Source organism: Grimontia hollisae CIP 101886 (genome assembly GCF_000176515.1).
Taxonomy (GTDB): domain Bacteria; phylum Pseudomonadota; class Gammaproteobacteria; order Enterobacterales; family Vibrionaceae; genus Enterovibrio; species Enterovibrio hollisae.
Genome location: NZ_ADAQ01000010.1, coordinates 287,292 through 341,279 on the forward strand (window position 1 = coordinate 287,292; position 53,988 = coordinate 341,279).

44 protein-coding genes and 2 pseudogenes (1 of these 46 cut by a window edge) are annotated in these 53,988 nt (G+C 49.0%); 27 read left to right on the forward strand and 19 right to left on the reverse strand.

The genetic code is table 11. From position 1 onward, the window contains the following. Nucleotides 1–546, reverse strand: partial view of an acetate/propionate family kinase gene (locus VHA_RS06085; RefSeq protein WP_040528312.1) — the start only. The gene continues 660 nt to the left of window position 1, outside the view; the window shows 546 of its 1,206 coding nt (coding positions 1–546); its start codon is at nucleotides 544–546; the stop codon falls past the left edge of the window. Nucleotides 547–752: 206 nt separating this feature from the next. Next, the gene (locus tag VHA_RS06090) at nucleotides 753–1,214 is read right to left on the reverse strand and encodes a TetR/AcrR family transcriptional regulator (protein ID WP_005502784.1); all 462 of its coding nucleotides are present in this window, start codon (nucleotides 1,212–1,214) and stop codon (nucleotides 753–755) included. Between the two features lie 457 nt (nucleotides 1,215–1,671). Between VHA_RS06090 and VHA_RS06095 the strand changes: the two genes are divergently transcribed. Then, a complete protein-coding gene (locus VHA_RS06095; protein WP_040528314.1) occupies nucleotides 1,672–3,318 on the forward strand; it encodes an AMP-binding protein in 1,647 nt (548 codons plus the stop codon). A gap of 123 nt (nucleotides 3,319–3,441) precedes the next feature. Continuing rightward, entirely contained in the window at nucleotides 3,442–3,732 is a 291-nt protein-coding gene (locus tag VHA_RS06100) for a DUF406 family protein (protein WP_005502786.1), read from the forward strand. A gap of 46 nt (nucleotides 3,733–3,778) precedes the next feature. Here VHA_RS06100 and VHA_RS06105 read toward each other — a convergent pair whose 3' ends face one another. From VHA_RS06105 to VHA_RS06120, 4 genes are all read right to left on the reverse strand, one after another. Next, nucleotides 3,779–7,843: a response regulator gene (locus tag VHA_RS06105; protein WP_040528316.1), complete on the reverse strand. Its 4,065-nt coding sequence runs from the start codon at nucleotides 7,841–7,843 to the stop codon at nucleotides 3,779–3,781. A 215-nt stretch (nucleotides 7,844–8,058) separates the two neighbouring features. Continuing rightward, the gene (locus VHA_RS06110) at nucleotides 8,059–8,667 is read right to left on the reverse strand and encodes a DNA-J related domain-containing protein (protein ID WP_005502790.1); all 609 of its coding nucleotides are present in this window, start codon (nucleotides 8,665–8,667) and stop codon (nucleotides 8,059–8,061) included. Between the two features lie 302 nt (nucleotides 8,668–8,969). Further along, entirely contained in the window at nucleotides 8,970–10,088 is a 1,119-nt protein-coding gene (gene gcvT, locus VHA_RS06115; RefSeq protein WP_005502794.1) for a glycine cleavage system aminomethyltransferase GcvT, read from the reverse strand. Between the two features lie 82 nt (nucleotides 10,089–10,170). Then, the gene (locus VHA_RS06120; RefSeq protein ID WP_005502796.1) at nucleotides 10,171–10,803 is read right to left on the reverse strand and encodes a helix-turn-helix domain-containing protein; all 633 of its coding nucleotides are present in this window, start codon (nucleotides 10,801–10,803) and stop codon (nucleotides 10,171–10,173) included. Between the two features lie 647 nt (nucleotides 10,804–11,450). Here VHA_RS06120 and VHA_RS06125 point away from each other — a divergent pair. From VHA_RS06125 to VHA_RS06150, 6 genes are all read left to right on the forward strand, one after another. After that, nucleotides 11,451–12,851: an L-serine ammonia-lyase gene (locus tag VHA_RS06125; RefSeq protein WP_040528318.1), complete on the forward strand. Its 1,401-nt coding sequence runs from the start codon at nucleotides 11,451–11,453 to the stop codon at nucleotides 12,849–12,851. 131 nt (nucleotides 12,852–12,982) lie between these two features. Then, nucleotides 12,983–13,360, forward strand: coding sequence for a glycine cleavage system protein GcvH (gene gcvH / locus VHA_RS06130; RefSeq protein ID WP_005502799.1), 378 nt, complete (start codon nucleotides 12,983–12,985; stop codon nucleotides 13,358–13,360). A gap of 15 nt (nucleotides 13,361–13,375) precedes the next feature. Further along, complete coding sequence (gene gcvP, locus VHA_RS06135; protein ID WP_005502801.1) at nucleotides 13,376–16,240, forward strand: aminomethyl-transferring glycine dehydrogenase; 2,865 nt, start codon at nucleotides 13,376–13,378, stop codon at nucleotides 16,238–16,240. Between the two features lie 295 nt (nucleotides 16,241–16,535). Further along, nucleotides 16,536–17,426: an aspartoacylase gene (locus tag VHA_RS06140; RefSeq protein ID WP_005502804.1), complete on the forward strand. Its 891-nt coding sequence runs from the start codon at nucleotides 16,536–16,538 to the stop codon at nucleotides 17,424–17,426. A gap of 300 nt (nucleotides 17,427–17,726) precedes the next feature. Continuing rightward, on the forward strand, nucleotides 17,727–17,897 hold the full coding sequence (locus tag VHA_RS06145; protein ID WP_005502806.1) for a XapX domain-containing protein: 171 nt from the start codon (nucleotides 17,727–17,729) through the stop codon (nucleotides 17,895–17,897). Nucleotides 17,898–17,990: 93 nt separating this feature from the next. Continuing rightward, the gene (locus VHA_RS06150) at nucleotides 17,991–19,454 is read left to right on the forward strand and encodes a hypothetical protein (RefSeq protein WP_005502808.1); all 1,464 of its coding nucleotides are present in this window, start codon (nucleotides 17,991–17,993) and stop codon (nucleotides 19,452–19,454) included. A 111-nt stretch (nucleotides 19,455–19,565) separates the two neighbouring features. Here the strand turns inward: VHA_RS06150 and VHA_RS06155 are convergent, their stop codons facing one another. Further along, nucleotides 19,566–19,895, reverse strand: a complete 330-nt coding sequence (locus tag VHA_RS06155) for a MaoP family protein (RefSeq protein ID WP_005502810.1) — start codon at nucleotides 19,893–19,895, stop codon at nucleotides 19,566–19,568. 651 nt (nucleotides 19,896–20,546) lie between these two features. Between VHA_RS06155 and VHA_RS18995 the strand changes: the two genes are divergently transcribed. Beyond that, the gene (locus tag VHA_RS18995) at nucleotides 20,547–20,708 is read left to right on the forward strand and encodes a hypothetical protein (RefSeq protein ID WP_005502814.1); all 162 of its coding nucleotides are present in this window, start codon (nucleotides 20,547–20,549) and stop codon (nucleotides 20,706–20,708) included. A 99-nt stretch (nucleotides 20,709–20,807) separates the two neighbouring features. Here VHA_RS18995 and nagZ read toward each other — a convergent pair whose 3' ends face one another. Next, nucleotides 20,808–21,812 (reverse strand): beta-N-acetylhexosaminidase, encoded by a 1,005-nt coding sequence (gene nagZ / locus VHA_RS06160; RefSeq protein WP_005502816.1) that lies wholly within the window; start codon nucleotides 21,810–21,812, stop codon nucleotides 20,808–20,810. 151 nt (nucleotides 21,813–21,963) lie between these two features. Between nagZ and VHA_RS06165 the strand changes: the two genes are divergently transcribed. After that, the gene (locus VHA_RS06165; protein WP_005502818.1) at nucleotides 21,964–23,058 is read left to right on the forward strand and encodes an anhydro-N-acetylmuramic acid kinase; all 1,095 of its coding nucleotides are present in this window, start codon (nucleotides 21,964–21,966) and stop codon (nucleotides 23,056–23,058) included. Between the two features lie 4 nt (nucleotides 23,059–23,062). Here VHA_RS06165 and VHA_RS06170 read toward each other — a convergent pair whose 3' ends face one another. Then, complete coding sequence (locus tag VHA_RS06170) at nucleotides 23,063–25,633, reverse strand: EAL domain-containing protein (protein ID WP_005502820.1); 2,571 nt, start codon at nucleotides 25,631–25,633, stop codon at nucleotides 23,063–23,065. Nucleotides 25,634–25,997: 364 nt separating this feature from the next. On the opposite strand from VHA_RS06170, the gene VHA_RS06175 reads away from it, so the two are divergent. From VHA_RS06175 to arfB, 5 genes are all read left to right on the forward strand, one after another. After that, on the forward strand, nucleotides 25,998–26,996 hold the full coding sequence (locus VHA_RS06175) for a sugar-binding transcriptional regulator (RefSeq protein ID WP_005502821.1): 999 nt from the start codon (nucleotides 25,998–26,000) through the stop codon (nucleotides 26,994–26,996). Nucleotides 26,997–27,238: 242 nt separating this feature from the next. Continuing rightward, a complete protein-coding gene (tal, locus tag VHA_RS06180) occupies nucleotides 27,239–28,189 on the forward strand; it encodes a transaldolase (RefSeq protein WP_005502823.1) in 951 nt (316 codons plus the stop codon). Between the two features lie 107 nt (nucleotides 28,190–28,296). Then, entirely contained in the window at nucleotides 28,297–30,291 is a 1,995-nt protein-coding gene (gene tkt, locus VHA_RS06185; protein ID WP_005502829.1) for a transketolase, read from the forward strand. A gap of 299 nt (nucleotides 30,292–30,590) precedes the next feature. After that, nucleotides 30,591–31,508, forward strand: a complete 918-nt coding sequence (locus VHA_RS06190) for a DMT family transporter (protein WP_005502831.1) — start codon at nucleotides 30,591–30,593, stop codon at nucleotides 31,506–31,508. A 75-nt stretch (nucleotides 31,509–31,583) separates the two neighbouring features. Continuing rightward, the gene (gene arfB, locus VHA_RS06195; RefSeq protein WP_005502832.1) at nucleotides 31,584–31,997 is read left to right on the forward strand and encodes an alternative ribosome rescue aminoacyl-tRNA hydrolase ArfB; all 414 of its coding nucleotides are present in this window, start codon (nucleotides 31,584–31,586) and stop codon (nucleotides 31,995–31,997) included. A 16-nt stretch (nucleotides 31,998–32,013) separates the two neighbouring features. Here arfB and VHA_RS06200 read toward each other — a convergent pair whose 3' ends face one another. After that, entirely contained in the window at nucleotides 32,014–32,199 is a 186-nt protein-coding gene (locus VHA_RS06200; RefSeq protein WP_040528353.1) for a YgaP family membrane protein, read from the reverse strand. Between the two features lie 340 nt (nucleotides 32,200–32,539). Continuing rightward, on the reverse strand, nucleotides 32,540–33,688 hold the full coding sequence (locus VHA_RS06205; RefSeq protein WP_050778531.1) for a Na/Pi symporter: 1,149 nt from the start codon (nucleotides 33,686–33,688) through the stop codon (nucleotides 32,540–32,542). 547 nt (nucleotides 33,689–34,235) lie between these two features. Between VHA_RS06205 and VHA_RS06210 the strand changes: the two genes are divergently transcribed. The 7 genes from VHA_RS06210 to VHA_RS18585 all read left to right on the forward strand — a co-directional run bounded on the left by VHA_RS06210 (nucleotide 34,236) and on the right by VHA_RS18585 (nucleotide 42,340). Next, on the forward strand, nucleotides 34,236–35,312 hold the full coding sequence (locus VHA_RS06210) for a TRAP transporter substrate-binding protein (protein WP_040528319.1): 1,077 nt from the start codon (nucleotides 34,236–34,238) through the stop codon (nucleotides 35,310–35,312). 72 nt (nucleotides 35,313–35,384) lie between these two features. Then, nucleotides 35,385–35,996 (forward strand): TRAP transporter small permease subunit, encoded by a 612-nt coding sequence (locus tag VHA_RS06215; RefSeq protein WP_005502840.1) that lies wholly within the window; start codon nucleotides 35,385–35,387, stop codon nucleotides 35,994–35,996. Continuing rightward, nucleotides 35,987–37,342, forward strand: coding sequence for a TRAP transporter large permease (locus tag VHA_RS06220; protein ID WP_005502841.1), 1,356 nt, complete (start codon nucleotides 35,987–35,989; stop codon nucleotides 37,340–37,342). The genes VHA_RS06215 and VHA_RS06220 overlap by 10 nt, the downstream gene beginning before the upstream one ends. Nucleotides 37,343–37,401: 59 nt before the next feature. After that, a complete protein-coding gene (locus tag VHA_RS06225) occupies nucleotides 37,402–38,562 on the forward strand; it encodes an iron-containing alcohol dehydrogenase (RefSeq protein ID WP_005502842.1) in 1,161 nt (386 codons plus the stop codon). 48 nt (nucleotides 38,563–38,610) lie between these two features. Beyond that, nucleotides 38,611–40,107, forward strand: a complete 1,497-nt coding sequence (locus VHA_RS06230) for a CoA-acylating methylmalonate-semialdehyde dehydrogenase (protein WP_005502843.1) — start codon at nucleotides 38,611–38,613, stop codon at nucleotides 40,105–40,107. A 124-nt stretch (nucleotides 40,108–40,231) separates the two neighbouring features. Next, entirely contained in the window at nucleotides 40,232–40,999 is a 768-nt protein-coding gene (locus tag VHA_RS06235) for an IclR family transcriptional regulator (protein WP_005502844.1), read from the forward strand. A gap of 315 nt (nucleotides 41,000–41,314) precedes the next feature. Next, nucleotides 41,315–42,340 carry a Tle-like phospholipase domain-containing protein gene (locus tag VHA_RS18585; RefSeq protein ID WP_005502848.1) on the forward strand — a complete coding sequence of 342 codons (1,026 nt, stop codon included), beginning with the start codon at nucleotides 41,315–41,317 and terminating at the stop codon, nucleotides 42,338–42,340. Nucleotides 42,341–42,445: 105 nt separating this feature from the next. On the opposite strand, the gene VHA_RS06245 is transcribed toward VHA_RS18585, so the two are convergent. Genes VHA_RS06245 through VHA_RS06255 form a run of 3 tightly spaced genes read right to left on the reverse strand, consistent with a single transcriptional unit; the run spans nucleotide 42,446 to nucleotide 44,606 of the window. Continuing rightward, the gene (locus tag VHA_RS06245) at nucleotides 42,446–43,177 is read right to left on the reverse strand and encodes an amino acid ABC transporter ATP-binding protein (protein WP_005502850.1); all 732 of its coding nucleotides are present in this window, start codon (nucleotides 43,175–43,177) and stop codon (nucleotides 42,446–42,448) included. Beyond that, complete coding sequence (locus VHA_RS06250; protein ID WP_040528320.1) at nucleotides 43,174–43,848, reverse strand: amino acid ABC transporter permease; 675 nt, start codon at nucleotides 43,846–43,848, stop codon at nucleotides 43,174–43,176. Before VHA_RS06250 ends, VHA_RS06245 begins: the two co-directional genes overlap by 4 nt. Beyond that, on the reverse strand, nucleotides 43,848–44,606 hold the full coding sequence (locus tag VHA_RS06255) for an amino acid ABC transporter substrate-binding protein (RefSeq protein WP_005502854.1): 759 nt from the start codon (nucleotides 44,604–44,606) through the stop codon (nucleotides 43,848–43,850). Before VHA_RS06255 ends, VHA_RS06250 begins: the two co-directional genes overlap by 1 nt. 536 nt (nucleotides 44,607–45,142) lie before the next feature. On the opposite strand from VHA_RS06255, the gene VHA_RS06260 reads away from it, so the two are divergent. Further along, nucleotides 45,143–47,146: a PhoX family protein gene (locus tag VHA_RS06260; protein ID WP_040528322.1), complete on the forward strand. Its 2,004-nt coding sequence runs from the start codon at nucleotides 45,143–45,145 to the stop codon at nucleotides 47,144–47,146. 79 nt (nucleotides 47,147–47,225) lie between these two features. On the opposite strand, the pseudogene VHA_RS18590 reads toward VHA_RS06260, so the two are convergent. Together VHA_RS18590 and ompW are read right to left on the reverse strand one after the other, a co-directional pair. Then, a pseudogene (locus tag VHA_RS18590) lies at nucleotides 47,226–47,448 on the reverse strand (hypothetical protein); the annotation flags it as partial. Nucleotides 47,449–47,486: 38 nt separating this feature from the next. After that, nucleotides 47,487–48,131: an outer membrane protein OmpW gene (gene ompW / locus VHA_RS06265; protein WP_005502865.1), complete on the reverse strand. Its 645-nt coding sequence runs from the start codon at nucleotides 48,129–48,131 to the stop codon at nucleotides 47,487–47,489. Nucleotides 48,132–48,655: 524 nt separating this feature from the next. Between ompW and VHA_RS06270 the strand changes: the two genes are divergently transcribed. Both VHA_RS06270 and VHA_RS06275 read left to right on the forward strand, forming a co-directional pair. Continuing rightward, on the forward strand, nucleotides 48,656–50,011 hold the full coding sequence (locus tag VHA_RS06270; protein WP_005502866.1) for a multiheme c-type cytochrome: 1,356 nt from the start codon (nucleotides 48,656–48,658) through the stop codon (nucleotides 50,009–50,011). A 55-nt stretch (nucleotides 50,012–50,066) separates the two neighbouring features. Next, a complete protein-coding gene (locus VHA_RS06275; protein ID WP_005502867.1) occupies nucleotides 50,067–50,645 on the forward strand; it encodes a NapC/NirT family cytochrome c in 579 nt (192 codons plus the stop codon). 153 nt (nucleotides 50,646–50,798) lie between these two features. Here the strand turns inward: VHA_RS06275 and VHA_RS06280 are convergent, their stop codons facing one another. The 3 genes and pseudogenes from VHA_RS06280 to VHA_RS06290 form a co-directional block, all read right to left on the reverse strand. After that, nucleotides 50,799–51,881, reverse strand: coding sequence for a glycerol dehydrogenase (locus VHA_RS06280; RefSeq protein ID WP_005502868.1), 1,083 nt, complete (start codon nucleotides 51,879–51,881; stop codon nucleotides 50,799–50,801). A 49-nt stretch (nucleotides 51,882–51,930) separates the two neighbouring features. After that, nucleotides 51,931–52,740 (reverse strand): MIP/aquaporin family protein, encoded by an 810-nt coding sequence (locus VHA_RS06285; RefSeq protein WP_005502869.1) that lies wholly within the window; start codon nucleotides 52,738–52,740, stop codon nucleotides 51,931–51,933. Between the two features lie 19 nt (nucleotides 52,741–52,759). Continuing rightward, nucleotides 52,760–53,389, reverse strand: a pseudogene (locus VHA_RS06290) (IS3 family transposase); the annotation flags it as partial. A gap of 74 nt (nucleotides 53,390–53,463) precedes the next feature. Between VHA_RS06290 and tnpA the strand changes: the two are divergent. Beyond that, nucleotides 53,464–53,757 (forward strand): IS66 family insertion sequence element accessory protein TnpA, encoded by a 294-nt coding sequence (gene tnpA, locus VHA_RS06295; RefSeq protein WP_005501083.1) that lies wholly within the window; start codon nucleotides 53,464–53,466, stop codon nucleotides 53,755–53,757. Then, nucleotides 53,736–53,988 (forward strand): IS66 family insertion sequence element accessory protein TnpB (tnpB, locus tag VHA_RS06300; RefSeq protein WP_155808535.1); only part of this gene is annotated, 253 nt, incomplete at its 3' end. The genes tnpA and tnpB, both read left to right, overlap by 22 nt.

The following is a 53,988-nucleotide window of genomic DNA, read 5'->3' on the forward strand; positions in this document are numbered from 1 at the left end:
GGTACCGTGGAAGCCGTATCGGCGAATACCGTATTCTTTATAAAGCTCGTTGGCGATAGCACCGGTAAACGCTTTTTTAGGCATAGTTTGGTGGAATGCGGTGTCAAATACCGCAACTTGTGGCAGCCCTTTAAAGGCTTTCATTGCAGCGCGGATACCCATGACGTTTGCCGGGTTGTGCAGTGGCGCCAACTCGCTCAGCGCTTCAATATCACGAACCACGTCTTCATTGAGCAGGGTTGCCTCGGCAAACTTCTCACCGCCATGTACCACACGGTGACCAATCGCGATCAGGCGATCGCCGATATCCATGCTCTCGACTAACTCAACGATAATCGCAACCGCTTTCTCGTGATGATTGCCACCTTGCTCAAGCATGGTTTCTTGCTTGTCCTGACCTTCGCGTTTCCAGCTAATACGCGCATCATCAAGACCGAAGCATTCACCTAAACCGGAAAGGATTGCTTCGCCGGTTTGTGCATCTATCAATGCGAATTTAAGAGAGGAACTGCCTGCGTTAAGGACAAGTACGAGTGAATTGTTCATGAACAAATCTCATTGGCAAAATAAATGAATTTCGATATCGAACCCTCATTATTAAATTAATTTTGAACAATTCAACTTATATTTTAACGATTGGTGCTTTTCTTGACTTTTACTGCGTCAGATCAAGAATCCCCCCCAGAAGATACCCCTATACGAAAGCAAAAAGACGCTTCAATGAGCGTCTTTTTAAGCGTTTTGGATGCTCTCTAAGCCATTGTCAACAGCGACTTACCAACCAGCCATTCAAGGTCTTTTTCAAACTCTTCGCCATACCGGTTACAACAGACATCATACAGCTTGCGGCTGGCATGGCTGGTAAATTCCACCGCATTCTCTGATGAAACAGTATGGAGAAAAAATAGGCGGAGAACCGCGATAAAACGGTTGTCGGAACGAAGCGCATTTAACCAGCTATCAATAAAAGAACGTTTATCTCCCTCAAGATCCAGCCTGTCAATCAGGATACCCAACAACCTGTCATCGAGCCTTGTGATAAAGTCGGTTTTCTTTGGAAAGTGGTGGCTAATGCCGGTTCTGGATATGCCTGTTTGCTGGCTCAACGTGGTGTAAGACATCTTGTCGTATCCCAGCGTGACCAACTGATCAACCACCGCATCCAGAATTAACCTGATGGTAACTTCTGTATCTTCTTTACTTCTCTTTGGCATAGCTATATCCCTGTTTTTTTGGGCTTCCATGAGCTTTAGCAATCAAGACATCACTACTATCGCAGTAAACGCTGTTTTTGGTCTGTATTTCACGTACGTAGAACTTGATCAGGTGAATAATAAAAGGGTTTACCGACTGCCAACCCTTAACGCAAGTTGTCTTAAAGATAGTACATTTGAACATAATGTGAGCTATCTAGATGTAAAAAATAAGACGCGGAAACAGCCTTGTATTTGCAGAAGTCATACGTATTGCCAGGCTATAACATACTGAAAGAAAAATACTATTCTCAGCACCGACAATGTAATGCCGTAAGTGACAGCGTTACTTACATCAAAATTTGAACAAGCGTTTGAATGAATCGCTTGACCTGCACACCACTCGACACATAATTTAACAATCAAGCAACACAAAATTAAAACAACTCTTTTTCCCTACTTTTATACGGGGTCCTTTATGGCTCAACCAAAACCCTATCTACAAATGCTGCGCTGGGCGGAAGAACGTCCCAACGAGGTATTCCTTCGCCAAATCATCAACCGACAGTTCAACGACTTTACCTACTCAGATGTTGTTGATCAGGCATTGCGCATCGTCTCCGCACTGCGTGACATGGGGCTGGAGCCGGGTGATCGCGTTGCCCTTATATCCAAAAACTGTGCGGAATGGTTCACTGCCGATCTGGCCATGATGCTCGGAAGCTATATCAGTGTGCCGATTTTCCCTACTGCGGGCGCGGAAACCATTTCCCACGTTATCGATCACAGTGAATCAAAAGCCCTGTTCGTCGGTAAACTGGATGACACAAAAGCGCTGAAAGGATCACTCAGCAAACGGGCTGACATTCCGACCATTGCATTTCCCTACCCGACCATCAATTGTGGCTATGACTGGAATGATTTGGTTGCCCAAAACGAAAGAGCAGAAGTAAGGCCTGAGCACCAGGATGACGACTTAATGTCTATCGTTTACACCTCGGGTACTTCAGGTTTACCCAAAGGTGCCATGCTGACCTACGGCGCCCACGCCTGGTCTGCACAACAACTGATAAACCACATTGGTATGCGTGAAGGCGAACGACTGTTCTCTTATCTGCCCCTTGCGCACATTACTGAGCGTGTTTACATCATGGCGACAGCGATGAATGCCGGAATCTGCACCGCATTTCCAGAGTCTCTCGATACTTTTATTGAAGACGTTAAAATGCACCGCCCTACCCTGTTTATCTCTGTTCCCCGCTTGTGGACACTGTTCCAGCAACGCATTCAGGAAAAACTGCCCGAAGGCAAACTTAATCTACTGCTGAAGCTGCCCATCATCTCGGGTTTGGTCAAAAAGAAAATCGCCCTGAATCTCGGGTTGGATCAGGCACGTGTATTGGGTTGTGGTTCAGCCCCCGTCTCAGCAGCACTGCTTCGCTGGTATGAAAAACTTGGCTTGAACATTACCGAAGCCTGGGGCATGACCGAATCCTACGCATACAGCACACTGAATTACCCATTCCGCGAAGACAAAATTGGATCCGTCGGAAATGCAGGCCCCGGTGTAGAAATCAAAACAGCGGAAGATGAAGAAATCCTGGTACGCAGCAAAGGCCTGTTCACCGGTTATTACAAAAACCCGGAGGCCACGGCTGAAACCATCATAGACGGCTGGCTCCACACCGGTGATATCGGCTTTCTGGACAGCGACGGTTTTCTGACCATTCAAGGGCGAAAAAATGACACCTTTAAAACCGCAAAAGGCAAGTTTGTTGCCCCGGTTCCGATTGAGAAACGCCTGTTTGAGCTGAGTAACGTCGAAATGATGTGTCTGGTGGGTTCAGGTATGCCGGGCCCGATCCTGCTGGCATTGCCCCATCATTTCCCAAACTTTGACCGCAAACGTTATGAGCGTCGTGTTAAACATGTGATAGAAACTATCAACAGTGAACTCGAATCACACGCGAAAATCCGTGGCGTTTTAATGATCAAAGAACCTTGGAGCATTGAGAATGGCATGTTGACGCCGACACTGAAAATCAAGCGTCACCTGCTTGAAAAGAAGTATCACGATATCGGTGCAAACTGGCCATCTAACACATTAGTTCAGTGGGAAGAGTAAGACCCACTCACTGGGTTAAAAATCCCTACAGACATAAAGCTTATGTGTAGTAATATTGCTTAAGTATCAACTTACCGGAGCCATACCAGAGTTGGTTTGCCCCGGCAAATGAGAGAAAAAGTGATGAGCCAAGAAGACTATCAAGTATGCGATGCATGTGGCGTAACCGCAGAAGTGGGCTTTATTATCGGTGAAGGTGACGAAGTGGCAGAAGTTGAAATTTTCGCTGAAGACAAAGCGTCAGCAGTTGCTGAATTTCAACGTTATCTTGATCTAGCCAAGCAGGTGAATGAAAACGTTATTCACGATCTTAACGAAAATGCTGAACTTTCCCTTAACCCGCTGACGGTAAAACTTAAGTTTGAATGTAGTGCAGAAAAACTGATTTTTGAATTACGCAGCCGCTCGCTCTGATTGAGTTCACACCAAAACGTGACGCCGCATTTCAACGCGGCGTTTTTTATGCTCTTAAAAAAGTGCCGGAGGTTTCATCCACTTCACCTGTCCCTAACGACGTAATCACTGCCTGCAGTTTTGCCGCCGCCGCTTCGTATTCAAATTTGCGGATAGCCTCTTCTACGGCAGATAAATCAACCTCCATACCCTTGGCGTTTTCCTGGATTCCAGTAATAAAATCGACAGCCTGAGTATCAAAATTATCCAGTAAAATCTTCAATTGCTCGAGTTCAATACAGAATTCTTTGGGCGTATATCCAGTAAACGCCATCATATCAGGGACATCTTTTTCTTTTTTTTCAACGGGGATATAACCCTGAATTTCCCTTAGACACTGCTCAATCTTGTCAATCAGTGTGGCTTCAATCTTTATCTTCGAACCCGCTTGATCTTCAAGGTTACCCGCTAACACCGCGAGCCCTTTCGCAGCAACATTCGCCGCTGCACCTTTCAGTGAGTGGGCAAACAACTCAACTTCTTGTCGGTTTTCATCAAGCACGTCTTTTCGGATTTTATCAATGCCTGCCAGCTTAGCCTGAGTGAACGCAGAGATCACTTTCCAATACGCATCCTCATTTCCCCCAATCCTGCGGATACCTTCTGCAGCATCTAACACCAAGGGATCAATATCATCCAGATAAGACGTGTCAGTAGATGCTTCATCTTGTTGCTCACTCAGCGAATCGAATGACCTTACGTCTTGTTCAGACATGGATATCCATGTCTGAATGGCGTTAATAAGTTCTTCTATGTCGATGGGCTTTGAAACATGATCGTTCATCCCCGCCGCCTTACATTGCTTGATATCCCTTTCCATGGCATTCGCCGTCATGGCAACAATGGGAAGGCCTGCCAGTGCTTCAATCTCGCGGATTTTACGGGTCGCAGTTAATCCATCCATCACCGGCATTTGCATATCCATCAGAACAATATCGAAATGCTCTTTCTGCACTCTATCCAGCGCTACCTGACCATTGTCTGCCACTTCGATAGTAGGGTTAAACTGCTCCAGAATGCCCTTTGCGACTTCTTGGTTGATCATGTTGTCCTCAACAAGAAGTATTTTTATTCCAGTTAAATCAACATGTTGTGTTTTTATTGTTTCTGCTTCACGGCTGTTGGCGCGTTTCATTTCCAATTGGCCAAACGCCTCCATCAGTGCATCAAACAGCGAAGATGGGTTAATTGGCTTGACCAAGGATGCATCAAAAACGTTTTGCACCTCTTCATTGATAAGCCCAGAATTTTCACCGTAGGCACTGGCCAGAATCACTTTCGGCATTTTGTTGAGTGATAACTCACGAATTTTCACTGTCGCTTCATCACCATTAATGCCGGGCATCTTCCAATCCATGACCACTACATCAAAGCCATCATTGCTCAGGTCAGCCGACTCAACCTCATACACGGCTTCTTCACCATTAGAGACAGCAGCAACTCGCAGATCCAGGTTATCCAATAATGCATACATAATGTCGCGTGAAGCCTGGTTATCATCCACCACCAGCACACGTTTGTCGTTGAGAATGGTGGTTTTGGCGATCTGCTCTTTGATGCTGGAATTACTGCGGCCACAACGAATAGTGAAAGAAAATGTTGAACCTTTACCTGGTTGGCTCTCTACCCAAATACGGCCTCCCATTAGCTCGACAAAACTCTTCGAAATGGTCAAACCAAGGCCGGTACCACCATATTTTCGGGTGATCGATCCATCTGCCTGAGAAAACGATTGAAAAAGGCGTCCCAGCTGTTCTTCATTCATACCAATACCGGTATCTTCAATATCAAACTGGATCTCGATGATTTCATTCACATCTGTGACTTTGCGGGCGCGGATAATAATTTCGCCCGATTCGGTAAATTTCACCGAGTTACCGGTCAGGTTGATAATGATTTGCCCAAGGCGCAACGGGTCACCGACCAGATCGTCTGGCAAGTTCGGATCGATATCAAAAATCAGCTCCAGCTCTTTCTCTTTGGCTTTCACTGAAATGATATTGCTGATGTTGTCCAATACTTCACTGAAACGGAAATCAACATGCTCGACTGATAGTTTACCGGCCTCAATTTTTGAGAAGTCCAAAATGTCATTGATGATACCCAGCAAGGATTTTCCGGCTTTTTCAATATTTCCGACATAATTACGCTGTTTATCATTTAGGTCAGTCAGCAAAGCCAGGTGCGACATCCCGAGGATCGCGTTCATTGGCGTTCGGATTTCGTGACTCATATTGGCCAGGAATTCACCTTTGGCTTTGCTCGCTTCCGTGGCCTGATCTTTCGCCGCAATCAAATCAGACTCGAGACGTTTCTGTTTGGTGACATCCACAAACAGGCCAACAATACCCATAGGATCACCGTCAGTGCCGTAATAGGTAGCCTCATACACATTCAGGATCCTCACGTCACCATGGCTGTTTGCCAGTTCAATGTTATAGACGGTTGAACCTGGGTTTTCAAAAAGTTCTCGCTCTTTTTCTGTGAACATGTTTGCGACATCTTTAGCAAACAGCTCTAACGGTGTTTTATCTACAACATCGATATAGAAAAGGCCAAGGAAGTCAGTAAACGCATCGTTGACACCAATATAAGCTCCCTGAGTGTCACGAAAGTAAGTGGGGTTGGGAATGGCATTGATAATTTGCTGGTTGAGCTTAAGCTGCTCTGAAATACGCTGCTCAGCCTCCATTTGCATCTCAGCATTGAGCGTGAGTTGAATCCCTACTGCCAAGTCCTCTTGCATTTCTGAAAGCCAATCCATTTCTTTATCAGAGAGAAGCCGCACAGCTCCAACCTCCAACACCCCCACCATTTCGTTATTGACCATCAGGGGAATAAAATACATCTCTGATAATGACAGTTGTCCCACCGGTAAAGTGAGTGTGAAGTGACCTTTATCATTGCGGATCCGGAGAAATTGTCTTGTTGTAAGAATGGTGCGGTGGAATGAAACCGTATCTTTGTCCATGGCGTCTGATTTTTCATCAACACCCACTCCCCCTACCAGTGTCATTGTCCTTCCACGTACGACATAAAGCGCCACGTAAGGCAGCTCCAACCCTTTTGAGAGAAAATTGGTGACCAGATCGCCCAACTCGTCCATTCCTGAACAACCGCGGATCAAGTCAGCAAAGGCTTTTACCTGGCGACCAAGCTCGAAACGTTCAGCAATCTCACGCAACACTTCATTTTGTGCCTGAGCGAGATCTTTCAATTCCCCCTGGTTATCAACATCGAGCTTAAATTCAAATTCTTTATCACGCACTTTACTGACGATAGTGCTGCGAATATTATCGAGAGGCTTAAGAAACCGAAACCAAAGCAGAACGGTTGTTGATATGACGGCGATCAACAGCATAAACGCCATTGAGATCACAATGCCATCCATATTGGCCCGTTCTTGCTGCAGTTGCTGAAGCTTTTGGTTAGTTGACTTTTCAATGGCTTCATAGAAAGCACCTACAGGCCCCATAATCTTGCTTCGCGCATGCAAGTAGTCGGCACCAAACAACATGTCCTGAGCCAGTTCAGGATCAGGGATCACACGTTCAATACCCCGAGCAGTACGTTTACGGCCTTGGATCAAATCCATCGCCACCTGTTCAATACCAATCAAATCCTGAGAGCGAGACAGCGCCTGGGTTAGAAAAGACATGTGCGCTTCACTGATCCCTGCGCTCCTTAAGCGCGCGAGCAATGAAGGGTAATTAGGCCGGATTGGGATCTCTGGTTGTTCGATGATGACATTTGGATCTGACAATTGATTCCAATAATCAAAGTTATAGTTGTTCGGTAAAGGCAGTTGCCCGTCACGAACTGCTTTCACCTGCTCGAACAGAAAACGCCATTTATTGCTAGAAGTCACTGCGTAAATGCGGGCAAAACGAGTTAAGAGATCAGAGCTCTGCTTCAACTCCATCGCAAGATGGTATTGCTGGTAACGTTGTTCATAAATGGCATCGATTTGAGTGCTCAGGGTATCAGAGCGAAAATGCGCGAAGATAATTGCAATACCGAGAACAAGGTTTAAGCCCATCAACGCAAAAAAGATGTGGCGTATCGATCTCATTTTGTCTCCAAATTCTCTAAATGGTGACACTCCTATTAAATAAGCGTAGACGGCGAGTTGGACGAGATAAAGGCGGAACAGGTAAAACTTGTTTGCACTTATTGACTTATCACAAAATCACCAAGCAACATTCGGAAACACCCAAAATCGCCAACCCCATAACGAAAAACCCAGCGCTGTCTGGCTGGGTTTTCAAGTGTCTTTCATGGAGAGTTTCATAGCCTCAGGCTTTGCCATGCCTCACACATGGTGCGGAAGGTAGCGGCATCCCCTTCTGGTCTGTCTGGGTGCCATTTGAGCGCCATTTTCCGCCACTGGCGACGGATATCTGTCTCGGACGCATGTTCGGAAAGCCCCAGCGCAGCCAGCGCATTTCTGCGCTCTACGGTTGCTTCAGCGCAATGGCCAACATGCTGCTGGTATCGCTTCCAGAAAGAGCTGAGCAATTCCCGGACATCTTCCAGCTGCGCGTCGTAATTTGTCCAGTCCATGTAGTATTCACGCAGCGGGTCGTCGCGATCGACCTCATGTTGAACAAATCCGGTGCCAGCTCCGCGCCACATGAGGCGGATGTCCATCGACTCTACCTGCAGCCACTGTTGGGGTAGCAGCATTTCCTGCAATTGGTAAAGCGCGTTCATGATAAGGAAGTTACGCTTGAACAAGTCCAGTTGGGGGTTGTCATCAAGGTGGTCCATGATGGTATTTTTCTGGAGTTCTGCCATCAGGTAGTGCACTTTCCAACTCTGGTTGGAGGCTTCAAGTACACTCAATATTGGCCAGATCAGGGGGTTATCAATATCATCCCGTTGTTCAGCAAGCATACCACTTCATCTCCTATCGGCGTCATGCCGTACATATAAGACATTAATCCATAATTCCGTGAATCGCCTGCTTAATTAAGCAGTTCATTCGGATTTCACGGTCTCTTGCTTCCTGTGCCAAAGAAATAACATCCTTACTGATAGAAAGCTCACTTTATGTACTGAGCATATCTGATGCCAGTTTTGAAACTTTCTGCAAAATATTTCGACATCCTTACTATCATCCATTCCAGCTTACTGACAGATAAAAGAAAAAGGCCGATGTATGACACCGGCCTTTGGATTGAAATGTAACGTAGCCGTTAACCACGATAATAACGCTGTGGCACAAACGGCATTTTTTCGACGGTCATCGGCAACTTTTTACCTCGCACTTCTGCAAACACTTCTTTGCCAATCACCGCATTGGCTGTCGAGACATACCCCATCGCGACAGGCTGGCCTGTGGTTGGGCCAAACGTACCACTGGTAACTACACCAATTTCGTTGTCATCCGCATCAAACAACACGGCGCCTTCACGCACCGGGGCTTTGCTCATGCCCAGCAACCCAACCCGCTTGCGGGAAACATCCTTGGTTGCGATTTGATCCAGAATGATATCTGCACCGGGGAAACCACCGGCACGCTCTCCATCGGCGCGGCGCGGCTTGCTGATTGCCCACAGAAGGCTGGCCTCAACCGGTGTGGTGGTTTGGTCAATATCATGGCCATACAGGCACAGGCCACATTCCAGACGCAGGGAGTCACGCGCGCCCAGACCAATCCACTCCACCTCTTCTTTTATCAACAGGCGGCGGGCAAACTCTTCTGCTTTATTTGCAGGCACCGAGATTTCATAGCCATCTTCACCGGTATAACCGGAGCGGCTGACCAAGCATTCAATGCCTGCCAGTTCTATTTTCTCTGCATCCATGAATACCATATCCGCCACGGCGGGGTTCAGGGTGGCCAGCACAGCTGCTGCTTTCGGGCCTTGCAATGCCAACAGCGCACGGTCTTCTACCTCTTCCAGCTCAACATCTGCCGGCAGATTGGCGCGCAGGTGCGCAATATCCTGCGCTTTGCACGCGGCATTCACCACCACAAAAAGGTGATCGCCAAAATTGGTCACCATCAGATCATCCATCAACCCACCCTGCTCATTGGTGAACAACGCATAACGCTGCTTGCCCACCGGTAAATCAATGATGTCTACCGGCACCAGAGCTTCCAGTGCTTTTGCGGCGTTCTCGCCATGCAGGCGAAGCTGCCCCATGTGAGAAACATCAAACAGGCCCGCATGTTCACGGCAATGAAGGTGTTCTTTGCGCACGCCCAGTGCATATTGCACTGGCATCTCGTAACCTGCGAAAGGCACCATTTTGGCGCCCATTTCTACATGTAGGGCGTGCAGTGGGGTTTTAAGTAGATCCTGAGACATGTTTCACTCCATGATCACGGCACAAGCCGGTTTACTGAAAAATCACCGCCAATAAAGCGGGTTACTGTTAGGGGCTGTTGATTCAGGATGCCGTCACCCAAAGAATCAAGGCGTCTTCGTCGCTGAGAGAGGTAAGCATATGACCCATGGCAGCGTCGTAATACACGCTGTCCCCCTCATTTAGCTCAATAGATTCATAAAACTCAGAGTAGAAAGCGATACAGCCTTCCAATACCAGAAGAAACTCTTCTCCATCGTGGCGAATCCACTCATCGTATTCTTCAAATGAACGGGCGCGGACACGGGATTTGAACGGGAACATTTTTTTGTTGGTGAGCTGGGTTGCCAACAACTCATGTTCATAAGTGCCTGTTGGGCGGTTTTTTCCCTCCCCGGCACGGGTGATATCGCGCCGGCCTGTTGCCTGACGCTGTTTGGGCGGCGCAAAGAGCTGGGGAATATCGATGTTTAAACCGGCCGCCAGCTTTTGCATTGCCTGAAACGTGGGCGAAATCTGTTCATTTTCAATTTTAGACAGTGTCGATCGTGCCAGGCCAGTCAGCTTGCTTGCTTCTTCCAGCGTCAGCCCGTTGTTGGTGCGGATTTCTTTCAGCCTTTCCCCGAGCCGCAACGGGGCAATCGGCGCATCAGCCTGTGTACCTGCTCTTTCAATGGTCACTGACGGATACACATCCTGTGCATCATGATCTGACATGGTTTTCTCTCACCTTGGTTTATCCCAACCTGCGTCCTGACCGCTGAAAACACGTGTGGACAGTTAACTGTTGCCGCCATTCTTGCACAGACAATACGATATCCGACATGGGCAAGTTAACATTTTTAACACAAAGTTTCCTATTGGAAACCCGGTTTAAATCCTGATCTCTGATAAATCAGGAGGCATACCTTAACCCACCCCCTCTTGAACATGCCGAAAAAGGTGCTCCCATAGGAGCATGCCCTAAGATAAATATAATTTATTGTTTTAAAACAAAAATAAAGGAAGGTGTTGTTTTAGTGTTTGCAATATCGTGCGTAAGGAATCAGGAAGGCAAACGTTTGCGCCAAATATGGAAATAACGACAGCCTGATAGTTATCTATTTGTCAGAACTGCTTGTGAGATCACATCAAGCGTTTCCTATAGGAAATTTTGTTTTGCAGGGGGCAAACACGTTTTGTATGTTACGTAAATGTTTAAGCCTGAATAACAATAAAACGCCACGCTTGCCCTACCCAAGGTAATGATGCCCCGCAACGTTATCGACGCGCAGGCGATGACACGGACAGTCATCAACCGGCACTCCGGCATCCTCTCCAGACAGGAAGGGATGCGTAACCTACAAACAGCAAGGAGACGTGCAATGAGTCACAGCATGTTTGACCTGTTCAAAATTGGCGTTGGTCCTTCGAGTTCTCACACTGTCGGGCCCATGGTTGCCAGTGCCAGATTTGCCGCAGAATTGCGCGAAAAAGACTTACTCCACAGCGTAGAAACCGTCACCGTTGACCTTTATGGTTCGCTGGCATTAACCGGGGTAGGACACGCAACAGACATTGCCTGCGTGATGGGATTGATGGGGGAATGGCCGGAAAGTGTCAATCCCGATGACATCCCCACCCTGACCAACATGGTTAAAGGCAGCAAGGAATTACCATTGGATGGGCACCGGTTCGTTCCTTTTGACTGGGAGACCGATTTGGTTTTCCACTTCGACCAAGCATTGCCGGAACACCCGAATGGCATGACGCTGACCGCAAGGGGCGCAGGCGGCGACATTTTACTCAGCGGCACATATTTCTCTGTAGGTGGCGGTTTTGTGGTGGAAAAAGGTGAAACTGATGCCCTTGCATCAGATTTTGTTCCGCCCTTTCCGTTTAATAGTGCCCTGGAGTTATTGGCCCATTGCGAAAAGCAGGGCATGTCGATTGCAGACATCATGTTTGCCAATGAACTTGCCCGTGCCAAATCGCAAAATAAAAACGCGACCATGGAGACGGTCAATCAGCAGATTGATGCCATCTGGCAGGTTATGAGCGCCTGTATTGAGCGTGGTATCCAACAAGACGGTGTCCTGCCCGGCGGCCTTGAGCTCAAACGCCGGGCAAAGAAACTGCACGACAGCATCAAAAAGAAAGATTCAGACGGCTTACCACTTGATACCAATGACTGGGTCAACATGTTTGCCATGGCCGTCAACGAAGAGAATGCGGCCGGTGGCCGTGTCGTCACCGCGCCGACCAATGGTGCAGCCGGCGTGATTCCGGCCGTGTTGGCCTATTACGACAAGTTTGTGTCACCCAACAACATGGAAGGTATCCGCACTTTCCTTGCTGCAGCCGCCGCCATTGGCTCCCTGTATAAAACCAATGCGTCGATTTCTGCGGCAGAAGTCGGCTGTCAGGGTGAAATCGGTGTCGCGTGCTCAATGGCCGCTGGGGGACTCGCCGCCGCCATGGGTGCCACACCGGCACAAATTGAAAATGCCGCGGAAATCGGCATGGAACACAATCTGGGGTTAACCTGCGATCCCATTAACGGCTTGGTTCAGGTGCCCTGTATTGAGCGCAACACCATGGGTGCAGTGAAAGCGATTAACGCCACACGCCTGGCACTCAATGGCGATGGCGAGCACCATGTTTCCCTCGACAGCGTGATCAAAACCATGCACGAAACAGGGCTCGACATGATGAGTAAGTACAAGGAAACCTCACAGGGCGGTCTGGCAACCCATGCCATCGCCATCAATGTTGTCGCCTGTTAGGGTCTTGGTGATCCTGCCTGATTAACGGCGAAACAGAATGATTGGCGGGTCGATCAACTCCCGACCTGCCACCCTTTTTATGTCGCGGTAAGCGACGACGATTAAACGCGTTTGAAAACGGAGAAGTAAAAATGGATGCAACCCTGAAGTTTACAGAGAGCCACGAGTGGGTAAAAGACAACGGCGATGGCACAGTAACCGTGGGCATCTCTGCGCATGCGCAAGAACTGCTTGGCGACGTGGTGTTTGTTGACCTGCCAGAAGTGGGAAGCGATGTGGAAATCGGCGAAAGCTTTTCTCTCGTAGAATCTGTAAAGGCAGCATCAGATATTTACGGCCCGGTAAATGGCGAAGTGATCGAAGTAAACGAAGCGCTGGAAGACAGCCCAGAGCTGGTCAACGAAGCCCCTTTCGAAGGCGGATGGATTGCCAAAATCAAGCTGGCTAATGACAGCAACCTTGATCACCTGATGAATGCAGACGCTTATCAGGCAACTCTCGAAGACTAATTCAGGACGACAGTCATGACAGAATCACGCTTACTTGATCAACTGCAGCCAGACAACGAGTTTGTCACCCGTCACAATGGCCCGCGCCAATCAGACCAACAGGCAATGCTGGACACTGTCAATGCCACCAGCCTTGAGCATTTGGTTGAAGAAACCGTACCGGCAGCGATCCGTTTGCCACAACCGATGGAACTGGATGCACCACTGAGCGAAGTAGCCATGCTGGACAAGCTGAAAGCGATTGCCAGCAAAAACGTCATCAAGCGCAGCTTTATCGGCCAGGGTTACTATGGCACTCACACACCGACGCCCATTCTCCGTAATGTCCTCGAAAATCCAGGTTGGTATACCGCCTACACGCCGTACCAGCCGGAAATTTCACAAGGCCGCCTTGAATCCCTGCTGAACTTCCAGCAAATGGTGATGGATTTGACCGGTATGGAACTGGCAAACGCCTCCCTGCTGGATGAAGCCACTGCTGCTGCAGAAGCCATGACACTGTGTAAACGTGGCGGAAAGAGCAAGAGCAATGCCTTCTTTGTTGCTGATGATGTTCACCCACAAACACTGGATGTTATCAATACCCGCGCCGGTTTCATGGGCTTCGATGTGGTGGTTGACGCTGCTGAAAACCTGCCCCAGCACGATGTCTTCGGTGCCTTGCTGCAATATCCCGGCACGACCGGTCAGGTGCGCGATCTGACAGACCTTATCGCGGCAGCGCAGGCCAACAAAACACTGATTACCGTGGCTGCAGATTTGTTGTCCCTTACCCTGCTGAAAGCACCGGGTGAAATGGGCGCAGATGTAGTGATTGGCTCAGCGCAGCGCTTTGGCGTGCCAATGGGCTTTGGTGGCCCTCATGCCGCTTTTATGGCAACCCGTGACAAACTGAAACGCACCATGCCTGGCCGTGTAATTGGCGTGTCTATCGATGCCAAGGGCAATCAGGCGCTTCGCATGGCCATGCAGACCCGCGAGCAGCATATCCGCCGCGAAAAAGCCACCTCCAACATCTGTACCGCGCAAGCACTGCTGGCCAACATGGCGGCATTCTTCGCGGTGTATCACGGTCCAGAAGGCCTGAAAAAAATTGGCCGTCGTGTACACCACCTGACAGCCCTTGCCGCAGCCGCGTTTAACCATGCAGGCATCACTCTGGCATTCCATGATTTCTTCGACACCATTACGCTGAACACTGGCGATCAAACCGATACCCTGCTCCAGAAAGCGCAGGATGCCGGTTTCAACCTTCGCAAACTGGACGGCCAAATCGGCATCAGCTTTGACGAAACCACGACACTTACAGAGGTAAACGCACTGATTGCTGCGCTGACCGACGAAACAGACGTGACACAGTTTGCTTCCTCCGTCGAAGCAGACGAGTTCGCGGCCATTCCCAAAGCGTGCCGCCGCACCAGCGATTTCCTGACGCACCCTGTGTTCAACACCTACCACAGTGAAACCCAGTTGATGCGTTACATGAAGAAACTGGAAAACAAAGACTTCTCCCTGACACACGGCATGATCCCGCTTGGCAGCTGTACCATGAAGCTGAATGCGGCGGCAGAGATGATCCCCGTTACCTGGCCAGAGTTCGGTGCCCTGCACCCCTTTGTGCCCGCTGATCAGGCACAAGGTTACGCTGAACTGGCAGCATCCCTGAATAAAATGCTGTGTGAAATCACAGGCTACGACGCGATGTCCCTGCAGCCGAACTCTGGCGCACAGGGTGAGTACGCAGGCTTGATTGCCATCCAGCGTTATCACCAAAGCCGTGGCGAAAGTCACCGTAATGTCTGCCTGATCCCAAGCTCAGCGCACGGCACCAACCCGGCATCAGCGGCGATGGTTTCTATGAAAGTGGTGGTGGTAGGCTGTGATGAGAACGGCAATATCGATATTGACGATCTGAAAGCGAAGATTGAGAAACACCGCAACGAACTGTCCTGCATTATGATCACCTACCCGTCTACCCACGGCGTATACGAAGAAGCAGTGCAGGAAGTGTGCGAACTGGTTCATGAAGCAGGTGGGCAGGTTTACCTCGACGGCGCGAACATGAATGCACAGGTAGGGCTTACCAGCCCCGGTTTTATCGGTTCTGATGTTTCTCATCTTAACCTGCACAAAACCTTCTGTATCCCACACGGTGGCGGTGGTCCGGGCATGGGGCCAATTGGCGTAAAATCTCACCTTGCACCTTTCCTGCCAGGTCATGTGGTTGAAGGCACAAATTACGCCGTATCTGCAGCGCAAATCGGCAGTGCCTCTATCCTGCCTATTTCCTGGGCATACATTGCAATGATGGGCGAGCAAGGGCTGACAGAAGCCACCAAGGTTGCCATCCTGAGTGCAAACTACGTGATGGAACGCCTGCGTCCTTACTATCCGGTGCTTTACCGTGGCACTCACGGCCGCATCGCACACGAATGCATTATCGACATCCGCCCAATCAAAGAGGCATCAGGTATTTCTGAGGAAGACATCGCCAAGCGTTTGATGGACTACGGTTTCCATGCGCCTACGATGTCATTCCCGGTTGCCGGCACCTTGATGATTGAGCCGACAGAAAGTGAAGACAAAGCGGAGTTGGATCGTTTCTGTGACGCGATGATCGCAATCCGCGAAGAAATCGCCAAAGTACAGGACGGTGAATGGCCGCAGGATGACAACCCACTGGTTAACGCTCCGCACACACAGTCTGATCTGATGGCAACAGCGTGGGATCACCCTTACAGCCGTGAACTGGCCTGCTTCCCAAGCGCACAGTCGAAAAACGCCAAATACTGGCCGACTGTTAACCGCGTCGACAACGTATATGGTGACCGTAATCTGATTTGTTCTTGCCCAAGCATTGAAAGCTATATGGAAGAATGAGCATTTTTGAGCATCGATAACCGAGTTGGAAACTAACTCGAATAGTAAAAAACCACCTGCAGAGCCTGTCTTTTATACAGAAGTCCCTCACTTAACGTGAGGGATTTTTTTGAACTAAATTCTGGCTATACCCGTGATCATTGTTAATCGCTTTGCTTATGGAGGTACCAGATCACCCAGACTGCATATATAAATCGCCGTAGCGAATAAAAATTCATTTACTATGTATTTTGCCCCTTGGGGAATACCCATCGCCCTGATATATTGGCGTTTCGTCGATCAGGAGAGGACAAGGATGAATACATTCAACCGGGTTGCCATTGTTGGCGGCACCCATGGAAACGAATTCAGCGGCATTTATCTTCTTAGAAAGTGGCAGGACACTCCCGCCCTTATCAGCCGCCCAAGCTTCGAAACAGAAACGCTTTTCGCTAACCCCAATGCATTTCGTGACAATAAACGGTATATCGATTGCGATTTGAATCGCCAGTTTGCCCCGGCCGATCTCGACAATCCGTCACTCGGTAATTATGAACAAAGCCGGGCGAAAGCCATCAACCAACAGTTGGGTCCAAAAGGGAATGCCCGTACCGACTTAATTATCGATTTACACAATACCACCAGCAACATGGGACCTACCCTCATCTTGCTGAAAAATGATGCGTTCAACACGCAACTGGCTGCGTACGTGTCTGAAAGAATGGAAAATGCTGTGATTCTGTTTGAAGATCACTGCTCTATGGACGAGCAATTATTCCTTTGCTCCATTGCCAATCAGGGCATTATTGTAGAAGTGGGTCCACAGCCACAGTCAGTGGTCCGTCAGGATGTGCTGGAGTGGATGGACAGCATGACAGGACATATTCTTGATTTTGTTGATCTGTACAACAAAGGTGAAGTCCCTGAACTGCCGGACACCATCTCAGCCTACCGTTATGTAGAAACACTGAAACTTCCGGAAAACGCACAGGGGGAACGTATCGGTATGGTACATAAAAGCGTTCAGGATGCGGACTTTACACCACTGAACAACGGGGATCCGATCTTTACCACATTCGATGGCTCAGAGATCTACTGGAATGGCAACTATGAAGCCTATCCGCATTTTATTAATGAAGCCGCTTACTACGATAACAATCTCGCTATGTCTTTAGGTAAGAAAGTCGATATCACCGTGATCAAATAACGGGAAACAAGCGCCTCGTTCTGCGGCGCTTGTTTATTTCTGCTGTATTTGCTGCATCCCCTTCAGCTCTATCCCATTATGGGTCAGATGACCTTTAAGCTTAAATGTGATATACATCGCTAAAACAACACAATTAGTAATCAATATGCAAAAACCGAAATAGAAACGCAGTGATTGTGATCGGGATCTGCTGAAGCATGTTGCATGACCCCTAGACTGGGTTCAAGAAACATTAACAGTAATGACACAGAGACTAACAAATATTGCTGTTTTTGATGCAAACACAAAGGGATTATATTGATGAGTGAAATTTTATTAGCGCTATTCGCTGGCGCCATTGTGGGTTTTTTCTTTAGTGCCGTGAAATTACCTCTGCCTGCTCCACCGGTTATTTCCGGCATTATGGGCATTGTAGGTATTTATCTTGGGGGCGTTATCTACCAAACCGTGATCTCGCGATTTTTTTCCTAGTACCGCGCAGCTACACCGAAACCATTTGGCGCACCTATCACAGCGCCGGTGTTCATTTTCTATCTACGACATAAAAGAATTCGAGGAGGACTGGTGTCGACAGGGAAGCTACCGCCGGCGGCAGATGGATTACAACTCAACTTCTGTAAAACATTGGCGTGTCGAAACTTTGGATTGAGTGATGAGAAGTATTATTTGCTTCAAAATACGGATCCATCCCGTCCCGGCCTGGTATGCAGAGAGTGTGGTGCCTTTCCTCCTCTTCTTAACAACCAAGGCGTTATTGAAGAACTTAATCGCCTGAAAAAGCAGGATGCAGGCAACCTTGCAGCCTGCTTCACAGAAGGCTGCGAAGCGTATGGCAAACCTGTTTTAACTCACCGCGAACACTATCATGCATTTGGCTACAGCGGTGATCGTCAGCGCTATCGCTGTAAGCACTGTCAGGCGACTTTTGTTGATAAGTGGTCAAATACAAACCAGAAACTGAGCATACAACAACGCCTGTTAGGCTTGCTGTTTACCGGTCATCCAGTGCGCGAAATTTGCCGTAAACTCCACATCAATCCCAAAACGTTCTACGATCATCTGGAGCAGATCGCTGCACGATGCCGGAACAAGCTGGCAAGTGTTGACGCCCGCTTTATGCAACTGGCCAAACAACATCCATTGGCCTGCGCATTGACTCCTCTGCAGCCTAACAGCAACAACGGTGTGCTTTGGCTGACGACAGGCGATGCAAATCACGGTTATGTGCTGCTACAAAACATCAATTATTCCTCGCAAGAAGACAAACCCAAAGATCCTGTTGATATGTGTACGGACAATTCACGTCTGGTACCGGACAGTTTTGTACACATCTTGGAATCGCATGAGCCAAATCACACAGATCTGCTGAGCCAGATCAACGCCAAATACAAGGAAGTGCTTTCCCGCGCCAATGTCGAAGACCTTTACACACGCCCGATCCACATCGACTATCCCTCGAAAGGATGTTTGATCAGGCCACAGTATGCCGCCTATGCTCACTACTTGCGGTTACAAGAGCTGACAGACGATTGGGAAAATCTAACCATTTATTTGCCCCAGGAAACGTTGCTCCGCTCTGCCATTATCAGTGTGTTCAAAGAGCGTCTGCGCAATAAGCAATGTCATCCGGTGTATGTTGTACAGACACCACAGTGGAAAAAAAGAAACACAATAGAAAATATCGACATCATGCTACTTAGTTGGTGGCGGGACCGTTGGGCATTTAGCCAACAAGGGGACGAAGCCAAAGCAATTTGCCACTTAGGTCGTGACATAGGTAATGAAGTAGATTGGTTACAGTGTGCTTCAACAACCGCATTGGAAGAGTATCAAGATCGCTTCCATCATCACTTCCGGTCCCTGATTGATGAACCAAGACGCCGGTTACGTCCAGGAGGGTTGCTCCCGTTGCTCGATATATTCCGGGCATGGAACAATTTATGTCACCTAAAAAGTGACGGCTTCACACCAGCACAGGCACTCGGGTTAACACGCCATCCCTATACGCTGGAAAATTTGCTCGCGTAGTCGTTACAACTCTTAGGGTCTGCTGGCTTTTTACCATCCACAACCTCTGGATGTCAGGCAGTAAAAAAGCGAGCCTCAAATGCTCGCTTTTTTGTTTTGACATTATAGATGTTACTCGTCAGCTTCAAGATCAGAGTAATCTTCACTCGCGCTACTGCGGGAAGTGGAGCAAAGATTGTAGACGACATGTTTGTGGTTGATCTCTTTCAGATACTTCAACCAGCAAAGAGCGTAGCTTGATTCAGCCGCACGACGCCCCTTCACTTCGTCAACAAACTTTTGCTGCTCTTCGTCTTGTGGGACCATGGTACCATCGAACAATGCCTTCATAGTACGGCCACAGCTTTCCAATAGTTGTGCTTCTTTGATGGTAAAATACCCTGAACGAGCAAAACCTTTTGGAAAATGCTTGTCATCAAAAAACTTTTGACCACTAAACATTATTTAGCTCCTTAACAAATTCGTGCCTTATTCTTCATTAAACCACTAAGGTGTAAAGCAAAATATTGTTGAACTGACGATTAAGAAATTTAATTCTTAATGCGGTTTATAGCGGTGATTTCGAATTCTGTCGAGTTTTATCTAGATAAACTTTGACTAATTTCATCAAAGGTAGCGGAGAGGCTATATCACGTCGAGATGGTCAAAAAGCAACCTATTGTAATAGTGCAAAAAATGTCAGTGCCTAGCCATTTTCTTAACCACTATCCCCTAGAAAACTTTCCCTATTTCCTTCGCATCATTAGCCAAAAATTAGGCCTTACATCGCATTTTTACTGCATTACAGCCCGATAACAATCGCACGCGGACACAGGAAAAAACGCTGTTATCCTTTCATCTTCAAATGCGTAAGGTTTTGCCTACAGCTATCGAAAACTTTCATCGATGGCAGTGAATTTTTTCGTTTTATTTATTTGTAATATAGGAACTATGCTTGTTTGGAATTGGTGTCATAGTCATGCCAATAAAACATCATCAATAAGTCACAATACATCGGCTATATTTTCAAAGACATCGACTGACGCAATGTTAACGCGTTTGTTAAAACCAGAATCTATTCCGACGCATTGATAAACGAACAAGGTATAAATAATGGCCAAGTGGGAACAGTGGCTGAGAGACGACACAAAGCGCAAAGAGAAGTTTCATTCTAAATTCCACGATGAATTCGATGATCGACAACGTGGCAAAAAGGCACGTCGCAAGACGCGTCCTGGTCGTTCACTTCAAGAGGATTATTACCCGTTCGATTGATGCATTGATGTGAAAAAGCCAGCGTTTTTAACGCTGGCTTTGTTGTTTCAAACGACTGGTATTCCAATGTGGAACATGGCAAATCATCTGCCTGCCGACTTACTCTTGCTTTTCCTGCCACTCGACATGAAAGGCCTCGATGCGTTTTTGGGCTTCTCGCCACCTTTCAGTCCCTTGCAACTCTTTTACGCTGAAATGCTTTTTCTTGGCTAAATTGACCGCTTGTGGTACCTCAATGATTGGCAGGTTGTCGAGGGCTTCAATAGAAGACTGGCGGTTGTTGCAAAGTAGCAGCATATCGCAACCTGCGGCTAAAGATTGCTTACAACGTTCTGCCGGGCCGCCCATCACGGTCGCGCCTTCCATGCTCAGGTCGTCTGAGAATACAATCCCTTTAAAGCCAAGTTGTTCACGGAGAACCCGCTTCAGCCAGTAAGGCGAACCACTGGCTGGCAAATCGTCATAGTGGGGATAAATCACGTGCGCTGGCATCATGGCATCCAACACGCCAGCCTCTATCTGGGCAGTAAAAATCGCCATGTCCTGCTCGAATAGGTTGTCACGCTCATCTTTCGGACTTTCAACGTGTGAGTCAGCAATCACGGCACCGTGCCCGGGGAAGTGTTTGCCGGTAGTCGCCATCCCAGCTTCTTTCATGCCTTTCATGAACGCGGTGGAGTAGCGAATCACCGTATCATTATCCTCACCAAACGCCCGGCTGCCAATCGCTTTACAGTCAAAGCCGCGATCCAGCACAGGGGCAAAACTGATGTCGATATCATGGGCCATCAGCTCTGCTGCCATCAGCCAGCCTGATTCCTGGGCAATGGCCAGACCGTCGCGCATTTGTGCATAAGATTGCGCCGGTGGGATCAGCGTGAACTGTTCGCGAAAGCGTTGAACACGTCCCCCCTCCTGATCGACACCAATCAAAATTGGCCGTTTCGCTGCTTTTCGGATAGCGGTGGTCAACGCAGCCAACTGTTGGCTGTCGTGGTAATTGCGGGCAAAAAGAATGACACCGCCAACGGTCGGGTGTTGTAACAACTCACGCTCTTCTGCGCTGAGTTCGCCCCCTTCAACATCCAGCCACAATGGGCCCATGGTTCGCTCCTGTTTGTTTTACTCATTGTTTCAACCGACATATTACGCTGACACGCACACTCTAGAAAGCTAATCCCCGGAATTTAATACCCTCTTTTCACTCTCTGTGAGAGACTGAGGGAAAACCAAGGTACACAGGTAAACTGAAAACATGTATATCGGCATTATGTCCGGCACCAGTCTCGATGGTATTGATATTGTCGCGGCTTCTTTTTCTAACGCCGGTGTTGCACTGCACCATCAGGCTATGTATCCCTTTCATGAAGCACTGAAAGAACAATTGATTGCGCTCAGCCAGGGTGCTCCCGTTACACTCGAGGAAATCGGTACGATTGACCATTTTCTGGGGAAAACCTATGCCCAATCGGTTAACCGTTTCCTACAGGAAAACGCGCTGGAAGCCCGTGCTATTACAGCCATTGGCTGCCACGGACAAACTGTGTTTCATAAACCGACAGGCCCAATGCCCTTTACGATGCAACTGGGCGATGCCAACCTGATTGCGGCATTGACAGGCATTACGACCGTCGCTGACTTCCGCCGCAAAGACATGGCACTTGGTGGGCAAGGCGCCCCCTTGGTTCCTGCATTTCACCAGTATCTTTTTGGCATGAAAGACACCACAACAGTGGTACTTAACATTGGCGGCATTGCCAATATCTCCGTGCTTTCACCGGGCAATCCTGTTGTAGGTTACGATACCGGCCCGGGCAATATGCTGATGGACAGTTGGGTCCACCAACATCTCGGCAAGCCCTACGACAAAGACGGTGCTTGGGCAGCGAGCGGGGCGACAAATCAAGCCCTGCTGCGTCAAATGCTCAGTGATGATTATTTTGCGCTTCCAGCACCGAAAAGTACCGGACGCGAATTGTTTAACCACCGTTGGCTGGAAGCCCAGCTCAACCGGTTCAACGAGTCAGTGAAACCTGAGGATGTGCAAGCTACTCTGCTCGCCTTCACAGCCCATTCTATTGCAAATGATGTGCGCCGCTTTGGGCAAGGCGAGGTATTGGTATGTGGCGGTGGAGCCAGAAACAACGCCTTAATGGCTGCGCTTCAAGCCTTGTTGCCAGACTGGCAAGTGATGACGACAGATGACAAAGGCGTTGATGGCGATTCTTTGGAAGCACTGGCATTTGCCTGGCTGGCACAGCAAGCCCTTGAAGGAAAACCAGGTAACCTGCCCGATGTCACCGGCGCCAGTCGCCCATGCAGGCTTGGCGCCATCTATTACCCGGATTAATTGATTATCCCGATTGCGCACCAAAGCGGTTTGACCTTTTAAGGACAACCGGCACCTGGTGCGCTGTCCGCTTCAGGTATAACAGGTACTGGCTGAAACTGAGAGGTCGTGAATAGTGATAACCTTGGGCAATATCGACGCCATAGCGTTTCAGCACCGAGGCCGTTTCCAAATCTTCCACCCCTTCTGCCACTACCATCAAACCCAACGATTTGGCCATTTCAGTCGTAGCACGGACAATGTTCTGTTTACGCGGACTGTTGGTCAGGGTTTTAATAAAGCTCCGGTCAATTTTTAACTCAGTAAATGGTAACTGTGACAAGTAGGTCAGCGACGAGTAGCCCGTGCCATAATCATCAATCGACACTTCAATATCATACTCTGATAGACGGTCGATAACTTCATGCAGGCTATCGTAGTCTGACACCATGGTTGACTCTGTCAGCTCCAGGGAAAGTGTTCCTGTCGGCACATGGTACTTCTGGGCGATATCAGCGATTCTATCAACCAGATTGGGAATAACGATATCAGATGCACTGACATTGATAGACAGCCGACGGCTAAAACCCAGCTCAATCAGTTTACTTTGCTGGTAAAAAGCACGCTTAATAACCCAAAGCGTTAAGTCATTAATCAGCCCCACCTCTTCCGCCAATTTGACGAAAACCTCCGGTGAAACCTGGCCATACTTCGGGTGATCCCATCGCAGCAATACTTCTGAACCATGAATTGACCCTGTGCGCAAATCTACTTGTGGCTGGTGATACAGTTCCAGTTCATCTCTCTCGATGGCTTTTTTCAGATCAGACACCAACGACATATTTAGCGTTCGATTAAAACTGTTCAACGAATCATAGGTATTGAGACGCTTTTCTATTGGTGATGTTTCCGCCACCGCCTGCATCGCTTTGCGCAGTAACGTGTCATGTTGATTTCCATCTTTGGGGAATTCGCTTGAACCAATCGTGCCCTGAGTACGAATGCTGAGATCACTAAGCTCGACGTCGTTGTCGACCTCATCAAGCACACTTGCCAATAACAGTTTTATTTTCGCTTTTTCCGTCGATAACACCACAAAGCCAAACAGCCCATCATTGATGCAGGCAATACGGTGTGTGCGATCATCACCGCTTTCCAACACCTGTACAGTATCGCAATCCAGTGAATGATGCAGGCGATCGCACACTTCACCGATGAAGACTTTTTTTTGCTGTGAAGACATATAAGGCGCCAGAGAGTTAAATCTGTCTATCTGAAAGCAGCACAGGGTGAACGCACGGTTGCGGTCTATCAGGTTATCCATCACCAAGGAAAGAACATTAACATTAGGCGTGGCAGACACCGTGTCATGGGTCATTTGATACACCGATTGCTCCCGTTGCTGACGGAAACGCTCTGCCAACGCCAAGGCCATAAACATCACCGCGGTGACGTTGCCCAACATAAAGGCGTAGCGGGACGCCAGAGAATATTCAATGGTGCCGGTGATCAAAAGTGGCGGGAAAATGCCCGATATCACCAAGGGTATCCAAGAGAAAGTGAACATAGGGCTCCACTTCTGTGCCATCGTCCAACGTTTCCATACCAGTATGCCGATGAGGAGATAAAACACCGGTTGGATGGCAATAAGGAAAGTCGCAGCAATATATTCTGGGGTAACAAAAGAAATCAACATCAGCCCTAATAGCACCATCATGGCATAGTTCACGACCTGCCTGAGAAGGCTTTTGACTTTGTGAGAACGCAAATACAGATAGGCATACAAAAGCGAAAGCAGAAAAAGACCAAATGTCAGCCCCACTGTATTGTTACTGAAGAAAACCTGGATAGGCGCCGGAAACAGATAAATACCAAACCCGTGCACCGCGCCCAACTGGACCATTGAGACCAGCACGTAAAGGGTGTAGACGATATATACCCTTTCACGCAACATCGCGTATACCGCAAACGTATACGCCGCCACTGTCAGCATAATGGCAGTAAAGCCCCCCCATATTGCGTGCAAAAGCTGGGTCAATGTATGGAAATCATGTTTATCCATTACCCAGATCGGCATAACAGGTATCCCTTTAGAATAAACATGAAGATAGATATAGGAGCGCTCAAAGCCTTCCATCGCAAAATGGATAGCTGGTGGCATATCTCCAACCAGATAGCCTCTTTCAAGACTGTCGCCTAGCCGCCAACGCTTAACCTCACGACCAGATTCGTCATACTGGTAAATATTGAGCCTATCTATCATCGGCGTATCAAAATAGAGTGCTAGGTGACGGTATTCGGATTCAAGGTTTTGAATCTCTAACTGCACCCAATAGGATTTCTCACCGAGCGACCAGGGAATGTCTTTGGGATCCTCAATGGTGCGGAAGCTGGCCGATTCCCGGACATAACTGAAGACGTGGCTATTTGTGTTGTCAATAAAATAACTATAGCTTGTCTCTACATTTTCCGGTGAAGTCACCAAGGCAGGAAAGAGCCCGGCAAACCGTGCGCCCACGAGTGTACTCAAGAGGATGACAAAAAACGCCGCAGACAACCAAAGCGGACGGTTCGGGATCAAAGGCTGAAATTTCATTCATTGCTCCCGGGTCTGGAGAGTAAGGGGCAAACAAACAACGTTGACGAAAGCAAAGATGTTCGATACCTGGGCCATATAAACCAACCAATACGCAGCCTTCTATAATTTCACTGAAACCGTTATTAAACGAAGGTGGCTGCAAATAAATTTTGACAAAGATAGTTTCAATCTAGATACGAATGACTACTTTTTCAAACATTCAGAGGACATAACACACAAATAAATTGGTTCAGATACATGCTTCACCAATAAATGTGATCACAGAATGTGGCTGCAAACATATGATCCACTACTGAACATTTGTTCGTTTCTCTAAAACGCCGTAGACTCTGTATCAGTTCATATACAGCAGGATACCCGAATGATTTCCACACACACATTGAGCGGCAACTTTGAAAGCCTGCTCGATGACACTAATTTTCTCACCGAGATAGCGATTCTCTACTATCAACAGAACACAACGCAGGAAGAGATATCCAAAAAATTTGGGATCAGCCGGGCTAAGGTGAGCCGTCTGTTGCGCAGGGCGCGTGAAGAAGGGATCGTCGAAATTTCCGTCAAGTTTCATCCTGTGCACAGCGCACAACTAGAGCAAAGGCTGATGGAAAAATTCAGCCTGAAACGGGCGCTGATCGCGCTTGACCAACCGAGCGTCCAGGAACAACGCATCCAGGTCGCAATGCTGGTATCCTCTTTTCTGGATGGGAATTTACAGGAAGGCATGGTTGTTGCTGTCGGTCAGGGACAAAACGTGGCGGCCGTCGCTGATCACCCTGGCATTGTGTCACACCGCAATGCACGCTTTGTCTGTGCGATTGGCGGCACACACCGTAGCGGTGACATTATTAATGCCGACCACATCTGCCGTCGGTTGGCAAAAAAGTTTGGCGGCAGCAGTGAAACCCTGTACGCGCCTGCCTACGTGGATACACCACAAATCCGTGATGTGTTTTTGAGTCATCCCAACATTAACGAAACCCTGAATCAGGCGCGAAAGGCAGAGTTTGCCTTGGTCGGTATCGGTGACATGGATGAAAACAGCCACATGGTAAAGTTGGGTTGCTTCTCTGCCCGTGAATTTGTTGAAGCACGTCTCAATGATGGAATTGTGGGAGATATTGGTGGCTTTGATTTTTTTAAGCTCGATGGCAGCAGCGCCAAAACCCTGATGCGGAACCGAGTTGTTGGGCTTGAAATGAGTGATTTAAAGCGTATCCCCAATGTTATCGCGATAGCCAGTGAAAGCAGAAAAGCGTTGTCTATTCTTGGTGCCCTGAAAACCGGCACGATTGATATTCTGGCGACCAGCGCAAGTTGTGCAATGGCGTTATTGAATATGGTCGATAATGAATGTAGATGAATCAGGATACCCACGTTGGCTTCAGCGCATATTCAACAGAGAGGGTAAATAGCAAACGTTTCCATGAGATCGCGGTGATATTTATCAGATCAGAACGTTGACTTTATCGCACAAAAACACAAATATGACTTCATCATTTGCTCAGGCATGTTGCATTTGTTCATTTGATTTCTTACCCCGATACATCAAGTGTGCAAGTGCACTGTCCTGGGCCCCTATTAAATAAACAAAAGGTTTAAAAGATGAGCACGAAACTGGAACAATTACGCAAGCTCACAACCGTGGTTGCTGACACGGGTGATATTGATGCGATCACTAAATACCAACCTCAAGACGCAACCACTAACCCTTCCCTTATCCTGAAAGCCGCCGAAATTCCGAAATATGCGCCGCTGATTGAAGAAGCGATTGCGTATGCAAAAGCAAAAAGCAACGATATTGAACAACAACTGGCTGATGCGAGTGACCGCTTGGCAGTCAACATCGGCAAAGAGATCCTGAAAGTGATCCCTGGCCGTATTTCTACCGAGGTCGATGCGCGCCTTTCTTATGATTTCGAAGGCAGCGTCGCCAAAGCGCGTAAGCTTATCAGCATGTATAACGAAGCAGGTATCAGCAATGACCGTATCCTGATCAAGCTGGCGTCAACTTGGGAAGGTATCCGTGCGGCAGAAGTGTTAGAAAAAGAAGGCATCAACTGTAACCTGACCCTGCTATTCTCTTTCGCTCAGGCACGTGCCTGTGCGGAAGCCGGTGTATACCTGATTTCGCCATTCGTTGGCCGTATCATGGACTGGTACAAGGCCAAAGAAGGCCGAGATTTTGAAGCAGCAGAAGACCCAGGTGTGCTGTCTGTTACCAAGATCTATAACTACTACAAAGCGCACGGCTATGACACCGTGGTTATGGGCGCGAGCTTCCGTAACACCGGTGAGATCCTTGAGCTGGCAGGCTGTGACCGCCTGACCATCAGCCCACAACTGCTGCAAGAGCTGTCTGACGCAGACGGTGAAGTGGTGCAGAAACTGAACGACAACGTAGACGTAAAAGCGCGTCCAGCACCAATGACTCATGCAGAATTCCTGTGGGAACACAATTTGGATGCGATGGCAGTAGAGAAACTGGCTGAAGGTATCCGCAATTTTGCCGTTGACCAAGGCAAACTGGAAGACATGATCCGCAGTATGCTGTAACCGGAAAAACAGATTTACCCAGAGCGGCTATTGCCGCTCTCTTGTTTCCTATATCATTCGCTTGATTGAAATCAGATTTGAACACACTTCAACAAGGTAAGCCCAAGATGGAACGTAAAACCCTTGCCAATGCAATCCGTGCCCTCAGCATGGACGGTGTACAACAAGCTAACTCTGGTCACCCAGGCGCCCCCATGGGCATGGCGGACATCGCCGAAGTGCTGTGGCGCGACCACATGAACCACAACCCACAAAACCCTGCGTGGGCTGACCGCGACCGCTTCGTGCTGTCTAACGGCCACGGCTCAATGCTGATTTACTCCCTGTTGCACCTGACCGGTTACGACCTGTCTATTGACGATCTGAAAAACTTCCGCCAGCTGCACTCCAAAACCCCGGGTCACCCGGAATACGGTTACGCACCGGGCGTAGAAACCACCACCGGTCCGCTGGGACAGGGCATCACCAATGCGGTGGGTATGGCGATTGCGGAAAAAGCACTGGCCGCCCAGTTCAACCGTGACGGCCACAACATCGTTGACCACAACACTTACGTGTTTATGGGCGATGGCTGTCTGATGGAAGGTATCTCGCACGAAGCGTGTTCACTGGCGGGGACGCTGGGCCTTGGCAAACTGATTGCCTTCTGGGATGACAACGGCATCTCTATCGACGGTCACGTTGAAGGCTGGTTCACTGACGACACGCCGAAGCGTTTCGAATCTTACGGCTGGCACGTTATTCCGGCCGTAGACGGTCACGATGCAGACGCTATCAACGCAGCGATTGAAGCGGCGAAAGCAGAAACCGGCCGTCCGACCCTGATTTGTACCAAAACCATCATCGGTTTCGGTTCACCCAACAAAGCCGGCTCTCACGACTGTCACGGTGCCCCTCTGGGCCATGATGAAATCAAAGCCGCGCGTGAATTCCTCGGTTGGGAACACGGCCCGTTTGACATCCCGGCAGACGTTTACCGCGCATGGGATGCAAAAGAAGCCGGTGCAGCCAAAGAAGCAGCATGGAACGAGAAATTTGCCGCGTATGAAGCGGCTTACCCAGAGCTGGCTGCAGAATTCAAACGCCGCATGAGCGGTGAACTGCCAGCCGACTGGGACGCGCAAGCGAACCAAATCATTGCTGACCTGCAAGCCAACCCAGCGAACATCGCCTCACGTAAAGCGTCGCAAAACGCGCTGGAAGCGTTCGGCAAACTGCTGCCAGAATTTATGGGTGGCTCCGCTGACCTGGCGCCTTCAAACCTGACCATGTGGTCTGGCTCTAAGTCGCTGACCGCAGATGACGCATCAGGCAACTACATCCACTACGGTGTGCGTGAGTTCGGTATGACCGCCATCATCAACGGTATCGCCCTGCACGGTGGTTTTGTGCCTTACGGCGCGACCTTCCTGATGTTCATGGAATACGCACGTAACGCGATGCGTATGGCCGCACTGATGAAAGTGCAGAATATTCAGGTTTACACCCACGACTCTATCGGTCTGGGTGAAGATGGCCCAACCCACCAGCCGGTTGAGCAAATCGCCTCCCTGCGCCTGACACCGAACATGAGCACCTGGCGTCCGTGTGACCAGGTAGAATCTGCTGTAGCGTGGAAACTGGCGATCGAGCGTAAAGACGCTCCAACGTCTCTTATCTTCTCGCGTCAGAACCTGGCACAGCAAGACCGTACTGCTGAGCAGGTGGCTGACATCGCCAAGGGGGGGTACATCCTGAAAGATTGCGCAGGCAAGCCAGAGCTTATCCTGATTGCAACCGGTTCAGAGGTAGAGCTGGCAGTAGAAGCGGCAGCACAGCTGAGCGCTGAAGGCAAAGCGGTTCGCGTGGTATCTATGCCATCGACTGACACCTTTGACAAACAGGATGCGGCTTACCGCGAGGCAGTACTGCCATCAGACGTAACAGCGCGTATCGCTATCGAAGCGGGCATTGCCGACTTCTGGTACAAGTACGTGGGCTTTGACGGCCGCATCATCGGTATGACTACCTTCGGTGAATCTGCCCCAGCGGGTGAGCTGTTCAAGCTATTTGGTTTCACCACTGAAAACGTGGTAGAGACAGCCAGAGAGCTGCTGGCATAAGCGCTAAAATCCCCTTTATAAACCCGCTATCCGGCGGGTTTTTTCTTTTTTGGGCTAGCAAAAGCGGCTGCGAAAAGTGCCTTTAAGTTCTGACACAGATCCTGTTGGTGGTCATATTGGGTGGGTTCAGCGTTTTCCTTTAAACCCTTATGTGAGCTTTTCGATTGCCATCACCGTCATTGTGTACTGTTGAATTCCCACACAAAGTGAGTAATGGCACATTGCTGGCATCAGGTTGTTGCCAACGCGTTAACAAGATGCCTAACTGGACGGCTTGGTTGTAATGATTCTACAGACATATGACGCCTACCCGTCCTTCACTGACCTGGCTCCCTATTTTGCTCGCCGTTATCGCGACCATGAGTTGGGCAGGCAATATCACACTGGCCAAGCTGGTCAATGAATCGATCCCACCTATTGGGCTCGCTTTCTGGCGCTGGACAATCGCCTCATTGGTGCTGGCGCCTTTTGTTATCGGCCCAATGCAACAGCAATTTTCCCTGTTCAGGCAACATTGGCGGCTGGTGCTGCTTCTCGCGCTCTTTGGTGTCGCAGGGTACAACACCCTGGTCTACATCGCGCTTGAGGACACCCTCTCCACCAACGTGGTGATCTTGCAATCTTCCTCGCCCTTGATGATTTTGCTGGTTCAGTTTGTGCTGTTTCGCCAGTTCACCACCTTTAAGCAGACGTTTGCCATCTGTGTGTCCGCTATTGGGGTATTACTCATCATTACGAAAGGGCAATTGGCTATCGGTTTTGCCATCGGCCAGAGCGAGCTGATCGCCCTGTTTGCTATTTTGGTCTGGGCGACCTATTCCGTATTGGTACAGACACTTCCCCCCGCACTAAAAGGCTTGCCCATGCTGGGATATACTGTGTTTCTCGGCAACCTGATGCTGCTGCCGGTCTATCTGGCTGAATCACTGTGGATTGAAACCATGCCTGTTACCCGCGAGAGCATTGCCATTTCACTCTACACCGGCATTTTTGCCTCTGGCATTGCTTTCTTTTGCTGGAATGCGGCGGTGCAACGGATGGGCGCGGCAACAACCGGGCAGTTTATGCACCTGATCCCGGTTTTTGGGCTGATTTTTTCGATGCTGTTGCTTGGCGAGAAGCTACAGGGATATCACTGGTTGGGGATGGCTTTTATCGTTGCCGGCATTCTGATTGCCAACCTCTCCCGCGCCCAAAAACCGGTGACATCTCGCTAGGGTAGGCACAGGCAGGCAGCTTGGATATAGTAACGCCTCCTGAACTATGGACTGCCGACCTTACGAGAAAAAAACATGCTGTTTATTTCACACAACGTATCAATCCCCAATGACGAGATTGATCTTTCCTATATCCGTGCCCAAGGCGCCGGCGGACAACATGTAAACAAAGTGTCGTCAGCAGTACACCTTCGCTTCGACATTAACGCGTCATCACTGCCGGAGTTTTACAAAGAGCGCCTGCTGGCACTGAAAGACAGTCGGCTGAGTAAAGACGGCGTCATCGTGATCAAAGCGCAGCAATTCCGCACCCAAGAAAAGAACCGGGAAGACGCATTGCAGCGCCTGCAAGCACTGGTTAAAAGCGTGACTGCTGTACAGAAAGCACGCCGAGCGACCAAACCCACCCGCTCTTCTCAACGAAAGCGGATGGACAGTAAAACCCAGCGCGGAAAAACCAAATCACTGCGTGGAAAAGTGATGATCTAACGTCACCATGTCGGGTTTAACGAAAGCCTAATTTCTTAAACACCATGGCCGCAGGGCAAAACCCCGTAAAGGCACTCTGGATAAGATTAAACCCGACAAAGGCGGTCAACCAGATAAACAACGGGTTAACCCAAACAGTAAGTGCTAAAGGAACCAGCACCATTACGCCAGCAAAAATCCGTACTGCACCTTCAAGTGACATGCCTTTTTCTTGATCAGGACCTGAATCAACCTGTGACATAACTCTCTCCTTTTTCTTAACGTTTATCCTAAACACATTTAATTTAGCATAGCCTAATTAATCTATCGCTAATTTTATCTTTTCATGCCCAGACTTCACAATAAACCTGCAGAAGCCGTCACTGGCCTTCTCTCTGCTTCTTCCATAGTGTGCAAAGAACACCTGCCGGAGTTGTCCGGTTCCTGAACAGGCACAGGCAGGTTTGCAAGCCTTTTGCCCCCATGAGCACTGATATTCCTCAACGCAAAAAGCCCTGACCTTAAATAGGCAGGGCTTTTCTTTTGTCATCTTCTCAGAGCGGTTAAGACACTGACAACACCAGACCCGGCAGCAGCACAAATACAGCCCCAAGGTAAGCCGCAACAGCCAGTTTGGTCTTGGCTGCATACTCAGCCAATAGCTCTGCACATTTGAGTGGTAGCTCACGTAAGAAAGGAACACCGAAGATAACCAAAATACCCAATACATTGAAAGCCAGGTGAACCAAGGCAATCTGCAATGCGAATACGGCATTTCCACCCGTCACGGCAGTGGCTGCCAGCAGCGCAGTAATACAGGTACCGATGTTTGCACCGAGGGTAAATGGATAGACCTGACGCACGCTCAACACATTGGTGCCAACTAGCGGTACCATCAAGCTTGTCGTGGTGGAAGAGGATTGAACCAGAATCGTCACCAACGTACCGGAAGCAATGCTATGTAGCGGGCCACGGCCAATCGCACTGTTCAGCACTTCACGCGCTTTACCCACCATCAGTTTCTTCATCAGTTTGCCCATCACAGTGATAGACACCACCACCAGAAGAATACCGAATATTACCAGAGCTACGCCTCCCAGCGTACCCGGGAAGATTTCAAACACAGATTGAGCGCCATTGACCATCGGTTTTGTCAGGGGTTTGATGAAATTCAGGCCTTTCAGGCTCAGGTTGTCTGCCTGCATCAGTGGTGACACCAACCAGGCTGATATTTTCGCCAGAAAACCGGTCATCATTTCCAGCGGCAGAAAAAGGGCAACCGCAAACAGGTTGAAAAAATCATGGACAGTGGCACATGCAAAGGCGCGACGGAATTCGTCTTTACAACGGGCGTGACCAAGGCTTACCAGTGTATTGGTCACTGTGGTACCAATATTGGCCCCCATGACCATTGGTATCGCTGTCGCAACGGGCAAGCCTCCGGCAACCAGTCCTACAATAATCGCCGTGACAGTACTTGAAGATTGAATCAGTGCAGTACCGACGATACCAATCATCAAGCCGGCAACAGGATTAGAAGCAAACTCGAAAAGCTCTCTTGCCTGCTCGCCTACAGCCCACTTGAAACCACTGCCGATCATAGAAACAGAAACCAGCAGCAAATACAGCATACCAATGAGGGTTGCCCATTGAATGGCGCGTTTTGGGTTTGCGGACTGAGGTCCTTGTAGCGCATCAGACTGGATGCTCATAACTCACTTCCTGATAATAATGTTTTCAGTTCGAAGTGGATGCTATGAACTGAATATTACAGAAATATGAATACAAGATTTCAACAGCGATTTTTTTAAACTTTTTTTGCGCAAAGTACGACCAAGCAAAAATTTCTTAAATCAGATTGACAAAAATAGCTAATAGCAAGGCAGAAAAATGTTTCGAACTGTTACTGATAACAACATGACAGCCTTATCACCAGGCTAATAAAACCGCACAGCCCACCCTAAAACGTTTCATTATTGAGAAAAAGGCTTCAGGTAACTCTTGCCTTTTCATGGCTTTTCTTTGTTTCTCAAGCAGGGCAACTCGCTGATATTTAATCATTTTTCTTTCTCAATTCTCTTTTTTAAAACATATGACCATTTAATTAAACATGTGGAACCTTATATTGATTCGTTTTGTATCGATATAAACCTCTCTTGCAAAACCATATAATTAACAAAATGATAAATATTGTATCGATTTGATGACAAATGAGCGTAACTGCCTGATGTTGGGCATGAACCAGAGAGGACCAAGGCAATGATAAATAATGGATTTAAAGGAAGAAAAGCATGGACTGTCACGGTATTGGGCAGCGTTATTGCAGCAATGCTGGCCGTTCCAGTTGCAGCCCAAGAGAAAATCCGCTGGAAGGTACAAGCCGTATTTGGCACCCATTTACCAGCCTTGGGCGATCCGATCATGCAAGTTGCCGAACAGATTGAAAAAGCGACTGGCGGTGATATCCGGTTCAAAATCTATGAGCCGGGAAAACTGGTTCCACCTTTTGGGATCACCGAAGCAATCAAAAACAAACAGATAGATGCCGGTTATACCTGGCTGGGTTATGACCAGGGAAAAATCCCGGCAGCAGCCCTGTTTGCCGCCGTTCCTTTTGGTATGGAGCCATGGGAATACGCGACATGGTGGTATGAAGGAGAAGGTCAACAACTTGCCGAGGAACTTTACGGAAAACACGGCGTTCATCCTGTGCTGTGTAGTGTCATTGGTCCTGAAACTGCTGGTTGGTTTACCAAGGAAATAAAATCTCTCGATGACTTTAAAGGATTGAAAATTCGCTTCGCAGGCATTGGCGGCAAAGTGCTGCAAAAAGCCGGGGCATCAGTCACTGTGCTACCGGGCGGCGAAATTTTCCCCGCACTGGAAAAAGGCGCTATTGATGCATCCGAATTTTCCATGCCCGCCATCGATAGCATGATGGGTTTTGACAAGATTGCCAAAAACAATTACTTCCCTGGCTGGCACCAAACCTTCACCGCCTCTCATCTTGTCGTTAACAAAGACGTCTGGGATTCACTTGAAGCATCAACTCAATCCACGATCAACATGGCTTGCACCGCGGGCACATTCCGCGCACTGACCCGGGGAGAGTCGCTTCAGGGTGATGTGATGGCCAGGTTTGAAGAGAAGGGGGTAACCGCACGCTCACTGAACCCGGAGCTGTTGAAATCACTCAACACTCTGTCAACCGAAGTGATGACTGAAATTGCCGAATCAGACCCTGACTTCAAGCACATCTATGCCTCGCAACAAGCCTTTATGGAAAACTACAAACTCTGGAAACAGAAAGCCTACCTACCACGCGATTTCGAGTAATTCGGCAACTGGGATGACATAAACACTCCCCAGTCTGTGCGACCGGGGAGCTATTCATGGCAAGGATTCGCTATGCAAAACAGTAATACCAAACTCAATTTAGAAGCGGCGACAGAACCGGAAAACATGCTGCCAGAAACCCGCCTTTCCCGTGCACTGGACTCGGCATTACTCAGGATCGGCAATGCATTTTCCTGGGTCTGGGTCATTCTGATGCTGGTCATCATTACCAATGTGCTGATGCGTTACCTGCTAGGTGAAGGGCGAATCGAGTTTGAAGAGCTGCAATGGCATCTTTATGCGCTGGGTTGGCTGGTTGGCCTCTCTTACTGCATGGTTACAGACAGCCATGTCAGGGTCGATTTACTTCGCGACCGCTTCTCACTGAAAACCCAGGCAGTGATTGAACTGTTTGGTCTGGTGATCTTGCTCCTCCCCTTTCTGGCGCTGGTCTTCTGGTATGCGGTTCCTTTCTTTCTTTACGCCTGGGAACTGGGTGAAGTGTCTGCCGCGCCGGGTGGCCTTCCCTACCGCTGGGCGATGAAAGCCGTCCTGTTGCTCGCGTTTTGTTTACTGACCGTTGCGGCAGTTTCACGCCTCAGCCGGATATGCGCATTGCTCTTTCAGCCCTGTGAGCCACTTTCCAAAGCAGATAAACAACAGGAGTCATCATCATGGAAGTGAATGAAATCCTCGTCATACTCATGTTTGGCATGTTCATCCTATTACTGTTTACCGGGTTTCCTGTCGCCTGGGTGCTTTGTGGCATTTCACTGGTGTTCGTCCCCATCGCCATGTTGGCCGACGAATGGTTCGATGCCTTTATCGGCATCGACTGGAATTACGCCTCGCTAGTGGTGCCGCGTATGTGGGACATCATGACCAACTGGGTGCTGGTCGCCCTGCCCATGTTTATCTTTATGGGATTGATGCTGGACAGATCCGGTACCGCAGAAGACCTGATGGGCAATCTGGTCAGGCTGTTTGGCCGCGTGCGTGGTGGGCTTGCCGTTACCGTTACTTTTGTGGGTCTCTTACTTGCCGCCTCTACCGGGATCATTGGTGCCTCTGTCGTCCTGCTTGCCGTACTCGGCATGCCAATGATGATGCGGGACGGCTACAGCAAAGAATTGGCCTGCGGCACGGTTGCCTCAACAGGCACGTTAGGGATTCTGGTGCCGCCCAGCATCATGCTGGTCATGATGGGAGACAGGATCGGTATCTCAGTGGGCGATCTTTTCCTCGGCGCAGTCTTCCCAGGCATAATGCTCGCGGCATTTTATGTGACTTATATTTTGTCACTCGGTTACCTCCGTGCAGATGCTGCTCCAGTATCCAAAGATGCAGAGCCTATCAGCCTGCCCGTTGTCCTGAGTGCGCTGAGCGCAGCCTTACCCACTGCAACCCTTATCATTGCCGTGCTAGGCTCCATCTTTATGGGTATTGCAACGCCAACCGAAGCCTCCGGTGTCGGCGCGTTAGGCGCAACACTGCTGGCGGCAGCACGAGGAAAGCTGACCCTTCAGGTGTTGCGTGAAGTCGGCAGGGAGACGACAAAAACCACCGCGTTTATTTTTGCATTGATTATCTGCGCGACCGCTTTTTCATTGATTTTACGTGGCCTTGGCGGCGATGAGCTGATTGAGAAAGCGCTGACCAGCCTGCCTTTCGGCCCGGAAGGTATCGTGATCGCCATTCTGGTTGTGACGTTTCTCCTTGGCTTTTTCCTCGATTGGATTGAGCTGACCCTGATTATTCTTCCCTTAGTTGCCCCAGTCGTCAGCGCCATGGGATTTGATTTGGTCTGGTTCGCCGTGTTGTTTGCGGTGTGTCTGCAAACCTCGTTTCTTACTCCCCCTGTTGGTTTTGCCCTTTTCTACCTCAAAGGCGTGGTGCCAAAGGGGATCAACCTCATCCACATCTACCGGGGAGTAATGCCGTTCATTTTGTTGCAACTTATCGGGCTCGGGATTGTTTTTTGGATGCCCGCCATCGTCACCTGGCTGCCAAACGTGGTGTATTCACCCTGACATTTATCGCCCAAGACATTTCAGAAACCTGCTCATGCAAAAAATAACAAGGAGTTACTATGTCTCACTCAATCATCCTTCCGCGCCTGATGGAAATAGGTGACGGAGCCTTAAAGAAACTGCCGGACACACTCAGTGCCCTTGATTGCCGGAATCCGATAATCATCACCGACAAAACCATGGTCGCACTTGGGCAAAGCCAGAAAGTCGCCGGTTTACTGAAGCAGGCAGGCATTGAAGCCAAGGTGTTTGATAACACCATTCCAGAGCCCACAAATGCCTCCATCAATGCTGGGTATGTCACAATCACCCAAGGCCGTTATGATTCACTGATTGCATTGGGAGGTGGCAGCGTCATCGACAGTGCAAAAGCCATGGCACTGCTTGCCTGCTCCGGAGGTGTGATGCGTGATTACTGCTTTCCGCGCGTGGTTTCAGAGCCGGCACTGCCACTGATTGCGATTCCAACCACGGCGGGAACCGGTTCAGAAGTCACGCGGTTTACCATCATTACCGATGAAAAGAACGATGAAAAAATGCTCTGTGTCGGCCCCTCTTTCATGCCTTCTGCGGCGCTTGTCGATCCTCAGTTAACCCATACCCTGCCAACGCGGATGACAGCTGATACCGGCATCGATGCCCTGACCCATGCCATCGAATCTTACGTCAGCCGCAAAGGCAATGCTTTCAGTGATTTCCACGCCAGAGAAGCCATGCGCCTGATTGCACCCAATCTTCGACGCGTCTGTGAAGATGGCCGTGATGTGCAGGCAAGAGCTGACATGATGCTGGGTGCTACCCTTGCGGGCATCGCTTTTTCCAATGCCTCAGTGGCCCTGGTTCACGGCATGAGCCGCCCTATCGGCGCATTCTTCCATGTGCCTCACGGCCTTTCCAACGCCATGTTACTGCCGTCGGTTACGACATTTTCCCTTCCCGCCGCTCCCGAAAGGTACGCCGATTGTGCCAGGGCTATGGGGGTAGCAACCAAAGAAGACAGCACAGACGCAGCATGCCAGAAGCTTCTTGACGAGCTGGATGCGCTCAACCGGGATTTGAACGTCCCCACACCCGAGGGGTATGGTATCGACCGCGGCACGTTTTTCGAACATCTCGATACCATGGCATCACAGGCACTGGCCTCCGGCTCACCCGCCAATAACCCGCGTATCCCTAGCCATGAGGAAATGGTGGCGATATACACCCAGCTTTGGCGGTAAACAGCAAACTTTATTTAAACGACTTATCAAACGACAGGGAGTTAACTCATGAATACTATTGGACATCTGATAAACGGGGCATTAATCACCGAAGGCCAAACCACGTTGCCAGTGTATAACCCAGCAACAGGCGCTGTAACCGCGCAGGTGGATGTTGCCAGCACTAAAACCGTTAATGATGCAGTGCGTCAGGCCAAGGCTGCCTACCCGGCTTGGCGCAACACACCGCCAATTCGCCGTGCCCGTATCATGCAAAAGTTTCTGCAATTGCTTCAGGATAATGCCGATACCATCTGCGAGATGATTGGCCGCGAGCACGGCAAGATAAAACACGATGCGATGGGCGAGTTGCAACGGGGCATTGAAAATGTCGAGTATGCCTGCAGCATCCCCAATCTGCTCAAAGGCGAACATACCCGTGGTGTCGGTCCCGGCATCGATGCGTGGAGTGAGTTTCAGCCACTCGGCGTTGTCGCGGGGATCACACCGTTTAACTTTCCGGTCATGGTACCGCTTTGGATGTACCCACTCGCCATTGCCTGTGGGAACTGCTTTATCCTTAAGCCTTCTGAACGCGATCCAAGCTCAACACTGTTCGTCGCGCAGTTGCTTCAGGAAGCGGGATTGCCACCTGGGGTGATGAACGTAGTCAATGGCGATAAAGCTACCGTAGATGCCCTGCTCGAAAACAAAGACATCAGCGCAGTCAGTTTTGTGGGCTCAACCCCGGTTGCACAAAGCATTTACACTCGGGCGAGTGCAGCGGGCAAACGTTGTCAGGCGCTCGGTGGTGCCAAAAACCATGCCATCGTCATGCCAGATGCTGATCTCGACAACGCTGTCAGCCAGTTACTGGGCGCAGCATTTGGTTCCTCTGGGGAACGGTGCATGGCGCTTTCTGTGGTCACTGCTGTCGGTGAACAGACCGCCGATACCTTGGTTACCAAGCTAAAAGAAAAGATGGCCGGACTCAGAGTGGGAGGCTGCAATGACAACAGTAACGACTTTGGTCCTGTCATCACAGAGGCACACCGTGACCGCGTGAATCGCCTGATAGGCAGTGCGGAAACCCAAGGGGCAGAAGTGGTTGTTGATGGCCGCAACCCATTGGTTTCGGGTTTGGAATCAGGCTTCTTTGTTGGCGCAACCTTGATTGATCGCGTGACACCGGAAATGGAAAGCTATCAGGAAGAGATCTTCGGGCCGGTTCTACAGGTTGTCCGGGTTGATTCCATGGCAGAAGCGATGCAGCTCATCAATGACCATGAATATGGCAATGGTACCTGCATTTTCACCCGTGATGGTGAAGCTGCACGATATTTTTCCGATCATATTGACGTGGGCATGGTTGGTATCAATGTTCCCCTTCCCGTGCCGGTGGCCTACCACAGCTTTGGCGGTTGGAAGCGCTCCTTTTTTGGCGATTTAAGTGCCTATGGGCCTGACGGTGTTCGTTTTTACACGCGCCGTAAAACCATTACCCAGCGCTGGCCTTCGGAAGCGGTACGTGAAGGTGTATCATTTTCAATGCCTGTGATGAAATAGTGTGAAAAAGCGATAAGTTGACAGCGTACTTGTGTGAGCAAACTTATACAGGTACGCCTCGACACTGCGATTTGTCCTCTGATACAGATATACTTCCTCCATATCAATAGAATCAGGTGCAGGGATGACAATAGAAAGACGCGAAAAAGCCTCCTCCATAACCCGTGTGTTGGAAATCATCGAAGCTGTTTCCCGCTCAGAGCGGCCACCAAGCCCGGCAGAGCTGTCTATCATGCTCGATATCCCCAAGCCGAGCATTCACCGGTTACTACAGCAGTTAGAGCGGGAAGGCTTTGTGCAGACCAATATGCGTGGGGGGCTGATCCCTGCTAACCGCATGCATGACATCGCCCTTGGTGTGTTACATACCACGCGTTTTAAAGCGGTGAGAGAGGCTATTTTGCGAAAACTGGCTGATGAGGTGGGGGAAACCTGCGGCATCTCGTTACCCAATGGCGTTGATATGATCTATTTCGATCGCGTGCAAACGAACTGGCCATTGCAAATCAATTTACCGACAGGCAGCCACACGCCCATTTGGTGTACTGCCAGCGGGAAGCTTTATCTCAGTACCCTGACAAAGCGTCGCCGGCAACGGCTTATCAACAATATAAGTCTGGAAAGGCACGCCAAGAATACGATCACAGACCCCATTGTTCTGGAGCGCGCACTGAGTGAAATAGAAGACCGGGATCTCGGTATAGATAACGAAGAGTTCATTGATGGTATGGCAGCAATAGCGGTTCCCATCCGCAATGAAGAAGGACAACTTCACGCCTGCCTGTTTACCCACGCTCCCGTATTTCGAAGCTCTCTGGATGATTTACTACGGTTTGAGCCTCAACTCCGTCGCGCAGCGAGGGATCTGGAATCTTTGATGAAGGAAGGCTAAACCCCCCTATTATTTCCGTTTCCTCGGTTCCATTGAATCTTGCTACACCAACTTTGGTGTCGGCAGGCTTTTAGGTTTCTTCTCCCTACTCTTAACCTAAAGTGCATAACGTATTGTTTCCTTTTATTTCAAATGGATAAAACAACATCCAACGATATTTTTAAGCATTAACATGCCTTATTTTAAATAGTCTCATTATTGCTACGGTTTTTGACTGGCAGGATATTACTGACACTCTACGATAGATATCGATACATAAAGTATCAATTTAACGCTAATACGAAATAGTATTCATCAATAAAGGGAATTTTTCTCATGAAGAAGATCATAGGATGTTCGTTAGCTGTTTTGTTGGGCTTTTCCATTCAACATGCTTCTGCAACGACTCAGGAAGAGCTGGGCAATATCGGGGCGTATGTCGACTCGGTACTCAATCCGAATATGACAAACACTGCAAATGCTACCGGGACAACATATAAAACCCACCAGCCACCTTCCATCAACCAGGCGGGCGTCGCCCTGCATTATCTTGCGTTTGCGGAACATGTTTACAAAAGCTGGGGCGCACCAAATGGCTGGTCTCTCACTGAAAGCAGTCATGACAGCTCAACAGGCTTTCACGCAGCGGTTTATACCCGGGGCAGTGATGCAATCATTGCATTTCGTGGCAGCGAACTAGGGACATCAGATTGGGTAAATAACGGCATTATGGCTGCCGGTGAGATACCTCCACAGTACCGTTATGCAATTTCAGCATCTGCGAGGTTGGCAAATAAATATCGTAGCTACAACATTCATTACACCGGTCACAGTCTGGGCGGTGGTCTGGCAACCGTCGCAGCCATTCGAACCGGTAAACCGGCGACCATTTTTGATGCATCCGGGATCGGCAACGCAGTGCTTGGAGAAATCCAGCAAGCGCTGGCAGCCGAAGGCCAACCGGCTAACGCATGGGCAACCAACGCCACCCGCATCACGAATTTCAACCTGGAAGGTGAGTTTGTTTCCGATGGTGATCACCAGCAGGATGCCGATGTGATTGGTGTAGATTCAAAACAGTATGGCGATATTTTCTATCTTTCTGCCTCACGCTTTACGCCACTGTTTTTCCTGGATACCGGTCTGTCGCGCCACTTCACCACCCCCCTTCGGGAAGAACTTCAGCTCCTGTCGCAACCTATTTTCCGCGTCGATACTAACGACCGGACAAGCATCGACAACGACATCAACGAATTCACCGCGTCTTTCTATGTCGATTGGACGGACGACACGCTGGATCTGATGGCCTGGCAGGCAGAATACGCCATTAATTCCTTCCCGAGTCTCCTTGAAGATCTATAAAAATAACGTCTTGGCTAATTAACAAAAAGCCCCTTTCATCGACCAGATAAAGGGGCTTTACGTTTATACCAAGGAAACGCCAACCAGAAGGTACAACCTTGGTGACTATGCCGCTCGTGCGACGAAAGCTTTCGTACGCACGTTTTTTGGGTTGCCGAATATCTGTGATGGCGGACCTTGTTCGACAATCACCCCACCTTCCATAAAGATCACTTTATCAGCAATCTCACGGGCAAACTGCATTTCGTGGGTCACTACAATCATGGTTTGCTTCTGTCTGGCCAGTTGCTTCATCACCGCCAACACCTCTTCAACCCATTCGGGGTCCAGTGCTGAAGTCGGCTCATCAAACAGGATCACTTCACCTTTACAGGCCATAGCGCGGGCAATACCCACGCGCTGTTGCTGACCGCCGGAAAGCTGCGCCGGATATTTTTCCAGGTGCGCTTCCATGCCCACACTCTGTAACAGAGTACGTGCGGTAGCAAATGCCTGCTCTTTCGGCTCTTTCCACACCGTCATCAGCGACTCCGCCACGTTTTCCAGCGCGGTTTTGTTGGCAAACAGTGCATAGCTCTGGAACACGAAGCTGCTTTGTTTGCGCAGTCGGTGAATATCGCTTTTCGAGACATTGCCAGCATTAATGTGCACATCACCAATCTGGATTTCTCCCCCACTTGGTGTTTCGAGGTAATTGAGACAACGAAGCAGTGTCGATTTTCCGGTACCAGATGGGCCGATAATCACCACGATTTCGCCCTGATCAACCTTGAGATCGATTTGCTTGAGCACCTCAACGTCACCAAAGCGTTTGCTCAAATTTTTTACTTCAATCATCGTGCATACGCCTTGTTCAAGCGGACTTCCATCACCGTTTGAATACGGGTAAAGAAAATCACCACCAGCCAGTAAATCAGTGCGACAGCGAGGAAAGACTCAAAGAATTTAAAGCTCGATGAAGCTTCCATTTGCGCCTTGGCCATGATTTCCGCCACACCCAGTGTAAACGCCAGCGATGTGCTTTTGATCATGTCGATGAAATAGTTCATCAACGAAGGCGTTGCAACGCGGGCTGCCTGCGGCAAGATGATGCGCTGCATTGCCTGAATCTCTGTCATACCAACACTCAGGCTCGCTTCCATCTGATGTTTATCAATACCCAGAATCGCACCGCGAATACTCTCCGCCATATAGGCAGAGAAGTGGAGAGACAAACCGATAACCGCGGCGGTAAACGCGTCCATTCCAACAAAAATAGGGAAGACTTGCGGCAAACCATAGTAAAGGAGGAAGAGTTGAACCAGCAGCGGTGTACCCCGGAAAAACGAGATATACACAATCACCACAGCATCCAGACCTTTTACTTTGAATACCCTTACCAGCGCCAACAGCACCGACAGCACCAGAGCAGCCGCAAAGCCTATCAGTGACATCTCCAAGGTTATTCCCAGATACTTCACCAGTATCGGGAATAACGCCAGCATGTAGTCAAAATCGAAATTTTGCATTATTGCGTGATGTCTGAATCAAACCACTTCTCTGAAATTTTGCTGAGGGTGCCGTCAGCTTTCATTTCAGTCAGTGCCTGATCAACCTTCGCTTTTTTCGCCAGTTGCTCAGGCGTATTCAGGAATGGCATCGCATTTTCGATGGTTTCAAACGGTTCGCCAGCCAGTTGCAACGGCAGACCCGATTTTTTAATCAATTGTGCAGATGAAACACGGTCCATAACGAATGCATCTGTGCGGCCCAGTGCAACATCCTGCTCGAAACCGGAATCATAAGTAATGATATTGATTTCATTTGCTTTGTCGTAGTTGCGCAGCAGTTGTTCAAAATTACTGCCCAGGTTCACCGCCACTTTCTTACCTTTAAGGTCTTCAATGCCACTAATATCTTCTCGGCCTTTACGCACCACCACCTGTGCGCCGTCTACCACGTAAGGCACAGAAAACGCGTATTTCGCCTTGCGTGCTTCTGTCATCGTGATCTGATTACTGATGGTGTCAATGTGACCAGCTTCCAACATGCCAAACAAGCCAGAGAAGCTCGACGTCACAAACTCAACATCGTAATCAGCACGCTTACCGATTTCGTTCCAGACATCGATTTCAAAGCCCTGCAATTTATCCAACTTCACGAATGTGAATGGGAAGTAGCGACCAGACATACCGACTTTAATGTCTTCCTGGGCCAGCGAAGCAGTAGAGGTGAAGCTCGCCGCCAACGCAACAGCGGCAAGCAAAACGTTTTTTATAGAAGGCATTGTTACAACTCCAATTGTTATATTTCCCTAAAACGCCTTACTTCCGGGTTCTTTTAATGTTCGTAAGGGGTTTCTATTTGTTGAGCCAAATGTAACCCATACCTATTTTTGTGATAAATAACGAAATGTTCTATGTAATAATCTGCAAATAAGTACGTTTATAGATATATCATCTATGCTGGCTACTTTTCACACAAAGCATACTCTATACATTTCCTTCCATGTCGAATTTTAAAAAGTCGATATTTTTCACCCCTTCTGAGCACTCGCCCATTTATCCCAAACTACCTGAAGATACTTGGGTATATTCCGTCAAATCCGCTACAAAAAGGAACCGGTTGTTTTAATGCTGACCGTATCGGGCTCACCGAGCACGTTGATTGACGCTTTAAGTGCCTTGATATGCAACCATCCCAATAAGGTCATAAATTCGTCATTGTACGGCCACAGAAAGTTAATGTTTGTTCATCAAAAGCGTCAATTTTTGCTCCCAGACTGGTTACGCCACAAAAAACACAACCAATAGGAATTGAGCAATGAGTAAGGAAACGTTTGACCCCACGCTGCGCAACCATAGCGGCAACAAACCGTTCGATGAAGTGCTGGAAGCCAACCTGTCACGACGCAGTATACTGAAAGGGGGTGTGGGTGTTGGCGCACTCACTGCGGTAAGTTCACTCGGTCTATCGGGCTGTTTTTACCCTAACGTATCAAAAGCCAAGCTGAATTTTGAGTCTATTCCGGGCTCACAGACCGATGCTGTTGTTGTCCCTCCTGGCTACAATGCGCAAATACTGGCGCCTTGGGGCACACCACTCAATGCACAGGGTAACGCATGGTTGGATGACGGCTCCAATACCGCAAAAGATCAGTTGAACGCGATGGGTATGCACCATGACGGCATGCATTTTTTCCCGCTCAACAACAGTGACGAAGAAGGCCTGCTGTGTATTAACCACGAGTACATCGATCTACATGCCCTGCACCCGAATGGTCCAACCGTGAACAATGGTCTTCGCACCCTCGTTGATGAAGTGCGCAAAGAGATTAACGCGCATGGTGTGAGTGTGGTGCGCATCCGACTTGAAGACAACAAATGGGTGATGATCAACAACGATCCATTGAACCGCCGTTACACAGGGGCGACCGAAATGGATGTTTCCGGCCCGCTGGCAAATACCTCCTTTCTGATCACCAAATACTCGTCAAACGGCAACACCGTGCGCGGTACCCTGAACAACTGTGGTAACGGCTACACACCTTGGGGTACTTATCTGACGTGTGAAGAAAACTGGCCGGGGTACTTTGTGAATACCGGCACACTGACGAAAGAGCAGGCACGTATCGGTGTGTCTGATGACAATACCCGCTACCTTTGGGAAACACTGGCAGGCAACGCACAGGAAGTGGATGACGAGTTCACCCGCTTTAATGTCACTCCAAGCGGCGCATCGGCTTCTGAAGATTACCGCAACGAAGCAAATGGCCACGGTTACATCGTCGAAATCGACCCATACACCGCGAATTCACGTGCCCGAAAACGCACTGCTCTGGGCCGTTTCCGCCATGAAGGTTGTGTGTTCGGCAACGTCAAACACGGCAAACCTGTGGTCTTCTATTCAGGCCACGACTCACGCTTCGAATACATTTACAAATTTGAATCTGCAGCGCGCTGGAACAAACGCGATGCACGCCGCACAGACCGCTTAACCGTCGGTGATAAGTACATGGACGAAGGTACTCTGTATGTGGCCCGTTTCAACGACGACGGCACAGGCACCTGGTTGCCGTTAACGCTCGGCAGTGTCACCACTGATGGCGGTACGCTGGCGGATCATTTCGATTCACTGGAAGCCATTATCCTGAACACACCGGGAGCAGCAGATAAAGTCGGCGCAACCCCAATGGATCGCCCAGAGTGGTGTGCGGTTGATCCATTCTCCGGCTCTGCCTACATGACGCTGACCAACAATACCCGCCGCACCGAAGGCAACTCCGCAAACCCACGCGTAAACAACAAATTCGGCCACATTATCCGTTGGGATGAAGGTCACCGTTCTACCGAGTTCACCTGGGATATCTTTGTGTTCGGCGCACCCGCGGATGGCGATGCAGACACCAACCGATCTGGCCTGACGGAATTCAATCAGTTCGCAAGCCCGGATGGGCTGGCGTTTGATAAGCGCGGCATTATGTGGATCCAGACCGATAATGGCGCAGATGAAGTGGAAGAGTATACCAATGACCAGATGTTGGCAGTCGTGCCTTCACCATTGATGGATGATGCGTTCAACCAATTGCCAATCAGCGAAGAGAACCAAGGCGAGCTACGCCGTTTCTTCGTAGGTCCAAACGGTTGTGAGGTAACAGGTTTCGCTGTCAGCCCTGACTACCGTTCTGTGTTCGTGAACATCCAACACCCGCGAAACTGGCCTTACTCTGACGATGCGACTGAAGAAACACCGGGCGATGTTAAACTGCGTCCCCGCGCGGCAACAGTGGTTATCCGCCGTAACGACGGTGGCCCTATTGGTACCTAACAGATCATCGGTACCTAACAGATCGTGGGTTGAAAGTAGGAAGGGACGCACTCGCGTCCCTTTTCTGTGACTAAGCAATGATCACCCGCTCAGGTTTCAGTGCCTGAATTTCCTTAAGCTGATCCAACCAAGCTGTCACTTCTTCATCAGTTTGGGTGTCTGCCATCCAAACGTGCATGCCTTCTACGAGGCCTACGTTACCAAGAATCGCTTTTTCTGACGGGATCCAGCGCCTTGGCCGCAATTTGCAAGGCATCGGCACGGGTGAAACCGGTATCAATCACCATTACTTCCTTTTCACCTGCGTGATTCCCCTTTTTTTGCTAAAGTCCAGAATGCCTTAGAAGGTATAACCCATCGCCACCATAAAGACCCAAGGGTCAATTTCCACGTTGGTTTTCTGCTCAATACCGTTGAATTTGTAGGTCGCATCGGTGTTAATGTCTGCATACCAAATTGAACCGTTCACAAACCAGTCCTCATCCAGCATGTAATCCACACCCACGTTTGCTGCCAGCCCCCATGAATCATCCAGTTTCAAATCACTTAAACCAACATCTTTGGCTTTACCGTTGAAGCCTTCGTCAAAAAAGATCGTGTAGTTGATACCCGCCCCCACATAAGGGCGAATCTTGCTTTCTTTGGTGCCGAAGTAATATTGCGCCATCAGTGTCGGTGGTAAATGGCTAGTTTCAGCAATGTCGCCAAGGCCTAACAGATTGGTGGAAATATCGTGAGTAAATGGCGTTGCAGCCAACAGTTCAATACTCCAGTTGTCAGTCAGCATGTAACCCACTGTCAGGCCAAGCTGAGTATTGGAACCAACTTCGAGCTCTTCCTGTGAACCGAGGATCTTATCACTGCTGTCATTGGGCGAAACATACGCGGCACCGGCACGGACGACAATATCCCCCTCACTGTGTGCCAACACGGGAGAAACAGCAGCGGCAGCCATCATGGCAATGATACTCATCGTTTTTTTCATTATGGTTTCCTTACGTTGTAGGGTTTCGTTGTCATACCCGGGAAAGCCGAGTAATTTTTGAACTGCGCCGCAATTTACCACGCAAACACCACTCGCTTTTGATGGAAATCAATTTGTAAACGAATTGCCTTTTCCGGTTAAAAAATTGCCAACCCGATCAACAAATCACCCATATTCACCTACATTCATGTCATCCAGACATTCCCCTTTACCGACCGCCAAGATCGGTCAGTTTTACTAAACATCTTGAATAAAACATTCTGAAATTAGTGAAGCGGCATCACAAATACACCTTATAAAAGGTAGGGAAATCCCACTCCCTACTACGCTAATTTTGAGAAAGTAAGTCAGTCAACATCTCCATAAAAAAGCGCCGGCAACGCACTGGTGTGATGTGAGCGAGGTTCACCATGGACTCAGGAATGTTGACAAAAATTAATAATGTCGTGTTCGCCACGCTGATGGCTATATTGCTCCTGCTATTCACAGCAGGAAGCGTGAGCGCCGAACCGAAGGCTTTAGTAATGAAGCCTTTCAAACAACTCAGTAATCAAAGCAAGGAGTGTGCTGCCTGTCATAAAGAAAAGAACCCTTCAATTTACGCCCAGTGGGGGCGTTCTAAGCACTATGGTGCCAACGTCGGCTGCTATGAATGCCATAAAGCCGATCCTGAAGATGCCGATGCAATACGCCATGAGGGCGTAGACATTGCGGTGATCGTCTCACCAAAAGACTGTGGCAGTTGCCACGTTCAGGAAGTCGAGGAATTCGACGCCAGCCACCATGCCAAGGCCGGACAAATCATCGGCTCACTCGACAATTTCCTGGCAGAGGTGGTTGAGGGATCATTGATGCTGAATGGCACGTCGCCTGCTGCTGTAAACGGTTGCTGGCAATGTCATGGTTCGGAAGTCAATGTGCTGGAAAATGGCGATTTGGATCCGGCAACCTGGCCGAATACCGGTATTGGCCGTATCAATCCGGATGGCTCTATCGGTGCGTGCAGTGCCTGCCACCAACGCCATGAGTTCGACATGGTGCAAGCCCGCCGCCCAGAGGCCTGCGGTAAATGCCACCTTGGTCCTGATCATCCCCAGAAAGAGATTTACGAAGAGTCTAAGCATGGCATCAATTTCTATGCCCATGTTGACCAGATGAACCTTGGCTCAGCGAAATGGATTGTCGGCGAAGACTATGACTCCGCCCCAACCTGCGCAACCTGCCATATGTCGGCAACCCGTGAACTGCCAGTGACCCATGATGTGGGTAACAGGATTTCCTGGACGTTGCGACCGGCGATTTCTGAAAAAATCGATGCCAAAGACAAGGCACTGGGTAAAGAAACCAGACCTTGGGAGGAAAGACGTGCTGACATGCAAAATGTCTGTCAGTCCTGCCATACCAAGTCGATGGTTGAAAACTTCTACGTCCAATTTGATTCATTGGTTGAATTGTACAACGAGAAGTTTGCCCGTCCCGGCAAGCAACTTATGGCCGTGTTGAAAGAAGAGAACATGCTGACGGAAACCGGTTTTGATGAAGAAATCGAATGGACCTGGTTCTATCTGTGGCACCACGAAGGGCGCCGGGCACGCCATGGGGCAGCTATGCAGGCACCTGACTATGTGCAATGGCATGGCATGTATGAAGTCGCAGAACGTTTCTACATTGAAATGGTGCCTCAATTTCTCGAAGTGGTTGAAAAAGCGGAGCAGAAAGGCAATCACGACGGTGCTGTAAAAGCCCGAGCCGTGCTGGCAGACATTCTCGCCCGCCCAGAGCATGCCTGGTTCAGTGGCAACGAGCCCGAGGAAGTGAAGCGCGCCCGCAAAGAAGCACAGGAAGCCTTCAAAGCGCGTTATCTGGACGAAAGTAAGTGATAACGGCGATCGCAGCGCCTTGCAGTTTTAAGGCGCTGCGGTCTGGGGAGGAATAATGGACGAATCCAAAGCTTCAGCGTCAAGACTGTCCCGACGGCAAACACTCTGGCGCTGGCTCAAAAAGCCGTGGCTGCTGAGTATTCCCATCGGTGTATATCTGCTGGTGATTGGTATTGCTGGATTTCAAGGCGTGATGGTGGCATCAAACCAAAATGCATTTTGCTTCAGCTGCCACCTGAAAATGGACACCATCGTACAGGAATATAAGGCATCGCCACATTATGTCAGCGAGGAAGACATTCATGCGACGTGTGCGGATTGCCATGTGCCGAATGAGTTTGTAGACAAAATGCGGGTCAAGATCGCCGCCACGGCAGATATCTATTACATGCTCACCGGTAAAATTACCAAGGATAACTTCGAGCAAGAACGGCCGCGGTTAGCACAAATGGTGTGGGATGACATGAGCGCAGATAACTCAGCCAACTGCCGGCATTGCCACAGCGGAGATAATTTTAACCTTAGCGGGCAACCACAACGGGCCAGATTGAACCACCAGCAAATGGACGCACGTGGAGAAACCTGCATCGACTGCCACACCGGTATCGCCCATAAGCGAATTACCATAGAGTAATAAAACAGGCCGCCTTAACCCGGGCGGCCTGTTTCTATCAATGTCAATGCAGAAAGGATCCTCCAATGATCTTGAAATATGCAGGCATATTTTAGAATCGCACCTCCCTGCCCCAGTAACAAAGCAGGGAGGTGCAAATCGAAAGTACCGGTTCTACAATCCCAGTGTATGAGCACTGTAAATGGCAGAAAGCACTGCCGACGGTGTCACCGGGAAGGGCATATTGTGGATAGTTTCACCTTCAGCGCAGGATGCTTCAGCCACCCGCAGGAGCTTTTCGTTATCCAGCTCTTTCATTCCCATCTGATGAAGGTTTGTAGGAAGCCCTACTTCTTTACAGAAATTAAGAACAGTCTGAATCTCCTCCATAGGCGCATTTTCCAACGTCAATAGGACAAGTGTTCCAAATGCCACTTTTTCACCGTGATAGAGGTGGTGGAACTCCTCCACATGCGTCAAGCCATTATGGACTGCGTGTGCGGCAGCCAATCCACCACTCTCAAAGCCGATCCCGCTTAGATAGGTATTCGCCTCAATGACATTGTCAAGAGCAGTGGAACTTAAATGGTTGATAGCAGAGATCTTCGCTTTCAATCCGTCGGCAAGCAACGTTTCATAGCAGAGTTTCGCCAGTGCCAATGCAGAAGCTGTTGGTACACCCCCCGCCATGGTTTTCCCACCGGAGATACCGTTAGCCCTGGCTTCAAAATAGGTTGATAGCGCATCCCCCATTCCAGCTACCAAAAGCCGGACAGGTGCACCGGCGACAATAGTGGTATCCATAATGACCATGTTAGGGTTTGAGGGTAAAAGCAAGTATTCACTAAACTCCCCCTCCGGGGTGTAAATTACGGATAGTGCGCTTGTTGGTGCGTCTGTTGACGCCAGTGTTGGCACAATCACAACAGGAACATTATGGTAAAAGGCTGTTGCCTTGGCTGTATCCAGTGTCTTGCCACCTCCGATACCAATGACAATATCATGGCTACCTTTTCGACAGAGTTCGGCAAGGCGCTCAATTTCCGGACGGGAACATTCGCCACAAAAGGTTTCTATGCTGTAGGGCTTATTCAAAGAAGAAAAGCTCTGCGATACGGGCTCGACAACAATCTTTTGGACGGTTTCATCAGCAAGTATCAGCGGATTACTGCCTATCGTTTCAACGTATTGAGCGAGTTTTCCAATAGCATTCGGACCTTGGATGTATTTTCCGGGACTAATAATTATCCTTTCCATCATAATCTCCTTGATAAGGTTATATTACATACTTACTACTCTGTACCGTTTATGTAGATTTCACTCTATTTCTTGACAGGTAATTCCCTGCTATTTTTGGATAAATCCAAGCACTGAAACATGCACCTGAAATTGTCGCAACAATGGGAACAATAAAATAAGGAAATGTTTTCCCACCACTTAATGACATATAATTCCAACCTGCCAAGAATGTGAATAGCTTAGGGCCGAAATCTCTTGCCGGGTTCATGGCAAACCCGGTTAATGAACCTAATGAACCACCTATTACAGCAATAACAATACCAATAATTATTGGGCCTATTGCACTATTATTAAAACCACTATTCTCATCAAATACCGCCAATATTGTAAACATCAACACTGAAGTAATTAAAAACTCAACAGAAAATGCACCAGCGATAGAAATTGAAGGGTTAGGGTAGGTAGAAAATATTGCAGCGGTTAATAGGCTCTTTTCAGAGCCACGAATAATCTGATGCATAGTTTCATATTCAGTAAACAGGTTGAAATACAAAAGATAAACTAAGCATGCTGCACAAAATGCGCCAAGGCACTGAGACAAGATATATGGAATAACTTTTGATTTATCAAATCCATGAAATGCAGACAAAGCAATAGTGACAGCTGGGTTCAGATGGGCACCGGAAACCCCTTTACTGCAGTAAATTGCTATAGAAACACCCAACCCCCACGTTATACTTATTCCCCAAAAATCGAGGTTAGCATTTGCCAAAACAACGGCAGCAACACACCCAACACCGAAGAAAACAAGTAACCCTGTACCAAAAAATTCCGCAATACATTGATAGTAAATATCATTTATCTTAAAGTTAAACATATATGTAACCCTCCCCATTTTAGTGACAGTCTAAATTAGAGCTTTTCCTGCTTTCATACTTAGCCAGATATTCCCAAGGGGTTAGGTCATTGAGAGAGTCATGCGGTCTCTCGTTGTTGTATTCCTTCATCCAGTTTTCGGTGATTTCTCGGACTTCGGACAGCGTTTTAAAGACATACATGTCGAGAACTTCAGTTCGATAGGTTCGGTTAAAACGTTCAATGTACGAGTTTTCTGTTGGCTTGCCTGGTCGGATAAATTCAAGCTCAACGCGGTTCTCTTCCGCCCACTCGGCCAATGCCGTTGAGACAAACTCAGGGCCGTTGTCCATGCGTAGTTTCTGGGGAGCACCGCGCCAAGCAATAATACGCTCTAGGACTCGGATAACTCTCGGTGCGGGGAGATTCAAGTCCACTTCAATGGCCAACACTTCTCGATTGAAGTCATCAACAACGTTGAAGGTGCGAAAACGCCGGCCACAGACAAGGGCATCGCTCATAAAGTCGATAGACCAACAACTGTTCGCCCAATCAGGACAACAAAGCGGCGCTGGCTCACGCTTGGGAAGGCGCTTCTTACCCTTTCGCCTCAAATTGAGTTTTAGAGAGCAATACACGCGATATACCCGCTTGTGGTTCCATGCGTGCCCCGTAAGCGGTTAATAAACCCCACATACCAATAATGCCGACGCTTTGACATAGTGCCTTTTTCAACGGAGGCACTATGAACCAAGCACAAAAACGCGCTCACTGGACATCCGTCATCGAGCAACAAAAGCAAAGTCAGCTATCCATAAAACAGTTCTGCGAAGACAAAGGTATTAGCTATCAAACCTTCTTTTACTGGTCTAAGCGACTGCGCACCCCTGAGACAGTGCAGACGTTGCAGCCCATTGAGTTTGATGAGCCGCGCCATTCGCTCTCTGTTGTCCTGTTCTTTACCAATGGTATTCGTGCAGAGCTGCCAGCGGCACTCAGTCCCGCGCAAATCAAACATTGGGTCGACGCGCTGCAATGACACCGTCCGGCAAGGTCTTCCTGGTCTCCGGCGTGACCGATATGCGCAAGTCCATTGATGGGCTGTCGTTGATTGTCGCCGAACAACTGGACATGGATCCGTTCAGCGAAGCCTGGTTCATCTTCTGCAATCGTGGACGAGATAAACTCAAAATCCTGTTTTGGGATACCAACGGGTTTTGGCTTTACTATCGCCGTTTGGAGAAAGGCACTTTCAAATGGCCACGCCCCA

Coding starts and splice junctions, on each gene's coding strand:
- VHA_RS06090 (WP_005502784.1), bottom strand. CDS start 1,214: ATGCCAAAGAGAAGTAAAGAAGATACAGAAGTTACCATCAGGTTAATT.
- VHA_RS06095 (WP_040528314.1), top strand. CDS start 1,672: ATGGCTCAACCAAAACCCTATCTACAAATGCTGCGCTGGGCGGAAGAA.
- VHA_RS06100 (WP_005502786.1), top strand. CDS start 3,442: ATGAGCCAAGAAGACTATCAAGTATGCGATGCATGTGGCGTAACCGCA.
- VHA_RS06105 (WP_040528316.1), bottom strand. CDS start 7,843: ATGAGATCGATACGCCACATCTTTTTTGCGTTGATGGGCTTAAACCTT.
- VHA_RS06110 (WP_005502790.1), bottom strand. CDS start 8,667: ATGCTTGCTGAACAACGGGATGATATTGATAACCCCCTGATCTGGCCA.
- gcvT (WP_005502794.1), bottom strand. CDS start 10,088: ATGTCTCAGGATCTACTTAAAACCCCACTGCACGCCCTACATGTAGAA.
- VHA_RS06120 (WP_005502796.1), bottom strand. CDS start 10,803: ATGTCAGATCATGATGCACAGGATGTGTATCCGTCAGTGACCATTGAA.
- VHA_RS06125 (WP_040528318.1), top strand. CDS start 11,451: ATGAGTCACAGCATGTTTGACCTGTTCAAAATTGGCGTTGGTCCTTCG.
- gcvH (WP_005502799.1), top strand. CDS start 12,983: ATGGATGCAACCCTGAAGTTTACAGAGAGCCACGAGTGGGTAAAAGAC.
- gcvP (WP_005502801.1), top strand. CDS start 13,376: ATGACAGAATCACGCTTACTTGATCAACTGCAGCCAGACAACGAGTTT.
- VHA_RS06140 (WP_005502804.1), top strand. CDS start 16,536: ATGAATACATTCAACCGGGTTGCCATTGTTGGCGGCACCCATGGAAAC.
- VHA_RS06145 (WP_005502806.1), top strand. CDS start 17,727: ATGAGTGAAATTTTATTAGCGCTATTCGCTGGCGCCATTGTGGGTTTT.
- VHA_RS06155 (WP_005502810.1), bottom strand. CDS start 19,895: ATGTTTAGTGGTCAAAAGTTTTTTGATGACAAGCATTTTCCAAAAGGT.
- VHA_RS18995 (WP_005502814.1), top strand. CDS start 20,547: ATGGCCAAGTGGGAACAGTGGCTGAGAGACGACACAAAGCGCAAAGAG.
- nagZ (WP_005502816.1), bottom strand. CDS start 21,812: ATGGGCCCATTGTGGCTGGATGTTGAAGGGGGCGAACTCAGCGCAGAA.
- VHA_RS06165 (WP_005502818.1), top strand. CDS start 21,964: ATGTATATCGGCATTATGTCCGGCACCAGTCTCGATGGTATTGATATT.
- VHA_RS06170 (WP_005502820.1), bottom strand. CDS start 25,633: ATGAAATTTCAGCCTTTGATCCCGAACCGTCCGCTTTGGTTGTCTGCG.
- VHA_RS06175 (WP_005502821.1), top strand. CDS start 25,998: ATGATTTCCACACACACATTGAGCGGCAACTTTGAAAGCCTGCTCGAT.
- tal (WP_005502823.1), top strand. CDS start 27,239: ATGAGCACGAAACTGGAACAATTACGCAAGCTCACAACCGTGGTTGCT.
- tkt (WP_005502829.1), top strand. CDS start 28,297: ATGGAACGTAAAACCCTTGCCAATGCAATCCGTGCCCTCAGCATGGAC.
- VHA_RS06190 (WP_005502831.1), top strand. CDS start 30,591: ATGACGCCTACCCGTCCTTCACTGACCTGGCTCCCTATTTTGCTCGCC.
- arfB (WP_005502832.1), top strand. CDS start 31,584: ATGCTGTTTATTTCACACAACGTATCAATCCCCAATGACGAGATTGAT.
- VHA_RS06200 (WP_040528353.1), bottom strand. CDS start 32,199: ATGTCACTTGAAGGTGCAGTACGGATTTTTGCTGGCGTAATGGTGCTG.
- VHA_RS06205 (WP_050778531.1), bottom strand. CDS start 33,688: ATGAGCATCCAGTCTGATGCGCTACAAGGACCTCAGTCCGCAAACCCA.
- VHA_RS06210 (WP_040528319.1), top strand. CDS start 34,236: ATGATAAATAATGGATTTAAAGGAAGAAAAGCATGGACTGTCACGGTA.
- VHA_RS06215 (WP_005502840.1), top strand. CDS start 35,385: ATGCAAAACAGTAATACCAAACTCAATTTAGAAGCGGCGACAGAACCG.
- VHA_RS06220 (WP_005502841.1), top strand. CDS start 35,987: ATGGAAGTGAATGAAATCCTCGTCATACTCATGTTTGGCATGTTCATC.
- VHA_RS06225 (WP_005502842.1), top strand. CDS start 37,402: ATGTCTCACTCAATCATCCTTCCGCGCCTGATGGAAATAGGTGACGGA.
- VHA_RS06230 (WP_005502843.1), top strand. CDS start 38,611: ATGAATACTATTGGACATCTGATAAACGGGGCATTAATCACCGAAGGC.
- VHA_RS06235 (WP_005502844.1), top strand. CDS start 40,232: ATGACAATAGAAAGACGCGAAAAAGCCTCCTCCATAACCCGTGTGTTG.
- VHA_RS18585 (WP_005502848.1), top strand. CDS start 41,315: ATGAAGAAGATCATAGGATGTTCGTTAGCTGTTTTGTTGGGCTTTTCC.
- VHA_RS06245 (WP_005502850.1), bottom strand. CDS start 43,177: ATGATTGAAGTAAAAAATTTGAGCAAACGCTTTGGTGACGTTGAGGTG.
- VHA_RS06250 (WP_040528320.1), bottom strand. CDS start 43,848: ATGCAAAATTTCGATTTTGACTACATGCTGGCGTTATTCCCGATACTG.
- VHA_RS06255 (WP_005502854.1), bottom strand. CDS start 44,606: ATGCCTTCTATAAAAAACGTTTTGCTTGCCGCTGTTGCGTTGGCGGCG.
- VHA_RS06260 (WP_040528322.1), top strand. CDS start 45,143: ATGAGTAAGGAAACGTTTGACCCCACGCTGCGCAACCATAGCGGCAAC.
- ompW (WP_005502865.1), bottom strand. CDS start 48,131: ATGAAAAAAACGATGAGTATCATTGCCATGATGGCTGCCGCTGCTGTT.
- VHA_RS06270 (WP_005502866.1), top strand. CDS start 48,656: ATGAAGCCTTTCAAACAACTCAGTAATCAAAGCAAGGAGTGTGCTGCC.
- VHA_RS06275 (WP_005502867.1), top strand. CDS start 50,067: ATGGACGAATCCAAAGCTTCAGCGTCAAGACTGTCCCGACGGCAAACA.
- VHA_RS06280 (WP_005502868.1), bottom strand. CDS start 51,881: ATGGAAAGGATAATTATTAGTCCCGGAAAATACATCCAAGGTCCGAAT.
- VHA_RS06285 (WP_005502869.1), bottom strand. CDS start 52,740: ATGTTTAACTTTAAGATAAATGATATTTACTATCAATGTATTGCGGAA.
- tnpA (WP_005501083.1), top strand. CDS start 53,464: ATGAACCAAGCACAAAAACGCGCTCACTGGACATCCGTCATCGAGCAA.